We start from the raw sequence: 57671 nt of genomic DNA on the forward strand, positions 1-57671 counted from the left end.
AAAGTTTAACTTCGATGAAGGTTCAACTTCAAGGTCAAATAGTTTTAATTCTGGTGTCAACAATTTAATATATAGATTATTGATAAAATAAGAATGGTTAAATTGGACTTAGAAAATTGAAACTTGGCCGCATAGAACATACGCTGAATTCAATATTCTCAATTCAAATGTTTTTCTGGTTTCAAAGATCTTCGCAGAAATCTTAATTGCAAAAATTGAATTTTATAATTAACCTATACTCCATTTCTAAATATAAAATACCTCAGAGATGAAATATTATGACCGGCGCAAAAGTGCTCCTTATGATGGGATGTCCAGAGATTCCGATTCAAACCAGCATTGCATTATATCTTTCCCATAAGCTGACCAAACTGGGATTTGATGTAACCGTTGCCGGGACAGCTGCCGCAAGCAAGCTCTTGAAAGTCTCCGATTTCGACGGCTATTATGTAAAAAAGCTGGTAGATCTCGACAAAACTATAGTAGATGTCATTGAAAAAAGAACGGATTTCGACATGTGCTTTGCCTTTATGCATAACGATGCCGGAATGACTTATGCAACGACTATGAGCTCCATTTCTCAGGCCAGGATGTATTCCATAGTCTTTGGCAGGAATGCCGAGGCACTGGCCGAATCAATAGAATTCGATTGTGAAAAGATAGTTGCACAGGATGCCCACAATCCCACTCGTCTCAAGAACAAACTGGACAAGGTGATGGAGGAGATCGTCAAATGAGCTGTATTGAGCAAATGAAGTACACAATCCACCTGCAAAGGATAAGCTTCAAAGAAGCCAGAGAATATATTGAGAAAAACTCGGACGAGGTTTACTACGTATCTCCTGGCTACAAAATTTTCAAAGATTATTATATAATAGGAATACCTCCCATTGCAGTTGGCGCAAAGGGAAATGCTCTGGTCTTCCCCTATACAAAGCCCTGCCACGGAAGCTTTGTCCTGAGCATAGACAATGAGGATAGCATAAAAGAGATCAATCGGCTCAGGGAGACAGGAAAAGAAAAGGCAACAACTACAGTGAAGAAAAGTAAATCTACTGAAAGTTCCAGGTCACCTCTGACCAGCTATGGGGATATGTGGAAAAAATAAAATCTAAAAAGCTGGAATGGCAAGATTAAGGAGCAAATCTCAGCACCGAGGAAAAAAGGTCTTAATACTAATAAGAGAATACCTTAAACCTAGGAAAAGTGCCTCAATACTGAGGAAACAGAAGATTTCAACATCGAGGAGTACTGAGGAAACAGAAGATTTCAACATCGAGGAGAATAGATTTCAACATAGAGGAAGAAAAATTTACTCTCCCTCTAAATTGATTTTCAAAATCGATCTTTTACAGAATCCTGTACATTTTCACTCTAATCGATCTTTTACAGAATCCTGTACATTTTCACTCTATTACCAAGTCTTTGATCTTGATCCCGCTCTCTACAATTTTCCCTACGATTTTTCCGCCGGTAATTTCTGCAGCTTTTGCAGCATCTTTTTCCGGCAAGATGATAAGAAAGCCCATGCCCATATTGAAGGTTCTGTACATTTCAAGATCTTCGACTCCCCCTTCTTTCTGGAGGAATTTGAAGATTTCCTGAGGCTCTAGGGGATCGTAGAAATCAAAGCCGAGTTTTGTCACTCTTCTTAGTTTCAAAAGTCCGCTACCTGTTATGTGGGCAAGCCCATGGACTTCACATGCCTTCAGCACATCAAGAATCTCAATATAAATTCTTGTTGGAGTCAGGAGCTCGTCTCCGATTGTTTTTGAACTGTCATAGGGGCAGAGATCATGGTAAGAATATCCTGATTCTTCAATGATTTTCCTTACAAGGGTATAGCCGTTGCTGTGGACGCCTGTGCTCGGGACACCTACAATCACATCGCCTACCTTTACTTTCTCTCCCTCGACAATCTGATCTTTCCTGACGATTCCAAGGCATGTACCTGCAAGGTCAAAACCTTTAATTATTTCAGGTAGGGTTGCGGTTTCTCCACCGACAATTGACATCCTGGAAATTTCCGCACCTTTTACCAGCCCTTCTCCTATCTGAGCAGCAAAACCTTCTTCGTGCTTTTCCAGGGCAAGATAATCTACAAAGGCTACGGGTTCGGCCCCTATGGCCAGAAGGTCATTTACATTCATTGCGATACAGTCTATGCCTACTGTGTTCCACCGCTGCATTTCGTTTGCAATAAGAACTTTTGAACCTACCCCATCCGTTGTCAGGGCAAGGGCATATTCTCCGAAGTCCAGAAGCCCTGCATAATGCCCTATTCCTGTAAGGGGAGCTCCTATACCTTTTCGAACGTAACTGAGTTTTTCAATAAGGGTTTTGACGGTTTTTTCTTCCTTTTTAATATCTACGCCTGAATCTGCATACGTTAAGTGTTTTTCGCTCATTTTTTGCCCCTCCCTGCCTGCATTATAGCGGTTTTTTAATTCCGTTTCCGTTGTATAATTCAAATTCATCATGTAGAGTCTTGACTGCGGCAAATGCATCATCTTCCCGCACTACGAAAGAGATGTTGTACTGAGAAGAGCCCTGGCTGATCATAATAATATTAATCATTGAGTTCCCAAGCGCTCCGAAGACTCTTTTTGCCACGCCTGGAGTCCCTGCCATACCTGCACCCACGACTGCAACTACGCAGACATTTCTGTCTGAAGTGATTTCCCTTACGATTTCCCGATTAAATTCTTCATGGAGAGCTTTTAAAGCGGGCTCGATGTGTGCCTCACTGATTACAAAAGAGATATTGGATTCGGAAGAGCCCTGGCTGATCATAACAACATTAACGCCTGCTTTTGCAAGCGCCGTAAAGAGCCTTGCTACAGTCCCGACTGCTCCCACCATCTCTGCACCTTCAATATTGATAAGAGCCACATTTTTAATCAGACTTACGGCTTTTACAACATGTTTGCACTGGAACTTTTCCGAAACTACAAGTGTGCCAGGAAACTCAGGTTCAAAAGTATTTTTAACACGTACAGGAATGTGTTCACGCATGGCAGGCTCAATCGTCCGTGGATGCAGCACGTTTGCTCCGAAGTAAGAGAGTTCCATGGCTTCGGCATAAGAAATCTGCGGGATAGTCTTTGCCTCTGGCACGATTCTCGGATCAGTAGTCATGATCCCGCTTACTTCTTTCCAGAGCCAGATCTCATCAACTTTCAAAGCTGCACCCAGGATAGAAGCTGAGAAGTCAGACCCGCTCCTTCCAAGAGTGGTAATAATCCCATCCTCATTTTCTCCTATAAATCCAGTGACTACAGCAATCTGTGACTCGAGTCTGCACCCAAGCCTCTTTTTTACAAGTTCGTAAGTTTGTTCTAGAGGCCTAGCATTTCCGTAATCCGATGATGTTATAATCCCTGCTTCTCCACCTGTGAATTCGGTCGATGCTATTCCAAGAGAACGGATAGCTCCTGACACAATCGGAGCAGCCAGGCGTTCTCCGTAAGAACAAATGTAATCAATTGACCTTGGAGTAAGCTCACCAAGATAACAGATTCCAATCAACGCTTTTTCGAGCTCATCAATTCGAAGGTCAAGAGTCTGGATAACTTCTTTTGCTACTGTGGGGTCATCAATGGCATCCTTCACGGCTTCATGGTGTTTGTTTGTTATTTCTGTTTTAAACTCCTTCACAAGGGTGACTTTGCCTTTTGTTGAGGCAAATAGTGCATTTTCCAGAAGCCCATCGGTTACTCCACCGAGTGCCGAGGTTACTACCACGATCTGGTTGCCTTCTTCATGATACCTCTTCAGAAGTTGGGCAACATGACGGATTTTTTTTCCGTCCCCAACGGAAGTTCCTCCAAATTTCATTACAATTTTCATGATCGGATCACGTTTTATCATTAACTGATTATTTTCACACCGTTTACTTAAACTGTTGATTAATTTAGTTACCCTCACTAATTTTTCGGATTGGAATAAATAATTCCGGGATTCCTGCAGGTTTGCAGGTTTCTTCTCAATAAGATGGTTTTTTGTAGAGAAAGCTATATATCGGCTCTTTTGCCACTAATATATTTTATGCTGAGAACCTGTTCTGTATAGGATATGGGTAATATATTATAATGTTTGTGTAAAATGGGTTTAGAAACTAAAATCTCCAGATAGGAAGAAAAAACTGCTGGCAAATTCCCAATAAATCTCAGTAACTGGTAGAAAATAATATATTTAATTCCCGAGATGAAAGACTAAGTTAGTTGAAGACAGGTGAAGCAATGAAATACGCTGTACTTATAGGAGACGGAATGGCTGATTACCCAATAGAAAAGCTGGGTGGAAAAACCATTCTCCAGGCAGCCCAAACCCCTGCTATGGATTATATCGCAGCCCAAGGAAAAATGGGACTTGCAAAAACTATACCTGATGGGCTTCCTGCTGGGAGTGATGTCGCAAATATGTCCATTCTCGGGTACGATCCGTCAGTCTATTACTCTGGTCGGGCTCCTTTGGAGGCTGCCAGTATGGGTGTGGCTCTTGCACCCGATGATGTGGCTTTCAGATGCAGTCTTATAACTATCGAGCACGGAAGAATAAAAGATTATAGCTCAGGGCATATCACCAGTGAAGAAGCTAGGATTCTCATCGAAACCCTTGATACTGAACTCAGTACAGAAGAACTAAGCTTTTATCCAGGTATCAGCTACAGGCACCTCCTGGTTGCCAGAAACAATCTAGGAGCTGAAACGGAATGCACTCCCCCGCATGATATTACCGGGAAAAAATTTGAGGAATATCTGCCCGGAGGAAAAGACGGAGATTTCTTTTCTGACATGATCAAAAAATCTATGATCGTTCTTGAACTGCATCCAGTTAATCTGAAAAGGATTGAGGAAGGTAAGAATCCTGCAAACTCAATTTGGGTCTGGGGCCAGGGACATGCTCCAAAGTTTACGCCTTTTAGGGAATTGTACAACAAAACCGGAGCAGTTATTTCGGCAGTCGACCTTCTGAAAGGCATTGGAGTTTATGCAGGCCTAGACGTAATTGAAGTTCCAGGAGCAACCGGTTATCTGGATACCAATTATGAAGGAAAAGCCAGTGCTGCAATCGAGGTATTGAAAACGAGGGATCTTGTTTTTGTCCATGTGGAAGCCCCGGACGAAGCCGGACATGAGGGGAGTATTGATAAAAAGTTAAAAGCTGTAGAAGATTTCGATAGTCGAATTGTAGCTCCTATTCTTAAACATGCCGAGGCTTCAGATGAGCCCTTTACGATTCTCGTGTTACCTGATCATCCAACTCCAATTTCCTTAAAAACCCACACTCCAGATCCTATTCCCTTCGCAGTCTACAGGACTGACAAAACGGATTCTGACGGAGCAGAGACTTTTGATGAAGAGTCGGCTAAAAAAGGTTCTCTGGGCCTTGTAAAAGCTTCAGATATTATAGGAATACTTTTGAAGGCCAAGTAACTGCCTTCTCTAGTTTTCAATTCGAGGACCTATTTGTTTTTCATCTTTTTAATTTCCACGAAAATCTATTGCTCTGGATTTTCGGAAACTTTTTCTTTTATCGTTCAGGTTCTTTTTGTATTACGTTTTTGTGAAATTGCCCAAGAAAATGTATATATCCTTTCTCAATATATTTAGAATAGCACATAGCTGTGTTATTTTTAATTTAGGGGGTAATTAATATGAGATGGCCTATGAGAAGATCATTTTCAGGCCCTGCACGCTGGGACCCTTTTGAAGAGATCAGAAGGACGCAGGAACGCCTTAACCAGCTGTTTGAAGACTTTATGCCAATGGAAGAATGGGGAGGCGGAAAAGTTTACACTCCTGCCATTGATATTAAGGAAGAGGAAGACAAGCTTGTTGTCACTACCGACTTGCCTGGGATTAATAAAGAGGATGTTCAAATTAACCTTAAAGAAGACATGCTTGAGATCAGTGCAAAGACCGGGAAGGAAAAAGAGACCGAAGAGGAAGGATATCTGCGCCGGGAGAGGGCATATACTCAATTTTACAGGGCAGTTCGCCTGCCTACCAGCGTTAAGGAAGAGGGAAGCACTGCAAAAATGGAGAATGGTGTCCTGACAATTACGCTGCCGAAAATGCAATTGGAAGAGCCGACAAAGAAAATATCTATTGAGTAATCTTTCTGGACCGGAAAGATAACTCTGAAAACATATCAGACTGCGGGAAAAAATCGCAGTCTTTTCTTTTTTCATCTTTTTCTGTTAATTTCTGAGTTTATTCCAATTCAAAACTTCAATTTTTGAGTCTTGTATTTGGAAATCATTTCATTTATGTTACTTACCACGGGAGTTCTTATTATAATACTTGGAATCAGAACACGGCTCCACATGAATAGAAAAATGGCCATTACTGCCGCAAATTTCTTTTAGTCTATTTTCGATCTGCGTTGAGATTTCATGTGCATCCACAATATTCAAGTCCCGATTAACCTCAATATGGACATCTGCAGCCATGGCATTCCCTATTTTTCGGGTTTTTAGCTCATGGAAGCCTAAAACACCTTCAGTAGTAATCAGGACTCGTTCAATATTTCTGTAAGTTTCCGAATCGAGTGAAGCTTCCACCAGTTCATTCAGGTTTTTGTAAGAGATATCGAATGCCACTTTAAAGATAAAGAAACTTAATATTACTGCGGCTATTGGATCGAGCACTACCCACTTGCCTCCAAGAAGTATGGCGCCTCCTATTCCTATCATGGTTCCTATGGAAGAGAAGGCATCCGAACGGTGGTGCCAAGCATTTGCAGTTACCGCATCACTCTTAAGTTTCCCGGCGTATATCATGGTATAACGGTAGAGCCATTCTTTTGACACAATTGACAGAATTGCCGCAATAAGCGCAATCGAACTTGGAGCTGGCAGCGCTTCTCCCCGGGAAAACGCTAAAACCTTCTGAAGTCCACCCCAAAAAATCCCAAACGCCACTGCAGCAAGGACAAGCCCGATAAATGCCGCAGCTAGTGTCTCGATTTTTCCATGTCCGTAGTTGTGAGTTTTGTCCCTGGGTTTCTTGGAAATCCTTAAACCCGCTATTACTGCAATGTCAGTCATGAAGTCAGATAGAGAATGAGCTGCATCAGCAACCATTGCCGAGCTATTTCCTACAATTCCGGCCACAAATTTAAAACTTGTTAGCAAAACGTTGACTACCATCCCAACTTTCGTTACATGAGCTGCCTGGGAATATCTAGTGTTCTCATTCTCCTCGTAATTGAAAAGAGCTTCTCTTTTTGTATCTCCAATACCTTCCATAATTTCTCATATTATCTTGTTATCTGAATATATTTGAGATATCATTTTTCAATATTTATTGCCCTTAAACGGGAATACAAAAATTAGCGGTTACTAGATATAAAATTATCTTCCATTAATTAAATAATTTATACAGCTCTATAGCTCTTTCTGAGGATTAATTTGACTTTAATATTAATATCTATTCGTAAAATAATATTATTTTTTTCATGGAGGGTAATGTCATAAAGATCTCGTCAACTTCACATTTTTCATACAAATAGTATATGAAAATTTCTTCTCTAATTCCTCTATTTATCAACTTGTTGATTGACTATCTACTTTTATATTGCCTTTTTATTCCTTTCATGTTTTGTTGAAAGCATCGCAGAAACTCAGCAGTAACGTGGAAAAATATATTTTATTTCTTTAATTCTCTCTTCTTTTTCTCCTTCTATTTCCTCAGGAAATTCTTTATTTTTCAGGGCTTCAGCCTGTGCAATTTCAGGGTGCTGTTTCAAAAACTCCATTGAATATTCAGTAGTTTCTTTTGCTGACAATTGAAAGATCTCGTCAATTTCTTCTTTGCTAAACTGTCCGTGATAAAGAAGAAGCTGAGTCACTCTTTGCCTGGTGGCTTGAGGTTCGTTCTCATAGTCCAGGGAGTAATATAGCTTGCTTATGATAACCCTTAAACTCCAGATTCTGCTTCGTTCGTTGTCCTTTAACTCAAAAGGGCTTCTATCTTTTATTTTTTCTATAATTCCATTCAGATCATACTGGCTCGTATTTAACACCTCTATTCAATTTCGGTTTGCAAGCAGATAAAAACTCTTTAATCTTCAAGAGAAAACAGGTGTTATCGGTGAATAAAAATACCGAAAATAGAGTTAGTTCGAAAATAAAATCTCTTTAGGAAATAAGTTAATTTAAGGATCTATAGATTGAAAAGATAAATAGATCTAGAAATAGTAAGTTAAGCAACTATAAATTTAAATAAAGTAAATAATGCAAACTAAAAACAAAATAAACTGAAAAATAAGGTATCTTAATAAATAGGTGAAAAGCGCGGCATCAGGAAATTGTTCTCATCATCTTTTGCTCAGTTGGGGTAACTCTCATCATCGCCGCAAGATCCAGTATATCGGTGGTCTTATTTATGGTTACTGCCTTTACTGCTGTAAATTATTTGTTTAATAGATCAGTCCTATTATTTCCTATACCTAACTGAACAAATGCAGTTATTCTTATTTATTAGTTTCAAAGACTTTGAGGAAAATACTTGAAATTTGAAGCCATAGCCGTTGAGAATATTCCCCTTATACATAATGGGGACAATCTGCCCTCGATCATCTATGAGAATATAGAATTTCAGGACAGAGACATTGTTATCGTTGCCTCGACCGTTGTTGCTAAAGCTGAAGGGGAGATCTTCAGGCTAGAGGATATTACTCCAGGAAAAGTAGCACTTGAGATCGCAACTCGGAGCGGAAAAGATGCGAGGTTTATTCAGTCTGTACTTTCCAGGAGCAGGGAGGTCCTTGTTGAAAAGCCATTTATGCTTGTGACAACTCTAGCAGGACATACCTGCGTAAATGCAGGAGTTGATGAGTCAAATATTGAAGACGGATTTCTGCTCTACCCTCCGAAGAATCCAGATGCCAGTGCTGCAAGGCTTGGGGAAGAACTCGAAAAGTTGAGCGGGAAAAAGTTAAGTGTCATTGTCACGGATACAAACGGGAGAGCTTTCAAAATAGGGCAGACCGGTGCTGCTATAGGAATTTACAAGATAAAGCCTGTCAAGCACTGGATTGGAGAAAAAGATCTCTTCGGAAAAGTCCTTGAGATTACAGAGGAAGCAATTGCTGATGAGCTTGCAGGCACTGCAAATCTTCTAATGGGTGAAGGTGCAGGCGGAACTCCTGTAGTCGTAATTCGAGGGCTTGATTATTATTATAATGAAAATACTTCTATAAGGGAAATGTATCGTTCTGAAGAGCTGGATATTATCAAAAAAGGACTCCGCTGCCTTCAAAAAAAGAATTGAATTAAAGAGAGTGCTTGGATGGTTCGGCTTCTAGTTCCAATTTTGCCCGGCTGAAAAACAATTTGCTTCAACTTAATATGAACCCAATAGTGTTAAGAACGGATCATTGTTAGAACCATTTTGAACCTTTCCAGGGCACGGAGTGAGTGGGGTTCGCTGGCAGGCATTATGATCATGTCCCCCTTCTCCAGAATATTTTTATTTCCGGAAATAGTGATTTCTGCCTTTCCGTCTATTACTTGGACCATGGCGTCAAAAGGGGCAGTATGCTCGCTCAGTCCCTCGCCTCTATCGAAGGCAAATATAGTTACGGTCCCTGTATCCTTACGGATAATTTCTCTGCTTACAACGGCTCCTTCCTGGTATTCAATCAAAGAGTCTATTCTTAATGTTCTAGCTTTTAATTCTTCAGACACTATTCCACCTCTATCGCTTTTCCATCAGTTTACGTAACCTATTCAGGTACCTGACAAACTTTTGCGCGGATATAATCCAGTCACGTCAGACTCTGTATTTCTTCAGATTTTTGAATAAAATACCTTCAGAACACGTTTTTATATTTCTTTTATACAAGAAATCTTGGGTAATTAGTTATTTTAATTCTTTTATGAAAATGCTCTTATGCAAGAGTTAGCGGAGGATGATTTTAACTTTTGCAGATTCAGTCCCCGCTTGAAGTCTCACTTTTCAACTCAAAAGGTATATGTTCCACTTCTACACCCGCATCCCTGAAAAACTTAAGTGAATCGTTATCAGGATAGAAAGTTGCATATACTACTCTTTTGATGTTCGAGTTGATAATCATTTTTGTGCAAAGGATGCAGGGCTGATGTGTACAATAAATAGTTGCTCCTGCTATGCTTACCCCATGGATTGCAGCCTGGATAATTGCATTCTGTTCTGCATGTACTGCCCTGCACTTTTCCTGTCTTGTGCCTGAAGGGATTTTTTCCATATCCCTAATACACCCGATTTCAAGGCAGTGATCCATGCCGCTGGGTGCTCCATTATATCCGGTTGCAAGAATGCGTTTGTCCCGGACGATCACAGCCCCCACGTTCTTTCGGAGGCAGGTAGCCCGTTTGCCTACTACAAAGGCGATTTCGAGAAAATATTCGTCAAGGGAAGGTCTTTTTATCATTGTTTTTAATGAACAGTAAGTGGTATATTAGAGTTGTGACATTAAGATTCTACCATTTTTAAGAGTTAATTTTAAGTGGAATGAATTAACGGTGTATAGAAAAAAGTTTTTTCGAGAAAGAATTAATATAATCTGTGAGAATAAATGTAGTCTGTAAAATTACAGAATTAAAACAAATTAACTTATTTATAATATTAACCTATCTATATTATTGAGGCATCCAGAAAGTTATCCCCCTTACCTGAACCCGAGTAGCCAGAATAAGTTCAAGATTCTCAAAGAAATCTGTTTATATATCTGATTATAAATCTCGTGTTCTGGATTTTACATCCGGATTCTATATTTCTGGATGTGAATAGTGTTCGGATAGTTCAATATAATAATAGATGCATACATCCGGAGTATTAATTATGGCAACAAGTTTGGCCGATATTTTAGATAACTTCGTGAAAAATCACGATAATCGCCAGTTGCTGGTGGTACCCCTTGCAATACTCGCAGTTTCTTTATTAATACTGCTAGTTTCCTTTGTAAACAGCGGGTCACCGGTAATCCTGGGAATGGATTTCCAGGGCGGTACTCAGATTTCGATAGAAACAGCTGATTCTCCTGCTGTGCTTGAAAAAATGTATTCTTCCTACCCTCTCACCGATATCCGGCAGGCAGGAAGTAGGGTTATCATGCAATTTGGAGTCATGGACAATGATCAGCAGCAGCAGCTTGAAACAGATGTCACGGGCCACTATTCCAATGTTCAGATTCAGCATATTGGGCCCACTTATGGAAAGAATTTGCAGATACAGGCTATTCAGGCCATTTGTATTTCCTTTATAGGGATGTCCATTGTAGTATTCCTGATCTTTCGGACCCTTATACCTTCCCTTGCAGTGATACTTTCTGCCTTTTCAGACATTGTAATTGCAGTCGCTTTCATGAGAGTTGCAGGGATTGAACTTTCCTTGGGAACACTTGCCGCCCTGCTTATGCTTATCGGTTATTCTGTAGACAGTGACATTCTGCTCACAAATAGGGTAATTAAGCGCCGTGGAACCGTAGATGAGAAAGTTTCCCGGGCTATGCATACAGGTATTACCATGACCACCACTACCCTTGCAGCTCTCGCTGTCATGTACCTAGTTTCGACTTTCTCATATCTGGTCATTCCCTCATTCACACAGATTACTCTGCTTTCGCAGATCTCAATCGTGCTTATTGCGGGACTTTTTGCAGACATGATGAATACCTGGCTCCTGAATACGGGAATTCTACGATGGTATGTAATGAAACCCGAATTCAGAGGGAGGTATAACAGATGAGCTATATAAAAAGCCTGTTTAAGAATCCAAGAGTAATTATCTTCCTTTTACTCCTTCTTGGCTCCATTGTGGCTATTCACCCAAGTTATACACCCGGAGAAGGTGTGACTACTAACCTTAACTTTGGGCTTGACCTGGAAGGCGGGTCCTGGCTCCAGATAAAACTTGAGGGTGCACTTGCCCAGATTGATGCCAATTCAGGAAAGCTAGTCAGCGGAATTGTCGAGCCTATAATTGGGGCCCCTATTGAAATCACAAAAAATAGCCTTGACGTCGGCGGCTCTGCAGAGAAATCTGTCACCTTTACAACATCTGCGGCTGTTAGTGCCTCCCAGCTTGAGTCTCTCGGTACGGTAAGCGTGGACAAGCTAAGTGAAGGCAACACTCAGGTAACTATCTCTGATACCAGTAAAGAGTACCTCATACAGACTTACCTATCAAAAGCTTTTGATGCTGAAGTAGTTTCTATGAGTACTGAGAATGGAATTACCTACGAAATCAGGACTGCAGTTACTGAACAACAGCTTGAGACTTTACTGGAAAAGGTTGGAGCCTCGATTCACAAGAACGAAGATGGGACTTTAGCTTTCAAAGAAGGGGTCAGCACTGAGACTAGGGACCTGACAAAAGAAATCCTCAGCGACAAGCTGAACTCTCTTGGCCTTAAAGATATTCCTGTAAGGACTGTAGGAGAGGATTATATCCTTATTGATTTTGCAGGCATTGATCTGGCAACTGCCAAGGAAATAGCTGAAAAGCCTGGAAAGTTTGAGATCAGAATTCAGACTACCGGAAATGAAACCCAACACGTCCTTTATGGTGATTCAATTCAAAGCGTGGGAATTCCAAGCTTCCATGATGGACAGTGGCATACTTCTTTTACCCTGAATGAGGAGGGAGCCCGACAACTCCAGAAAGTTGCACTCGAAACTGGGGCAATTGACAATCCGGATTCCCATTACCTGATAATGTATCTTGACGAAGTTGAAATATATGGAGCTCCTTTAAGTTACTCTGCAGCTGAAAAACTGAGAGAAGGTCCTATATATTCCTGGGAAGCTTCCACAGGTCCTGATGAAGCTGCTAAAACCGAAGCTACAGCACTTCAGGTTCACCTTCGAGCAGGGGCTCTTCCTGTCAATGTAAAGCTTGTAGGTTCAGGACATGTGGACGCAGGACTCGGGGAGCAGTTCAAAACTGCAGCTCTGATTACAGGTTTGATTTCCCTGGTTGCAGTTGCGGCCGTTGTTTACTTCAAGTACAAGAGGCCTGAAATCCTGATACCCATGGTCGGTACTTCCTTTAGTGAAGTTATAATGATCCTTGGAGTTGCAGCAGTTATAGGCTGGCAACTTGATCTGGCATCAATTGCAGGTATTATCGCATCCATTGGTACTGGAATTGACCACCTTGTAATTATTACGGATGAAGTGCTTTACGAAGGCAAACTACCTCCAACAAGGGTCTTCAAGTCCAGGATAACAAAGGCTTTTGGAATCATTTTAGGGGCAGCTTCCACAAACATAATTGCTTTGTCTCCTCTGGTCGTAATGGGCTTTGGCTCTTTGAAGGGGTTTGCAATTACTACCATTATTGGTGTCTTCATAGGTGTGATTTTTGCAAGGCCGGTTTATGGTGTAGTAATCAAGGAACTCCTTCATGTAGATGAAAATGGAAACGCAAGCATAACCGAGTAAATATTTAAGGAAAGATAACGGCCCAAAATTGATATTTAAAAACTAAAAACAAGGTGAATGTGTGCAGGATCTCTGGACTTTGAAATACAGGGCAGGTACCCTGAAGGAAATACTTGGAAACGAACAGGCAGTAACCACGCTTTCCGAATTGTCGCAGTCAGGGACCCTGCCCCACCTTATTTTATATGGGCCTGAAAATTCCGGAAAAACAACAGCGGCTCTCGCTCTTGCCAGGCAGCTTTATGGAAGTACTTGGAAAAACAATTTTACATATTTCAACGCTTCGGATTTTTTTGACCAGGGGAAGCGTTATCTTGTCCGAGATAAGCGTTTTGTGCGTTTTCTGGGCACAGATGACCCAAAGAAGATCTATAAAAGCGTGATCGATATTTTCAAGGAAATTATCAATGAGTATGCTGGAATGGCTTCGCTTGATGCCGATTACAAGTTAATTTATATCGACAATGCTGAGTCCCTAAATTCGGACGCACAGCACGCTCTCAGGCGAATTATGGAAAAGTACAGTTCAACATGCAGGTTTATTCTTTCCACTACCAAACCTTCTAAACTTATTTCTCCACTTCGCTCAAGGGGCCTTCAAATTTTTTTTGCATATGTTCCGGACGCTGTTCTGAAAACTCATCTTGAGAAAATCGGCTGTGCCGAAAAGTTGCAGTTTTCGGAAGGCGCATTGGATGCGATCCTTTATTCTGCAAGAGGAAACGTTGCAAAGGCGGTACAGACTCTACAGCTTGTTTCTTTGCTTGCACGCGGATCGATCCTTACCGAAGAGATGGTATATGAAGCTACTACTTTGGGCAGGGATGAAAATATTAATAATTTGCTTTCTGCGGCTCTTGAGGGAGATTTTTCCAAAGGGCGGCAGCTTATCGATGAGATGATCATCGAAAAAGGCTTGTCAGGAACTGAAATTCTTGAAAGACTTTCCGAAGCTCTCGTAGATTCAGGAGAATCGGACACAGAAATTGCTCGTCTTGTTGTAAAAATTTCCGAAGCTGATGTATGTCTTAAGGATGCAGCCAATGAAAGAATTCAGCTCGAAAGACTGCTCTCTACCTTCTCTTAATTTTTATCGATCCCTGGTGTCTTTACTTTTTCTTAATTTTCACAGATCTTAAGCATGTCTCTATTTTACTTCTCTTCATCCGTTTTCAAAGCATCTTATATATATACTTCTATCTAGAAAACTATCAAAATACAAAACTATTTATACTAGAGTCCTTTGGCTAAAATTAACGTAGAAAAATATAAATACTATTAGCAATAATCTTTTATTGCAGATGGGCCATAAGCTAAGGCTTCTCAGGAGTTAAGGGGCTCCATTATACTTTTTACGGGAAGTACGGACCTGGATTTCAGGACATCCACAAAGATGTGCTGTACTTCCTGAAGATGGTTCAGAGCCTGGACTTCCTTGAGCAGAAGCCAGATCTGGCCTTCTCAAAAAATCCACAAAAAATCCACAAATAAATCCCTCCATTACTCCCTGAATAACTCCCTCTTTTCAGGGAGATTATGTTCATATGGCAGAATAGAATCCTACACATGCTTGAAGAAGATAATATCCTGCCTGAATTTTAAAAATTGCCTGCCCGAACTTTCCCTTCAGGCAGGCACTACTCGATTAATTACTCTTTCTTTTTTAGTATTTATAGTGCTTTACTGAATGATAGAGAATTACAGCAAAGAAAGCAACTATCACCAGCAAGAGGCTGAAGAAACCAACAGGATCCCAGACAAAACCTATCCCTGATCCTCCTTCTTCCCAGGAGACAAGTACTGCTCCCTGGAGCACTGTAGGAATAACCACACAGGCGAAGGCAAGCACGAAGATAAATACGATGTCAAAAACTTCTGTAATGATATTTTTTTCTGCCATGTCTTTAGTCTCCTTAATCGTAGTACTTGAACTCGAACATGTGGTTTTTAATAGACTCTCTCACCTTCAGGCATCCAATAGTCTCTATAGAAACAATCAGTCCAATAAAGATTATATAGAGGTAGAAGAAACCGGAAGCAATCTCCCACGTCTCTGAGAGAATCCTGTATGCTGTAAATCCTTCCACACATACAAGCAAAGCAAGCATGACTATAACGAGAGCTGTATCTCCGGTAAGCTTGCTGTGATATTTGCTTTCCATTGCCTGGTCATTCATCTCCAATGCCTATCGCCTCCTTTCCTATCTTTCCATTTTCCGAACCCCTGGGTAAGGGCCAGCCCATTTCAGCCCAGTTGTTTTCAATATTTGATTTCTTGTGCTTGTGGCTGAAATAGAAGTACGCAATGCCGTAGAACACAAAAGCGAAGATCAGGTTATACTTGTATCCCCAGAACAGCGTTGAAAGAATTGTAATTGCAATTGCGATTGCAAAATAAGCAATATATGGCTGAAGAGGGCCCACAAAAGGCCTGACTTTGCTTGTGGTCTGCGGGAAGAGGTTCCTGAAGCGGATCAGGGAGAAGGGAATCAGCACGTAGCAGAGCAGCCCCGAAACAATTGAGAAGGTAATTACCTGATCAAGGAAGCCGCTGAACGCAAAACCAATTGCAACAGGCATCGTGAAGATTACTGCTCTGTACGGGGTATTATACCTCGGGTGCACTGCTGAGAACCAGGAAGATACATAGTTGTCTCTGGAAAGAGCAAACCAGGAGCGTGAGGAATCACAGACGCAGCCGTTTGCACTGGCAACACAGGTAAGGAATGTTCCGAGCCCCAAAGCGGCAACAAAGATAAATATGCCACTATTCTGTGCAGCCTCAAAAAGCGGATACACGGAAACTCCGAGCAGGTCTGTAGGAATCAACACTGAACACATATAGAGGGTCATTGCCGCTCCTATAAGCAGGGTAATCATCCCGGCTTGCTGTCCAAGAGGCACTGCCCTTGATGGATGTTTACACTCTTCTGCGCACATTGCTGCTCCTTCTATACCAAGGTAGAACCATGGCCCGAACTGTAAGGCTGCAAAGAGGCCTATCATGCCGTTTGGTAGAGCGCCCTGGAAAAGGTACTCAGGGTGAATATCCACTAATCCAAAGGCAGTTGAGAAGAAGAAGGCCAATATCGCAATGAAAGCTATCATGGTCAGGACAAAGTTCAGAGTTAAAGCCGCAACAACGCCACGGTAGTTTATGAAAGTCAGAAGGGCGATAACAAGCAAAGTCACAGGAAAAACCTGCAGCTTCGGGAAGATACTCTGTGCGATGCACGCGACAACAATAGCATCTGCCGCTTCAAGGGCTATATATTCCATATAAACTGCAAGCCCTACACTGGCAGCCGCTCCGGGCCCGACAAACAATCTTGCCCAGTCATAGGGCCCTCCTGCAAGTTTGGTTGCTGACCCGAGTTCACTGGCACAGAGAGCAATTATGACATACATTGTTCCTGCAACCAGCATTGCAAGCAAAGATCCGAGAATTCCTCCTTTCGCAACGGTGAAGTTCCAGCCCATATATTCTCCTACCAGCACGATGCCGACTCCGAGAGCCCATACATGGAAAGGCCGCAGAGTTTTCACTAAGCTGGCAGACTCATGTTCAGACATGCTATATCAGCCCCTTCTTTTTGAAACCTTACTGGCATCCAGTAAGACCCAGCCCATCAATCCGAAAGCCAGGAGATATATGAGTCCGTTTATTAAGGTCCACATATCCATTTTAATATACCCTCTATTTTTTATACTTAATTATTATATTTTTTTAGTTATATTCTAAAAAAATCCATACGATTTGCAACATATATTTATAATTGTTTCGCCTGAGTGTTTAAAAAAAAATAGCCAGCGAATTTATCGCTGGCTTTCCGATTCCTTCAATATAAACTTCAGGCTCTAAGCTTTCGGATTAGAATACGAGTCCGAGCTCTTCGAGCTTCTTTCTTGCGCCGTCGTAGACCTGAACGTATTCGTCAGTTGGGGTTATGGTCTTTACGTCGTAGCATTCCTGGAAAGTCTTTCCTGCTGGGGCACTTGCGTAATTCTTCTCATAGAGGGCTACAAGCTTGTCCAGAATTGTGTTTACTTCAGAGATTTCCACGCCTGCAGCTGCCCTTGCGACTTCTCCCATCATTCTAGCTTCCATACCGGTAGTCTTGTCGGTCACTACACCCTTTGCGGCTGCGACACCTGAGAGGATTTCTCTGCCTGAGGCTGTGTCGGTAATGGACTGGGCTGATGCCTCAAGGAGACACATCTCAGTGCATGGGCCTGCACATGGGTAGTACTGGTTACCTGACAGTATGTCTGTAAATTCGGAAATTGTTGCACATGCCCATCCTGCAATCGTCAGGGTTTCCCTGGTGTTGGTTGAACCCCAGCGGATGTGCACAGGACCATCAAGGTGCCAGCTTGCACTGCTCATGACAACGGCGTTGATGTGGGTTGCAATGTCGACAATTGTGGTTTCTTCAATGCCACCTGCATATCCGCCGAAGATTGGCATCTGTTCGTCCATGATAATGTCGCTGTTTCCTTTGTAGTGGGCAATAACGGCGATTGCATCAAGGTCGATCTTGAGCTCGTTGAGCTGGGAGACTTCGTGGCTGTCTGAGGAGATCTGGCCGCCATAGCAGTCAGAGGAGATATTTCCTTGAGCGGACAGGGAAGTCTCTGGGCCCTATATGCCCATGCCTGGGCGGCCTGCCATTGCAGCTGCCTGTTTAATCAGACGGGTTTCTGTTTTTGCAGCAAGGACTTCATAAGGGCTGCCGGGGATAGGAGCTTTTCCGCGGACAGAAGTCATGACACCGTCTACTATTGTGTCAACTTCTCTTTCCAGAGCATAACTCATATGAACGGGCATAAACATGTCTTCCGAAATCGGAGAACCTGTAGGGCCACCCTGGACAATGGGCTTTCTCTTGTCAGCGACATTTCTCTTTCTTACGTTTACTGCATCCCTACCAGTACCGAGTACGAATTCCTTCTGCACGTTGTTGAGTGCATCCCAGATTTCGTCTTCAGTGTACTTTACAATCCTGTGAGTGTCGGTACAGTAGATACCGCATTCAAGCAGCATATCAAAGCCTGCGTGGAAGAGCTTCTCCATCATATCCTTGTCTGTCGGGACAAACTCTCCCTTGAAGTCAAGCCCATATTTCTGCTTGAGCTCCATTGCTTTCATTGGGATCCTCATGAGGTCCCAGTCATCCTGGGTGCACTTCTCTCCTACTTTTGCCCTATCATAAAACTCGTAGCAGTCAAATGATTTATTAAATGTCATTATCTTTTTCCTCCCAGGATTATTGCATTACTTCAATTGCGACTTTTGCGGCTTCTGCAGCGTTTTCTGCAGTTGCGTCGGCTCCGATTTCTTCAACCCATTTCTTGGATACAGGGGCTCCTCCAAACATGCACTTTACGCCGTCCCTGAGGTTTTCTTCTCTGAGCCTGTCCATAAGGTCTTTCTGACCGAGCATGGAGGTGGTCATGAGTGCAGAGCCAACAAGAATAATCTTTTCTCCCTTGTGCTTTGCAGCTTCTTCAACGACGGTCTCGTTAAGAACGTCAACTCCAAGGTCGAGGATTTTAAAACCATTTGCTCCGAGCATAGTGCTAACAAGTCTGTGCCCGATGTCGTGGATATCTCCTTCTGCAACGAATGTAATTGCAAGTCCTGCTTCTTCTCCTTCCTTCTTGTTCTTCTCAAGTTCAGGGGTAAGGACTTCCATTGCATTGCTCATTGCTTTTCCAGACATCATAATCTGAGGAAGGAAAATTTCGGCTGCTTCAAACTTGTCACCTACAATCTTCATTCCAACAGAAAGGCCCTTTGTAATAATATCAAGAGGTGGAATTCCTGCAGCTAGTGCTTCCTTACATAATTCTGCAGTGCCTGCAATGTTCTGACTTACGATCGCGTCGCGTAACTTATCAAACATCTCTTGGTTTGCCATTTTTGTAAACCTCCACTGAAATTCGCAGTTCTATACAGTATTGCTGGGCAGTACAATGTTTCCAGACAATTTTTTTCGTAAAATCTTTGTGCTTGAGCAAAGACCCAAGCTCCGCTAGTTAAAAAATAGCATTTGCATGGGGCTCTCATTTATTGTTCAAATCCTGCCGCCTTATATTTCAGCCATTAGGCGTGAGGAAATGTAAATGTCTTTACGAATTTTCGAATTGTTCATAATCGAAGTTATTCATTGCCATTTTATCCGAACAGGTTCGGACTTTTTGTGAATAACTTCTCTCCTTACATTGTTACCGGGGAAGTTTCCTGCTGAAGACTGCAAACTTATTTTCCCAGTCAAATTAGCAATTCATATCCCAAATTTCCCAACAGTGTGCCTGCTGGAACTGCCTGGAATTGTTCTGAACACTGAGACTCAATTCCTAAAATAAAGATTGAAATTATACTATATAAAAGAATACTATATTTGTTTATTATATATAGTTATAGAAAATTTTAAATGAGGGATATTTGAAAATTCTTATCTCAAGGAACGAAACCTTTTAATAGTATATCGGATGCGGGCAGGCAGAATGTATAATTTTTTGTAAAATACAGGATTAGGTGACCAAGACAAACCCTATCGAAGTAACTTAAAAAAAGTTATTGGAAAGTAAGGTCGGCTTTAAGACCGACGACTTACTTTCTTATAATGCTGTGCACTCTCAGTATGGCGCACTCTTAGATCCGATATAATCTCTATATCTGGATATGTTCAATAATTTTTTCAGTACTTGTGGCTTTTTGCGCACTCGATCATTTTCTGGAGGTTGACCGTTGGGGTCATGCTGACAGTCCCGCAACCAACGGTAAGTAACCCTACACCTGCGTCAAGTACCTTCTTTGAGGCATCTGCAATCTCTTCAGGAGTTCCATTCCAGAGTACGGCAACAGGGTCAAGATTTCCGACAATGATGGCATTTTTCACACTGCCGGTTGCGGTCTTGATGTCTACTCTCTGGTCTACACTGATCCCGCTTACGCCGGCTTTGTCCATAATTCCAAGGCCGTTGGTTGTGTTTCCGCAAATGTGAAGAACTGTAGCCACATCGAGTTCCTTCATTGCGTCAGCAATTTTCTTATGGTAAGGAAGGGCGTACTTCTCGTAGAACTCTCCACCAATAAGCTCATAGCTTGCTGTCGGGTCAATGATGGCTATGGTGTCTGCACCATTTTCAACCATTGCTTTTGCATAAGCTATATTGAAATCCGAACAGAAATCCAGAAGTGCGGGGACAACTTCTTCTCCTGTGAAAAGGTTTCCGAACCAGGCATCTCCATTAATATGCTGGGCAAGAGAGAAAGGACCTATCATGGACCCTATAATCGGGAGCTCTTTTCCGTATTTTTCGGAGAGGATCTTGACGGCTTCAAGGACTACTGCAATTCTACCTTCTTTCAGGTTGTAATTCCTTAGTTTATCCAGATCTTCCAGGTTCTTTACACTGGGTTTGATTACTGATGGCTGCTGCTTAAGGTCGCCTGCCTTTATTCCGCAGCCAAAAAATTCGGCTTCAGCTGTGATGTCAAAGGGGACTCTTACAGCTTCAAAACCTACTACGGTGTGTGCTGCTTCGGCAAGAGTTGCCATTTTCTCTGCGTCGGCATGGGCTTCTGGCCAGTAGGCTCCACAAGCTTCCATTTGTTCAACAGTTCCGGTCTGAGTGAAACAGACAGCTGGCATCCTGTCCACCTGCTGTTTCCTTAATGCACGGTATAATCTTTCTTTTGGGGTATATTCTGTCATCTATAATCCCTCTCTAAGTTATATAGACACGGAAATAAGTTCAAAAATCCATTGTATAAATAAATATGTATTTTTATCCTTTAATTATAACCATATTATAAAACAATGTTGATTAAATGGCCGGAATATGCTGAAAATACCCTCAAAATAAGTCAACTTGTTTTACTCATGCTCTATGGATGAAAAGCTTAAAATAGCGGGAGGATTTGCGGCTTTGATCATTGTTTGAAAATTATAAAAGGTTGAAACGGACCGCTTCCATTAATTATAAACTGACAAACTTTCCATGTTCTCAGGAACAAATTTTTCTATTTATACTTAAAAGAACTGAAGTGATTGGTTATATTAAAGAACTGAAATGATTGGTTATATTAAAGGAAGGAACCAATATGAGCCATTATCCGCGATGGTATTATGATGAATTCAAACAAATTGGCGTAGATTATACAGATTTAGAAGAAGTACAGGCTTATGATCTACGTATGCAGAAATTGAGAGATATTGAAAGTGAATTCAACAACACTCAAGAACTTTTAAAAATTAAGAACTCAGATTTAATTCTTGAAATCGGAACGGGAACAGGGGAACTGGCACTCAAGTTTTCAGCGCACTGCAGAAAAGTTGTGGCTATCGATATTTCGAAAAAGATGATAGACTTTGCAAAAATGAAGGCTGAAAGACAGAAAAAAACAAATATAGAATTTTATAACGCCGGGTTTTTAACATATGAGAACTACGATGAGCCTTTTGATGTTATTGTCACTCAACTAGCTTTACACCACCTTCCAGACTATTGGAAAATGATCGCTCTGAGGAGGATCTATGCAATGTTGAAGGAAGGCGGAAAATTCTATCTGCGTGATGTTGTTTTCCCTTCACTGACTTCGGATTATGACAGTTATTTTAATAAAATTATAACTGACCTTAAGAATTCCGCAGGAGACAAACTTGCTGAAGAGACAGAAATCCACATAAGAGAAGAGTTCTCAACGCTGGATTGGATTATGGAAGGCCTTTTAAAAAATACTGGGTTTTGTATTGAGGTTGTTAAATTTGATGGATTTATAGCATGTTATCTTTGTAAAAAATGATATGCTCGAATATATCATATTTGAGGGATAAAAGTAGTTTAATTCTAGGTTATTAATTTTTTTCTATCCAGCTATTAGTAATAGTCTATATAATTCATAAGGTTTAAAATTATTCTTATTATATTCTTTTCCCATTATTGTCAAATTAGGAATATCTAAAATAAAATCATCATATCCCATCTTGTATAGGGCAGTCTACGCTGCCGAACGCCTCAAAACATAATACGCTCCCGGAGGATCTGAAAAAATGTACGGAATAGCACTTGATCTGGGTACAAGCGGTTTTAGAGCCCAGCTTATTGATCTTGAAACGAAGGAAACCTTAAAAACAGTTATAACCATGGGTCATCCCCTTCCTGGGGGAAATGTCATGGATCACCTGGACTTTGCAATCACGACAGGTGAGGATGTGGCTCATGCGGTAATTCTCGAAACCATCAGGAGGATGTTCCTGCTGTTAGATGTTGACCTTTCCATGGTGGAAAGGCTGGCAGTCTGTGGAAACCCTATCCAGCTTTCCCTTTTCCAGAATATCGAAATAAGGGATCTGGCCTATGCAGGAGAAAACAAACAGAAGATGCTTGGAGTCCAGAATATAAAAAGAGACGCTAGGGTGTTTCCTGCGTCGGAGCTTTTTGGGGAAAAAGACCTTCCCAACTGTGAAGTTATCGTGCCCCCTGCAATCAAACACGAAATAGGAGCTGACGCTCTAGCCATGATGCTTGAAACCGATTTCCTGACCCAGCCCGAACCTTCACTTGTCACGGATTACGGAACTAATGCCGAGATGGCTCTTAAAATCGGGGATAAGATTATCACGGCAAGTGCGGCAGCAGGGCCTGCGATTGAAGGGCAGGGAATTAGTTCAGGCATGCTCGCGAGCCCGGGCGCAATCTGTGACGTAAAACCTGAAGGACAGTACTGGAGAATTATGGTTCTTGACAGGGAAATGGAAAAACAGGATGCTTACCTTATTGATCCGGTTACGGGGGAGATAAAGGAGTCTTACGGGTGTGAGGTCGTCGGGATCACAGGAACAGGAGTTATCTCGGCTTTTGCCCTTGCACTGAAAAGCGGGCTGATTGAAAAATCTCCTAAACTTCCTAACGGAAAGCTGATTCTGGGCCCTGGAATTGAGATCACTGAGAAAGATATGGAAGAAGCCGGGAAAGCTATCGGGGCAATCCGGGCTGCCCATATGACCATGATCGTTGAATCCGGAATTAAGTACGAAGACCTGGAATATGCATATATGTCAGGCGCCTCCGGAGCCTATGTGGACGCTGAAGATGCTCGCAGTCTAGGTGTCGCACCGGGTTATGCAAAAAAAATTGTCCAGTTCGGAAATACCTCACTTGCGCTTGCTCGGGAACTCGTGATGGAAAAATCCAGGTTGGATGATGTAATTGAGATTGCAAAGAAAATTACTGCCGACCATCTCATGATGGCAACCAGCGATATTTTCAACAATTTCTACCTCTGTGAACTCTCCTACTGGACCCAGGGAATGCCTCTTGAGATGTACGACCAGATGCTCGAACTCTACGGCCTTCCTTCCTTCCCGAAAACTCTCGAACAAGTAAGCATCGAAAAGCGAGTCCGCAAAGACATAGAAGATATAGGATCAAGTGGGCTTGCCATCCTCAAAGAAATAGGCATAATCCTCGAAGTCCCGGTGGAAAAGTGCGTCTACTGCAAAAAGTGCGTAAAAGAATGCCCCGAATCCGCTCTTGAAATCGTAGAAAGAGATGGCCAGAGAATCGCAAAATACGACAGCCAGAAATGCCTTGGAACAAGCTGTCGCCGCTGTGTCGGCATCTGCCCCGAAAGCGCCATCGATATAACGAAACTGAAAATCACAGAGAAATAACGAAATAATTTATGGTGGGCTAAATTCCCGCCATTTCCTTATTTTTCACATTTTCTTCACTTGGAGCAAGCTTTGACCCGCAACCACTGAGCTGCAACCGTTGCGCCGGTTGATCACGCCAGATATGGTTTGGGGGCAAGATTCTCATCAAACCCTAACGTTGTAAGAGGATTTTTGACAAACTTTTTAAAAAAAAGTTTGCAGGCAAGCAGCTTTCTCAAAGATTCGCAAAATATTTATAAATTATAATCTTTTTTTTGGAATTTAACCAATAAACATATATATTAAACAATAATATTTTATCTTACTAATTAAGATAACCACACAGGATAAGATAACCACACAGGAAGCAAAACGCTTTGTCCAATCTATTTTACCTAGGAGGAAACCTGATCATGTAGATCGAATGGACTCTAAATCCGTTTAGCCGGGTTAGATTCCCGGGGTTTCCGCCATATTTCTGAATCCCGGAATGGCAATACAATAATACTTCAATATCATTCCGCCGAAATCTTTTATAAAAGCTGGAGATTTTTCCAGAATATATAAATTGTTTCTATTGTGTGGATCGCTTTTATTTTCCGGGTAGCTGTCAGCAAATTGCTGACTCCGTGCTTATATTCAGTAAGCTGGGATTTTGAAATACTCTTTCTTGGAAATCATTCGGGCTTTTAATTCACCAGGGGTGACACTATGGATAAAAAACCATTAGATGTTCTAATATCTGCTACCGGGCTCTGGATGTCCAGAACTGGCACGCTCCACAAAATCACGCATCATGAGGTCTCAAGAAGGAAAATCTATATTGAAATGGCGTGCGGAGACCATCTTGTTGTGAATAATTCCAGGAGCTGTAGAACAGCCAGAGCATTCAGGCATCACAAATACAGGAAAACCTGCAAGCGCTGTAAGGTTTCGGACGAGGATATAACGAATTTCCTCACAAGGTCGACTGAGAGCAAAACAAGTGTGAAAGTTAAGGTAGTTTCTGCTCCAAAGGTCAAAAAAGCCATGCCAAAATCAGTCTCAAGGGCTCCAAAGCCTCTGGAAAGTCCTGTATCTGCAAAGGCATCGACGAGTGCATCTGGATCAGTTCCTGCACCGGCAAGTTCAGCTTCACATTCTTCTGTTCCTGCATCAGCATCTGGTCCTGCACTTACGAGGAGCCAGCTTGATAGGGTTGAGGCTCTCTTGAGTCCTGAAGATAAAATTTCCCTGAACATATCAAAGCCTTTCAGGGAACTTGAGTCCGAACTGCTGACAAGGAGAAAAGGCGACTTCCAGCGTATCTATGCCGATGAGCGGGAAAACTATCTCGGAAAACTCGAACGTGATATTACGAAATTTTTTGTAGATCGGGGTTTTCTGGAAATCAAGTCTCCTATCCTTATTCCGGCAGAATATGTGGAGAGAATGGGCATTAACAGCGATACTGAACTTTCTAAACAGGTCTTCAGGATAGATAATAACCTTTGCTTGAGGCCAATGCTTGCCCCAAATCTTTACAACTATCTGCGAAAACTCGATCGGATTTTACCCGACCCAATAAAAATTTTTGAAGTAGGGCCTTGTTACCGGAAAGAGTCTGACGGCAAAGAGCACTTGGAAGAATTTACCATGGTGAATTTCTGCCAGATGGGTTCAGGCTGCACCCGGGAAAATCTTGAAGCCCTCATCAAAGAGTTCCTGGACTATCTGGAAATCGACTTCGAAATCGTAGGAGATTCCTGTATGGTCTATGGGGATACACTTGATGTAATGCACGGAGATCTGGAACTTTCTTCGGCAGTCGTCGGGCCAGTTCCTCTTGACAGGGAATGGGGCATTGACAAACCCTGGATAGGTGCCGGTTTCGGACTTGAGCGCTTGCTCAAGGTTATGCACGACTTTAAAAATATTAAGAGGGCATCAAGGTCCGAATCTTACTATAACGGGATTTCAACCAGTTTATAAACTGGAAAATCCTTTTTAAATATTCTGAAGCAGCTAAAACTAAATTGGAGACATTAGAACGTCAAATTGAATGGAAAAAACAGAATAGCAGTATTGAATGGCAAAAACAGAATAATATTATTGAATGGCAAAAAGTAAAATGGCAATATCGAATGGCAAGAAATAGAATGGCAATATTGAATCAAAAAACAGGATGGCACAAACTCAATATGGCAAAATAGGCTAAGTGACGAGACTAAAATGGCAATTCGACTTTAGTAGGGTCGGAAAATATTTGAAGAATCTATGAGAGGGTGAAATTTTGATCCAAAAAATGGCACTTGATGAATTTGACAGTTTAGGGGAAAAGATCATTGAAGGATACCAATTATCTGACAACGACCTTAGGTTTCTTCTTTCCCTGGAATCTGAAGAAGACCTGGAAAGACTTTACTCTGCAGCGCGAAAAGTAAGAGATCATTATTTTGGCAACAGGGTATTTCTTAATTGTTTCATCTATTTCTCCACTTACTGTAAAAATCGATGCTCCTTTTGCTATTATAACTGTAAAAACGAGATCAATCGCTATCGACTGACCGCGGAAGAGATAAAAGAAACCTGCAAAACCCTGAAAGGAGCAGGTTTTCATATGGTTGACCTGACCATGGGAGAAGACCCCTATTACTATGAAGACCCGGACAGATTCGTTGAGCTTGTCCAGATAGTAAAAGAAGAACTTGGGCTCCCGATAATGATTTCTCCGGGCTTGATGGATAACTCTACCCTTATCAAAGCCAGGGAAAAAGGAGCAAACTTCCTGGCTCTTTACCAAGAAACATATGACACTGAACTCTACCGGAAACTTAGAGTTGGTCAGTCATTCTATGGACGTGTCAATGCACGTCTTTTTGCTAAAAAACAGGGGTATTGTGTAGAAGACGGGATTCTTACAGGTATCGGAAACGATATCGAATCCACTATTCTATCCTTAAGGGGAATGAGCACTAATGATCCTGATATGGTCAGAGTTATGACCTTCTTGCCCCAGGAAGGAACCCCGCTTGAGGATTTCAGAGATAAATCCTGTCTTTCGGAGCTGAAAATCATCTCGGTTCTCAGATTAATGTTTCCTAAACGCCTCATCCCTGCTTCCCTTGATCTGGAAGGCATTGACGGTATGGTTCACCGCTTAAATGCAGGGGCAAACATTGTTACTTCTATCCTACCTCCCGATTCCCAACTTGAAGGCGTTGCAAACTATGACCGCGACCTTACAGAGCGGGACAGGGACATAAAAAGTGTGATTCACAGGCTTGAAACCATGGGTATGGAACCTGCCAGGCAGGCTGACTTTGAAGCAGTCCTGGGGTGCTAGCTTGAAAACGATCTGTCTTGTGGGCGGGAAACTCCAGGGCTTCGAAGCTGCATATCTGTCTAAAAAAGCCGGAATGAAAGTAGTTCTGGTAGATAAAAATCCACAGGCTCTTATCCGAAACTACGCAGATGAATTTCACTGTTTTGACGTAACAAAGGAACCTGAAAAACTTTTCGAACTTTCAAAAAAAGTTGATGCTTTACTTCCTGTAAACGAAAACTTCGCCTGCATCGAATTTCTGGATTCCGTAAAAGAAAAGTTCTCCTGCCCGGTACTTTTCGATTTTGAAGCTTACCAAATAAGCAGGGATAAAAAAAGCTCAAAAGATTATTTTAAATCTATAGGAGTCCCGACTCCGCAAGACAGTCCTTCTGAGCCGCCTTATTTTGTAAAACCTCCCTGTGAAAGCAGTAGTGTTGGAGCCAGGATAATCTATGATAACGAAGAGCTTAAAGCCCTTGAACCTGGCATGCTGGTTGAGGAATATGTGGAAGGCGAAGTCGTTTCTCTTGAAGTTGTAGGGGATGGAAAAAATTTTGCCGTGGTGAAAGAGACCCTGGTCCACATAGACGAAACTTATGACTGCCATATGGTAACCCCACTTCCTCTCGACACTTCCTTCAGGCAGATTTCCCATGCTCTTGCAGCAAGCCTGTCCTTGAAAGGGATTATGGATGTGGAAGCAATCTCCGGTCCCAGAGGGCTCAAGGTAATCGAAATCGATGCTCGTTTCCCAAGCCAGACTCCAACAGCCGTTTACTATTCTTCAGGGATTAACCTGATTGAACTCCTGTTCCATGCCTTTACTGACGGTATTGAGGAAATTGAGGATTTTCCTGAGAACAAATACTGCATTTACGAGCACATAATGCTCGGAGAAAACGGGATTCTTGTTCCCGTGGGAGAACAGGTACTCTCCATGGGCATAGACTACGGAAAATTCTACGAAGAACCCGGAATTGAGATTTTACTTTGCAAGGGAGGGAACCCGGTGTTCACCCTGATTTTCTGGGGCAAGGATAAGGAAGAAGCCGAGGCAAAAAAATGCAAGGGACTTTCGGTTCTGAAGGAGCGTTTTGGAGAGGCTGTCTGAGGAATATTAAATGACTGGAAAGGGAATTAAGAAGGATTAAAGAAACTCAGATTAAAGAAATTCAGATTCTTAAAACCAGAATTTAAAGAATCCAACATTCAAATTCCCCCAATATAGGAAATGGCGATAAAGATGGCACTCTTAACTCCTAGTGATTTGATAAATATTAATAAGCAGCTTCAGGAAGCCGACTCCGCTGTGCGAAAAGTAACAGGGCTTGACATAAAAGACGTCTGCAAAGCTCTCTACGGTACTTCTCCAAGCTCTGAAAAAGTAGGTATCGTGCCTGTAACTTCAGGAAACGGAATAATAGGAAATTTCTCGGCTTCCCTACATGCAATTAGTCAATATTTCGGATTTGACAGTTTTGTTACGGATATGCCGGATGTCAGCGGCTATTACGAAGCTGTGCGAAACGGAGCCGAAGTTGTTCTTATGGCAGACGACCATACCTATCTTGCGCATAACCTCAAAAATGGAAAAATAGCCAACAACCAGCCCTGCACAGGCATTATTTATGCCGAGATCGCTTCCAGATATCTGAAAGTCGACTCAAAGGATGTACTTGTTGTGGGCCTCGGGAAGGTAGGTTTTCCCGGAGCAGCACATTTAGTGCAGAAAGGCTTCAGGGTTTACGGATACGATCCTGACGAAACTCTCCTTCAGAAAACTATTTCAAGCCTCGGGGTTATTCCTTTCGACCTTGAAAATCCAAAAAAATTCTCCATCATCTTCGAGGCGACCCCCTGCGCAAATACAATTCCTGAAGCCGTACTTTCCGAGAATTGCGTACTTTCCACTCCTGGGATTCCCTGCGCAATTTCTGAAGAGCTTCGAAAGAAATACGATGTGCAACTTGTAACTGAGCCCCTGGGAATAGGAACGGCATCAATGCTGTACTCTGTGCTGTAACGCCCGAGTCCCGCCTCGCCCGAGTTCCGTCTCGGGAGGACGGTGCCCTTTTCGCTGCCCGAATTTCGCTTCGTGCTCCCGAAGCCCTTTTCGCTACCCGAGTTCCGTCTCGGGAGGACGGTGCCCTTTTCGCTACGCTCAAGAGGGCTGAATTATAATGAAGAATCTGAGCTGAGTCAAGATGATTGATTATGCTGGCAAGATTATTTATTCAATTTTTTTCGGGTCTGGCAGAGGGCTTGATCACAAGCCTTTTCAAAAAAGGCTTGAGCGAAAACGACTTGACTGCGTGATCTAATGGCTGTGGGTCAATGTTTGAAGGAATTGAGAGCTATATGGCAGATAATTTCTACGGAGATATTTAGATGCCTCTTATGAGTATTATTTCTTGCAAGATAATGCAGGATGAAATAATCTGGATTCTTGAAAATGACTCTTCTATTGATGAGATTATTATAGTTGAAAGCGAAAATGTCCAGGAATTCGTAGAAAAACTGAATAAAGTAAACCTTCAGTATAAAATACTCTCTCTAGAAGACATTTTGTCGCTGCCTGAAATCAAAAGCGATTGTAGGAAATATACGGTTTTGATCCATTTGATGGAACTGGGCCTTCATAGAAGTCCTAAAGAGTTAAAAATTAAGGTATATGAAACCATAAGCACTATCGCTCCCTTTTCTTCCGGGATTTTGCTCTTTTACGGCTTATGCGGAAATGTACTTGGAGACGTTGAAAAAGATTTTGAACAATGTTCTATCTCATGCCCGGTTCGTATTCTTAAAGACAAGGACCATAGAATTGTGGATGACTGTATAGGAGCGACTGTGGGAGGAGTCCAGAATTATCTAAGTAGACTCAAAAGTGTCAGTGATGCTGGAACATATCTCTTTACTCCCATGGGTAGTAAGAGCTGGAGGGAATTAATTCAACTAGATAAACTAAATAGTGATCCCGCAAAAGCATTAAAATTAATGAAAAAGACTCACGAAATGATCGGTTACAAAAGGGTTGCAAAGATTAATACCGGGCTTGAATATACTGAAAATTTCGATGATTCTGTTCGGGAATTTGCAGACCTGTTTGATTTCGAAATCTTGGAATTCGATGACGGTAACCAGGAAATTTTTGAAGATTGTTATTACGAACTCAAAGCGGAAATTGAGGACAAATAAAAAAGTTGAAAGATTTCAAGTCTTTTTATAAAGCCCCAATGTACTCAAAGTCAGAGCAGTAGCATTTATATCATCGTCCTTATTTCCCCAAGCCCCGCTTTCGTGGACATTTTTAAGGAGCCACTTGATAGAATCTTTAACCTCGTCTTTGAAGCCTGCAAGAAGTAGGGCTTGAATTGCCAGGTTGCTTGTGGAGATATGCGTCCATCCGCCGTCTGGTCCTTTTTTTGAAAGAATCCATCTCGCTTTTTCCCGGATGAAAGTTTCAAAGGTTCTGGTTTTTGCCAGCTTATCTTGTTTTTTGAGAGCCATAATGATAAGGGATGTAGTGCCGATCTGTTCCCAGGCAGGGCAATAGTTTTCGAATAACCAGTTGCATCCGTCTTTATCTTGAGTTCCCATATCTGCAAGAGCTGCGAGGACATAGGCTGTATCGTAAACATCCCTGTTCCAGGAATTTTCGCTTTTTCTGGCAAGCAGCCATTTTGCTGAAGCCATGAATACAATCCCTTCTGTTGAGAGGGCTGAGCAGGCCCTTGCGGTGTCCCTGATTGAAGAGTTCCAGGAACCATAGTTATCCTGTTCAAGAATCAGGCGAGTTATATAAGGGTTCGGGAGCGCCCAGAGAGCGTGGGCGGATAAGGTACTTGAAAGTTTTTTTACGGACTTAATTTGCTGGGCAGAGAGCCATTCAAAACTTTTTTTCACAATATCGAGTTCCAGATTGCTTGACATTTCGCTGTGCTTTTCAAATTCCATATATTAAAACCTGACTGAACACCTTACTGAAAGATTTGTCCTCTTCTGTAACGACTTTTGTAAGGGCTTTTCAGAATATTGGGATTTTTTTCTTCAGTTTTCTCGGAAAGGTTATCTGGGAGGAAGTCTTTTTGCCAGCTCTTGATCAACTGAGGGAATTACATATTCATTTTTATCGACACCTCTCAGTTTGGCAATAATCTCTTTGTCATTTTCTTCCTCTTCTACCTGTTCTTCAACGTACCACTGCAGGAAAGAAACTGTATCTTCATCTTTTTCAGCGTTGGCAAGCTCTACCAGTTCATGAATTGAACGAGTAATAAACTGTTCGTGTTTCAAGGTCTGCTGAAACATTTCCATAGCTGTCCCGAATTCCATAGGCGGCTCTTTAATCTCCTTCAGCTTAACCCTCCCATCCTGATTGTTTATGTAATCAAAGAGCTTCATTGCATGAATGTTCTCTTCTTCTACCTGGACTCTGAACCAATGAGCAAATCCTGGAAGCCCCATTGATGAACTGTATGCTGACATAGCAAGGTACAGGTAAGACGAGTACATTTCTTTATTGATCTGCTCGTTCAGTGCTTCTTCCACCTTTTCACTCAGCATTGATTTCCCCTCCAATTCTTGAATTTACATCCTGATAACTCTATTCTGCAATTCTTATTTCCCACTATGGTTTTCCCCACAATCGTATCTTTTTGGTTAAAAATTTTACAAAAAAGTAGACTGATACATTTCTATTTTGAATTCCGGCTTTTTCACTGAGGCTCTCCAGATACGAAATTGGCTGGAATATCTTTATCTTCTTGATCACAACGGACGAAACTTTCAGGTTTAAACCTCTCACGTACAACAAGTACCGGGATTTTTGAGTTCCTGACAACTTTTTCGGACACACCTCCAAGCATAAAACGCTCAACTCTGCTTTTTCCAGTAGAACCTATGACAATCATGTCAACTTTCTGATTATCTGCAAAATCTAGAATTTCTTCAGCCGGATTTCCTTTAAGCAATATGGGTGTAGCTTCTACTCCGGCAGCTTTTGCATTTTCTTCTATGCAGCAGATTGCTTCACGGCCAACTCTCTCAAAATCCTCGTAGGCGTTTTTTACCCACCATTCATCCATCATAACTGTGTCAAAAAAGCTTATATCGATGACATATACGGCATAGATCTTTGCTCCACTGAACCTAGCAATTTCTATCCCGAAATCTACTACGTTTTCAGAGGTTTTTGAGCCGTCAGTAGCGATCAAAATTCGTCTTTGAGGTTTGGATTTAAGTTCACTACTACCCTCCATACTTACCCCCTAATATTCTGGATTTTTTATTAAGTTAATACCATAATCCATCTTACTGTTATACTTTATATCTTTTATAAGTGCTTCCGTGATCGGAAACGTTGGTCAGAAACTTAATTAATTACTCAAAAAACAAGCTCCAAAGAAAAAAATTTTAAATTTTGGAATTGCTCACTACAATTTTCTGAATTTTTATCTTTTTTACGATTCTTTCCGTGAATTACAAGTACTGGAACCTTTGAGTTTCTTACAACCTTTCCGGGTAGCTTCCAAGAAGAAAGTATTCAATATCGTTTTATCCAGATCGAACCCACGAAAAGCATATCAACAGCTTGTTTTTCTGCAAAATCTAGATCTTTTCAGCTGGATACTCTTCTTCCTAACATGTTATGAGCTCATCTAAAAAGCAGCTTGTCTCATTTAGCTACTCAGGGATTATTCTTGTATCAGTTTTTTCTCACTTTTATGTCGTTCTCGAACAACCAGAACCGGAACCTTTGCATGCCTTATAATTTTATCAGATACACTTCCAACTAAAACACGCTCATATCCGCTTTTTCCAAGCGACCCTACTATGATCATATCAATATTATTGTCTTCTGCGAAGCTCAATATCTTTTCAGCCGGATTGCCTTTCAGCACTCTGGATTCAACTTCCGCTCCTACTGATTTTCCAATCTTCTCTATATAAGAGGTTGCTTCATGTCCTACTCTCTCAAATTCGTCAAGAGTTTCTTTTGACCAGATTTGATCCAGAGGAACTGAACGATAAGGAGTTGTTTCAATGACATACACGGCATATACTTTTGCCCCACTACACCCAACCATTTCCATCCCGAAGTCCGCGGCTTCTTTTGCAGTCTCTGAGCCATCGGTAGCGATAAGTATCTGTCTTCGCGGCATAGATTCGATTTCAATGTTTCCCATAATTTCCCCTCAAGTTCTCGATTTGTATTCCTGGTTTTTATTCCGTATTACGGATTTTTCATCCTTTTTACAGATTCGTTTTTTCCAGTAATTTCAGAGCCACAGATCACAATTGGAATTCTTCAGGCTTGCACTCTATGCTCTAACTACTCCATTTTACTCCCTATCTGAATATTGATTTGTTCATATTAATAATTTTCATCCAATTATTTCGCTAAGAAAAGTAAAAGTGTCCACTAAGGGAAAAAGCATATACTTTGAAATATAACTTATTAAAAGGTGACAAATCTTGAGAAAGTTGGGTAGCAAGTCGGCTCAATTATTTTTCTTAAAAAATTTGTTCTTAATACTCTTTATTATTACTTTCACCTTCGGAAGCGGCTGCATTAAGAATTTTGAAGAAGAAAGTTACTACAATGTTAAGGACATGGACATCTCAGCAGAACGTACAGGAACGACTTTCATAGACCTTAATGTCACAACGTATATCGAAAAAATGCAGGGTGACAGTATGAAAAATACTTCACTTCTTCTTAAAGCCTATAGCCGGGAAAGCGGACTGCTTGAAACACAGAAGCAGATCGAACTAGGAGTGCTAAAGAAGGGTGATACAAAATCAGTGAGTCAGGTCCTGACCCTTCCGAAGAACGGAGGATACGATCTCCGTAGTGTCCTTTTTGAAGAAAATGTTCAGAAAGGCAATGGAGAAATCAAAGTTTACAATCTTGATGCTCTGCCTGCTGAGGTGCAGGAGACAGGGCTTGGAATTCCCGAAATGGATTTCAGAGTGAAAAAAGTAGACGGGGGAAAAGTCCTTGTTGAAAATGATATCTATCTGGCAAATGAAGGCAGGGAAACGAGCAAAGATTTCCGTATGCTTGTTAAGGTTCGCGAAATGGATGCTGGACTCCTTGCAGATAAGGTCTGGACGCACACAGGAGAAATCAAACCCGAAGCCACAGTTATCCAGACTGTCAACCTGACAATACCTGACCAGTATAATTACATTGTCGAAGTCCTCGTCTGGAACAACGATACAATAGTCGAGCGCGGAGAAGGCTATATTCAGCTTAGCCCCATAGTTGAGGTCAAAAATAGAAATAATACTCAGGCTCGGAAGATCCAAACAAGCGAATTCGAAAATGTGGTGGAAACTGAGATAATTCCTGAAGAGGAGTATGCCGATAAAAAAGAAGCACCAGGGTTCAGCCTCGCTTTATCTGCAATCCTGTTCTGTTCGGCGGTAATTCTAAGGAGGCGGTTTGTATGAGTGAAACTTTAGATCTGAAACCAGAGCCAAAAGTGGAAAAAGTGTCTGAGATGGGGGAGAATTTCAAAAAAGGAATTTTCCTCATCTCCATGCTGCTTCTACTTGTATCCACTTTCCAGCTCTATTTCTCCATAGAGCGGATAATTGAAATCTGGTTTGAGCATCAATACATCCCAATTTTCAGGGCTGTTTATAACTTCCTTGTCTTAATTGCAAGTCTGTACATTATCAGGCTTTATATTATAAAGCATTGAAAAAAGAAAATGCTGAAAAAAATCTGAAAATTTGAAAATACTAATGGGAGATATCTGAAAAGAGAGGTCTAAAAAAGAAGATATCTGAAAAGGGAGGTTTGAAGTTTCAGGCCTCTTCAATCAGCTTTTTTACAGTTTCAAGCACAAGGACTGCATCTTCCCTTTTTACGTCAACTTCATTGCCTGTGCAAAAATCCAGAATGGATTTTTTCTTTTCTTCCGGGATCAACCCTTTTTTCGCCCCTTCTTTCACAAGCCCGAAATAGCTCCGGTCAGGGTAATAGGTGTCAATTGCAAGCTCCAGGAGGCCATTATGCTCTTTTTCACCCACAAGTCCTGAGGTAAATGCGGCTTTCAGGGTCTCCCTTATATTGACAAGGGGCACGGAGATTGGCTCGAAAGTATCAGGATTGGTGCTTACCGCTACCTCATCATCAGATTCAATTACCCCGTCCCTGTACCACTCGTAAACATTTCCTACGCCTATCATCCCGTGGGTATCCAGTTCCGAAGCTCTGAGAGCTCCCATGCTGGCCCCTCCTACGACCTTTACGCCTGCATCAAGTGCAGACAGAATCTCCCTATGCCCTACTGCAGCCCTGTCAAAAAAGATTCCGTCTATTATCCCTATGACCTTATACCCTTTCTGGACGAATTTATCAAGCTGGAACCTGCGTACAGGTGGCTGGTAATTTGCCCTGAGGATTTCTCTTGAGTCCTCGTGGCTGATGCTGTTGCCTGTAAAGATTACCGCCCTTGCTTTCATCGTCTCTTCCACGGCTTTTCATTTTTGTTTCTGGAAAATTCTCTCTTTCTTTGGGAACCGATTCTTTTTCCTTTCCGATCCCTGTCAATAGTGAAAAGTTCGAATCCAGGGATTATTACTCTGACAACCGGCACTTTAACTTCTTCTCTTGAGAGGTCTACTACTAGCACTCTTTCGGCAAGACCCTGAAGTTTTTCGAGTATTACATCAATATTTTCTGCGGGGCTTCTCCTGGAAAGGTCCTGCACTTCGGAAAGGGATATTTTTTCTCCTTCTTCAAACCAGAACCAGTTCAAACGTTTCATGCGGTCGTATCCCACACTTCGGATAAAACCTTCCCTGTCTGTGTCTTCCCTTGCTCCCTGTATCTGGACTAATCTCGACTGGGCAGCTTCGGTTATGGCCCGTGAAACTGCAATTTCGGGTTTCAGGTGAGAGCCTGCCCCCATGACAAGAAGCGCTGGATCTTTCAACTTTACGTCGTCAGTTGCCGCAATTACTGTCGGAATGCCGGTATCGGTTGGAACCAGCCAGATTTTTAGTTCTATTCCTGCATCCTTAAACTTGCTGGCAAGCTCGTACAGGTATCCGTCTTCCTCAGTCAGTATGATTTCCTTTCCGAGATTGCGGGAAAACTGGGCAATACTGACTGCGTCCCTTTCTATAACCTCGAGAAGCCCGTGGAGAATGGCTTCCTCAATCACGTTTCCTGATGCCAGTCCATTGGTATTGCTCAGGAAGAGTTTCTGGCATTGTCCGGGTGAGTCATATGGGTGGTAAACCGAATTGGAGCTTACGAACACTTCCTCTTTGTTCATAATGTCGTATGCTCCAACCCACTCGCACAGGGATTGGGGAAGATAAGGCTGAGGCAGAAGTAGTGTTGCCGGGTCAAGCACTGTGCAGCTTTCTTCGGCTCTGATATAAGATTCTATAAGAGCCGGAGCGGAAATCTCGCCTTTTACATTTGCGTTCAGGCCAGGTCTTTCTGCCAGGCAGCGCTCAAAACTCTCCATTATTGCTGAAATCCGGGCTCGCTGCTCGGTCGAGCCCTTGCCTGAGTAAATACTGATCGCTCCCTTTGCGGCACTGGGGCGGATTGCCGAGAAAATGGGTATTCCAAGCCTATCCAAATTCGTAATATCTGCAATTCGGGTAACGCCTATTTTTTTTATCTCATCTTTGGTGTTTTCCAGGGTTGTGGCCTCATCAAATACTCGTTGTGTACCTTCGAGATATGAGATCGATCTGTCAAGTTTTATTTCAGGCATAATTAGAAACCTTCCGTCTCTTGTTATATATTTTGTATTTTTTGGATGTCAATCTTTTCGGGGGTTACATAATTTCTCTTCAGACTTTCTGGGAATATAAACATGATACAAATACGGCGAAAACATGCTGCAAATATAACACAAATATACCATCTGCAAGTATAACACAAACATACTATAAATACGGCACAAGCCTGCTGCAATATAATAACATACTGTGAGCAATACAAAAATACTGCGAATAGCTGAGAACGTAATACTAATGAGTACAAATAGAATAATGCTATATATTGAGGGCTCTATAAGTATGTACGAGGGTTTATAAGGGGTTTTTGTCCGATGAATCTCAAAAAATTGTTTCTGGAAGAAAATGTAGGAGGCTTTGATCTCCTTTTCCGAACCATATATGGAGTACTTGCAACTCTCGCACTGTCAACAGGTCTTGTAAAAAGATCTCACTGGAAGTGGATTGTTGCACTAATCGCTTTTATGGGACTCGTTAGCTCGATCCTGAGACACTGCACTCCTTACTCCATTCTTGGGATCAGTACCGCGAAAAAGAAAGCTTCTGTGCAGGAAGTCTATTTCAATAGACAATACTTCAGGAGATATTAATTCTCCAGTTTCTTTTTCAACATATATGCGGTAGTGGGTGTAAAAACCTGTCTAAAATTAAGCTTAAGTCTACAATTGGGAAGTAAATTAGGATAGTACTATTATACACATTTGATTGAAGAAAGAAAGACATTTCTGGGACGTGAAAATGATTCTCAGAGACAGAAGGGAACTTTTGGATCCTTCAAAGAGAGGAAGAGATCCTGTGAGAGTCAAGTTTTGTCATATCTCAAAATATGTGAATGAGAGCTTCATTTTAAACTTTTTAGATAAGAAAGCTGACTTTTTCAATTACAACTAGGTTAACTCTTTTTCTAACTCATTAATTATTTTGCCAGCTTGGCAAGCTGCTCATATTTTTAATGAATTCATCTTTAAGTTTTTTAAAACTTTCTCCCATTTTTGAGCCAGACTTAATCTATCCAGGATCCTGTAAATATAAGATAATTAAAATCAGCTTTTTCACTCACTAATATTTTCTACAGTAAGTGGGTGGTTATACTGTCCAAGTGTTTTATACATGGGCTGTGTGGGAGCCATCCATATCTTTCCAGTGCCTTCATAGGTATGAAGTGCTCCTTCTCCACTGGTTATATTTCCAACCAATTTTTTTGCAGATCTCTCAACCGTAAATTTGATAGAGGATGATCTTAGGAACACAAAGTTTCCATCGACTTGTAGTCTTTCATTATTAAGCTCATATTTCAGAATCTCACTTAGAGGCACTGGGATTGCAAGAACACATAGGCCCTTTCCACTGAGTTTGGTCTGAAACCAACCTTCTCCTCCAAATAGTCCGGCTGATAGGTTTTTCTGGGACGAAACTTCTACATTGACTCCGCTTTCACAGCAATAGAAAATTCCCTTATCTACAATAATCGGATCATTGTCCAGTTCCATCAATATGAAATGGCCGAAACTTGGCTCAAGGAAAATCTCTCCAGTACCTGAATAAGTAGGAGTGAAGGCAGCTTCCTCAGTAAGTGAATTCTTAATCAATTTCTTTGCAAGGCCTCCAACTCCTCCTATCTGGCATTCTGCACAAATATCCCCTTTGTGAAAATAAAGAGCTCCTGGTTCGGTAGTTATCGAGCTGTTTTGAAGGGTGATTTTTACCTGCTTTAGGCTCATTCCTACTCTCTCAAGATTATACAAATTTTCTGCAAGGCGAGCGTCCCTAAGCCCTCGCAGATTTTTATACTGAAAAATCTCAATTTTTATCCCGTCTCTTTCAATGCACTCTAGCACATTGATATTATCATAAAAATTTTGTTCGATCATGGGCTCACTACCTTTCAGTTGATTTGAAAACAATTCTTCTATGCTTAAATCAAAGAAGAGTTACAGAACTAACGCTTCGCTTCCAAAACAGGTTCCCTATTTAGGGAAAAGTCAAGTTTTGTGAACATACTTCGGAAACACAGTACTAGTCAATAATCTTATACGGTTGAGCTTTTAATAACTGGTTTCAGAACTCCAACTATTCATGTTTTGACCATTAGTAGGTCTTTCATTTGGTTCAGATGAATCATATCTGGTTTTTAACTAAGTTCGATAAAAATATCATAAATATTATGTATTTAAAGTAAATCTTTTTTACTGTATTCTAGCCTGTTCTTTATATATAGAATTATCTAAAAAATTGTAATTCGTATAAAAACAGTGTGCGGCTTCATTTTATAGCTACATTTTCATAATACTAATGTCGGCTGAGAGGTATTTTTAACTTACCGCATTGTCCAGCTTATTCTTTTTCTCTATAAATTGCCTATTTTCTGTAGCAGCTATTCAATTTCTATATCTACATAAAAAGCTAAACCAAGCTTAGTTTTTAAATATTCTAGCATATTCTTTTTTAGCTACATTGATTATATATAAGTTGATATTACTTCAGAGGATAGTGAAATAAAACGAAGGTCGACTATTCTCTATATCTCCTTCTCCCCCGAGAAAAGGTCTCCTGCATATGAGGATGAAAATATGAACAATACAAAAAGCTGTGAAGTTAGATGTACAAGGTGTAGAAAATGGTTCAGCTCACAAATTATTCAATTTGAAGACGAAGAATCATTTCTACATTCCGTTATGTACAAAAACACAGAAGAATGCCCCTATTGTAAAACCATGGTTACTCATGACAAAGAGATTATGAGATTCGTAGAAAAAGATAGCAACGATAAAGTCATTAAAGAAACGAGATACATATATGATTTCTAATGGAATCTTTTAAATTAATGAAATCTTTTAAGTTAATGATTTTTTAAGTTCTGTGAATTTTTTTAAATAGAATTCTATTACTCTTTATGTATTTTATATTAATTTGGACTGAATTCAATGATTTTTTTTTTCCTGCAGTTATTTAAATTCTATAATATTGTTATTACACGGCAGAGTGAAGATAAACCTGCAATCATCGGCTTCCCCTTTACTTTCTTATTAATGAAGTATATGTGCTTCCAATATATTTTTGCCTTTAATGCCAGTTTTCTGTAAAGTATTCCTCATTCCTGCACATTATCGAAAAAATTAATTTAAAAAATGGGCACTCTGTTAATTTTTCATATTCTGCTAACATAAAGGAGCTTTATAAAAATCACTAATTTATGTGAGGACTATAATATAAGGATTATAGAAAAAGAAACGGGATTAGAAACATAAAAGGGAATTCCCATATGGGCTTACTTACCCGGTGCAAAATGTTTTCTTTTAGATCTTTGATCCTTTATTTTGGGGAATTTATAAGTTACGCCGTAAATCTGAGCGAAAATAGATCAAACGTGAGTACCATGACAATTCCGCAAGATTCTATTATTCCTTATCGACAGTCGGTTAATGAAGTATTAACCGCGTTTGATACGGATGCACGAAGCGGCTTGGGCGAAGGGGAGGCGAGAGCGCGGCTCGATAGGTACGGCAAGAACGAATTGATGGCAGAAAAACCTGTACCTGCATGGAGAAAATTTCTGGCGCAGTTTCAAGATGTACTCGTTATCCTGCTTCTTATTGCAACACTTATCTCTGCAGGAATGTGGCTGTATGAACGAAATTCGACCCTGCCTTACGAAGCAATTGCTATCTTCGCAGTCGTCCTACTCAATGCGATCATGGGCTATGTTCAGCAGTCCCGAGCTGAGGAAGCTATTGCGGCGTTGCGCCAGATGACAGCGGCACAGGCCAATGTTATTCGGGACGGTACGCGGCAGAGTGTTCCGGCGACTGAGATCGTGCCCGGCGACATTATCATCATCGAAGAAGGCGACACTATCCCGGCGGATGCTCGAGTGATTCAGTCAACTGCACTTCAAACGGCCGAAGCGGCACTGACAGGCGAGAGCCTGCCTGTTTTGAAAGATGATCTCCCTATTGCAGAAGAGGTCGGACTTGGCGACCGCGATAATATGATCTTTAGCGGTACTGTGGCTGTTTACGGTCACGGGCGTGCAGTGGTTACAGCAACCGGAATGCAGACCGAGATGGGACGCATTGCAGGGATGCTCAAAGAAGCGCCTGTAGAAACCACACCACTGCAAAAGGAACTTCACCGCGTTGGCAAACTGCTCGGGATCATCGTTATTGTTATTGCTGTCGTGATAATTGCAACCATTCTCCTGGTTGAAGATGTGAGGGGTTTCTCAGCTCTTTTTGATGTGCTCATTTTAGGTGTGGCGCTCGCAGTCGCGGCTGTGCCTGAAAGCCTGCCTGCGGTGGTGACAGTCGTGCTTTCTCTCGGCGTGCAGCGCATGGCGCGAAAAAATGCTATTGTGCGCCATCTTGCGGCTGTCGAGACTCTTGGTTCGGCTAATGTTATTGCCTCCGATAAAACGGGCACGCTCACGAAGAACGAAATGACTGTACTTACGATAGTCACCGCGAGTGGGCGCGTCAATTTCGAAGGCACGGGTTATGCTCCAGAAGGTGAGGTGCGTAGAGAAGGAGGAGGGAAGCTTGATGGTGCACTCCAATTTGAGTTAGTGCGTGCACTTGCAGCTGCTGACCGCGCTAGTAATGCAGTGTTGCATGAACGCGATGGGCGCTGGGCGGTACATGGCGACCCGACCGAAGGAGCATTGATTGTTGCGGCACGCAAAGCCGGGCTGGAAGCTGAGGCTCTCAATGCACGGCTGGAACGAATTGGGGAAGTGCCTTTTTCTTCAGAGCGCAAACTGATGAGCACGGTTCATAGTGATACCGAGCAGGAGGAACGATTGCTTTCCTTTACTAAAGGCGCACCGGATATATTGCTTGCTCGCTGTACGCAGGAGCTTGTAGGAGATGATATAAAGCCTCTGACTGAGGAACGCCGCGCAGAAATTTTGAAGAGTAATGAAGAACTTGCCGGTAAAGCTTTACGAACACTTGCTGTCGCTTTCCGCACGCTGCCAAAAGATGCGTTTAAGCAGGAAGAGTTTGATGAACACGTCGAGAAAGACCTCATCTTCTTGGGATTGATCGGCATGATTGATCCGCCGCGCAGGGAGGCTAAAGATGCAGTTGCGCGTGCCATGGCTGCGGGTATTCGTCCGATAATGATAACAGGCGATCATCCTAAAACTGCTACAGTTATTGCTGAAGAACTCGGCATTCCCACTCACGGGCAGGCTGTTACGGGTGCTGAGCTTGAGAAGATGCCTGAGGAAAAGCTTGACCAGACGGTTCGGGAAGTCTCGGTCTATGCACGCGTTAACCCAGAACACAAGCTTCGGATCGTGAAAGCTTTACAACGCCAGGGAGCAATCGTGGCAATGACGGGCGATGGGGTTAATGATGCGCCCGCTTTGAAAACGGCCGATATCGGGGTTGCAATGGGCATTACTGGAACGGATGTTTCCAAAGAAGCCTCCGATGTTGTGCTCGCGGACGATAATTTCGCGACCATTGTAGGGGCTGTAGAAGAGGGGCGTGCTATCTTCTCTAATATCCGTAAGTTCCTGCGCTACCTGCTTTCCTCAAACCTCGGGGAAGTGATGATAATGTTTTTCGGCTTACTGCTGGCAGATGTTATAGGGCTGACCGCCAACGGTGGGGCCGGGATAGTACTGCCGCTGCTCGCAACTCAAATCCTGTGGATCAACCTTATTTCAGACGGCCCACCTGCACTTGCTCTCGGAGTAGACCCGGCTGAGCCGGGATTGATGAAAGAACCGCCGCGCCCGCGAGAAGAAGGAGTGATAACCCGTAGCATGTGGGCCGGCAACCTCTTTACCGGTGTAATCATGGCAGCTGGGGCGCTGTTCGTACTGGATGCCAGTTTACCTGGAGGTCTGGTTGAAGGCTCAGGCAGCCTGCAATATGCACAGACTATGGTTTTTAACACAGTGGTTTTCTTCTCGCTTTTCATCGTTTTCAATGCGCGTTCGGATAAGCAAAGCGCATTCGTCGGCTTGTTCTCTAACAAATGGCTTTGGGGCGCAGTTATCTTGTCGCTTCTGTTGCAGATAGCGGTCATTTACGTCCCGTTTTTGCAGCAGGCTTTCTCGACCGTGAGCTTGAGTCCTGGAGATTGGCTACTCTGCGCGGCGGTAGCGAGTTCGGCGTTGTGGTTGCGAGAATTAAGCAAAATTGTCATACGCGCGAGGGAGAACCGAATAAAATGAGATATCACGTCAGATGATTTCGGATCTGTTTTCTAGCTTCGATCCACGGATTAAATCAACATATAAGCCCCAACCACACAAAGGAGAACAGCCACGTATTTTTGAAAAACTTCTTTTTTCATGTTTTTAATGAGGCGGTTTGCTGCATAAGTTCCAAATATCATGGCAAGCCCCATGATAAGTCCAAGATTAATAGTATTTGGAGGGAGATTCACAAGTTTGCCATACACGATGATTTTAGTTATGTGCATTGCAGTTGCGGTCGCAGCTTCACTTGCTATATAAGCTACCGGGGGCAAGCCAAAGGAAAGAAATACTGCAGCCCCAATCGGCCCGGCACTTCCTGCAAGTCCGGATAGCAAGCCGGTCACTGCCCCGCCGAGAACAAGCGTTTTATCATTCGGTTTGAATTTTAATATCCTAAAATACCTTAAAAATACAAACAAAATTAAAACAGCACCTATTATCCTTGTTACGGTGCTTTTTGAGCTAATTGAAAACCCAAAAGCTCCAAGTGCGGATAATGGAACTGCCGTCATAGAAAATAAGAAAACCTTTTTCCATTCAATCTGGTTTAGTCCGAACGCCATTCTTGACAGGTTGCCAATCAATTGCGCAATTGTAAGTACCGGAATCGCAAGTTCTGCACCTGCGTACAGGGTTAACACAGGCAAAAGCAAAAGCGCACCTCCAAAGCCGGCAGCTCCAGAAATTAATGCGGCAATAAAGCTTGATAATATTAAAACTGTATACATTTCCATTAATAATGTTCCTTTCTCAAATTCGCACTATTTCTTTTGTTCCTTTTATAAACCCGTAAACTATAACCCTCGATTTTATATATGTCTTTAATCTGGAAAGCTGGCAGGTTACAAAAATAAGCAAAGTGATGTAAACGGAAATATCGTGCATAGATTTTGGTTTCTTAATCATTATATTGTGTTTTTAAATTTCAAAACATTTTAATTTATTTTCCTCCATATATAAGACAATTCGATAAGTTTATTATATTTGGGCACGTAGATTAAATTATGACTTTCTTGCCTCCAGATTATGGGTCTATTAGTTATATTCCTCTGGACATAGCCTTTAGGGATACTATCTTTATTGGGGTCTTTAGCGTCATTATGTTCTTTATTTTGGTCCTCTCTGTGCGTAATAATATTCGAAGAGCACAGAGCAGTTAAATATCTTCTCACGAGTGTGTTTTGGTTTATTTCCCTTTTAGAATGGCTTGAAGTAGCTTAGTTTTGGCTTTTTCCCTGCACTTGTTTATAACTTTCTTAAATATTCTTCTAATGTTTTTTTCAGGTTTTTCAGATTCTTCTATGGTTTTTCTATAATTTTCTAATTTTATCCTCTAATATCGATATTTTTGATAAAATATCAATAAAATACATGACTTGAGTTTTTTTCACAATATATGACTCAATATACCTAATAACGATAGTAAAAAACCTACTTTTATTACACTTTTCTTATATATTTCTCAAAATTAACCTCGGTATACTCTAATATTCACTTTTCACATTACCGCACTAAAAGATTCATTATTTTTCTCCACTCAGGGTATTTGGATCTTTTAATCTCTAATATATCAGAAGCTTTAATATATTTAAAAACAAAATTAAAATCAGGGGAATTGGGAAGATATGAAGGCTGAAGAAAAGGGAGTGAACACCGGTTTTTCTAAAACTCAAGAAAATAAACCCTCTTATCGCGATAAAGAGAAAAACTTTGTAAGGGATACGTCAGGAAATTCCCATAGATCTCACGAAGGAAGCGGGAATAAATCTGCTGGAAATATAGTGCATCAGGGTCTTCCAGAAGCTCGAACGATGCGTACCGAAGAAAAATCTCCGGCGTATGGACAACATGAGGAAATAAGGCATGGGGGCCCTGAGCGGCATGAAGAAATGAAACCCAAACAGCACAGCGAAATTAAACATGATGACCATGAACCACAAGAAAAACTGATACATGAGGAACGTGGCGGAACGGAACATAAACAGCATGAGGAGATAAATCATGAGCATCGTGGTCTGAAACATGAAGAAACGAAGCACGAAGAGAAGCATGAAGGAATGGAACACAAAGGCCATGAGGCGGCCGGTGGGAAAGATCACGCCAACCATCATACCCAAATGCTTGAAGATTTCAGAAGAAGATTTATTGTTTCTTTTGTGTTAACTTTTCCAGTTTTGGTACTTTCGCCTACAATTCAGGACTTTTTCAACTTTGAGCTTCACGTTCCGGGTGCGGACTACCTTACTTTTTTCCTTTCCTCTATTGTGTATTTCTATGGTGGGTATCCGTTTCTCAGGGGGATTAAAGAGGAGCTTTCCGAAAAATCTCCTGGAATGATGACCCTTATAGCCATTGCAATCAGCGTGGCTTATTTTTACAGCTCGGCTGTAGTTTTCGGGCTTCATGGAGAGGTGTTTTTCTGGGAGCTTGTAACCCTTATCGATGTAATGCTACTCGGGCACTGGCTGGAAATGCGTTCGGTTATGGGAGCTTCAAGAGCCCTTGAGGAGCTTGTAAAAATTATGCCTTCGGTTGCCCACTTGAAGAAAGATGGAGATGTGATTGATGTCGCGGTTGAGCAGCTAGAAGTCGGGGATAAGGTTTTGATAAAACCCGGGGAAAAAGTGCCTGTGGACGGGACTGTTGTCGAGGGGACGAGCAGCGTCAACGAATCCATGCTTACCGGGGAATCGAAGCCTGTTTCGAAAAAGCCGGGAAATGACGTTATCGGCGGCTCAATTAACGGAGAGGCGGCTTTTGTCGTCAGGGTAGAAAAGACCGGAAAAGATACCTATCTTAGCCAGGTTGTCGAACTTGTCAGGGCTGCCCAGGAAAGCAAATCAAAAACCCAGGATCTGGCAAACCAGGCTGCTATGTATCTCACAATTATAGCTCTTACTGTGGGTACTCTCACTTTTATTCTCTGGATCCTTTTCGGCCAGCAACTTGTCTTTGCTCTGGAAAGGGCAGTGACTGTAATGGTTATTACCTGTCCGCACGCCCTTGGGCTTGCAATTCCTCTGGTAGTTGCAGTTTCAACATCCATTGCCGCAAAATCTGGGCTTCTTATCCGGGACAGGCAGGCATTTGAAAGAGCACGTAATCTTCAGGCTATTATTTTTGACAAAACCGGTACACTTACCGAAGGTCGATTTGGGGTTACGGATGTAGTTTCTCTTGTAGTTTCTGTTTCAGGCGAGGAAAATCGATTCGGAGAGTACGAAAAGGATGATAAAAGAATCTTAAGCCTTGCAGCCTCTCTGGAAGCCAGTTCGGAACATCCTATTGCAACAGGCATTCTGGAAAGTGCCCAGGAAAAAGGGATGCAAATTCAACCCGTGGAGGAATTCAGTTCTATTCCGGGAAAAGGTGTACAGGGGCTCATTGAAGGAAAAAAATTCCTTGTTGTGAGCCCTGGTTATCTTGAAGAAAATGGAATTGCTCTCAAAAATGAGAAAATTGAAGAAATCAAAGCACAGGGAAAGACTGTTGTGTTCCTGCTTGAGGGCGACAGGGTACTTGGAGCCGTTGCACTTGCCGACATTGTCAGGAAAGAATCCAAGGAAGCTATCTCAAAACTTAAAAGCATGGGAATAAAGTGCCTCATGCTTACAGGCGATAATCGCTATGTTGCAGCCTGGGTATCCCAGGAACTGGAGCTTGATGATTATTTCGCAGAAGTCCTTCCTCATGAGAAAGCCGCGAAGGTCAAGGAAGTCCAGGCGCAGTACATTACTGGCATGGTTGGGGATGGAGTTAATGATGCTCCTGCCCTGGCTCAGGCTGATATCGGGATAGCCATAGGAGCAGGTACGGACGTTGCAATTGAAACCGCTGACATAGTCCTGGTAAAAAACGATCCGAGAGATGTGGTTAATATTATCGGGCTTTCTAGGAAAACTTACTCCAAGATGTATCAGAATCTTCTCTGGGCAACAGGATACAACGTTTTTGCCATTCCACTTGCAGCCGGAGTACTCTATGGATACGGAATCTTATTGAGTCCTGCTATGGGTGCCGTTTTAATGAGCTTGAGTACCGTGATTGTAGCAATAAATGCTAAAACTTTAAAGATGGGGTGATTAATGCGGGTAAAATTTACAGTTTAAACAGTTACCAATTTTAATTTCTGTCTGCTTCATTTCCCTAGCTCTAGATGCCTCTTAGGACGTCGGATAAGATAGTATAGAAAAGCTCCTATGATATAGGTTAAAACAATAATTATGACCCAGATCAGGCGTGTATTTCCTATATCTGTCTCCTTTTTCACACAGTCAATAAGAGTCCATACCCAGAAAACAAAGGAAAGCAAACCAATAAATGCGGAAAGAATAAAAACATAAGAAAAGCCGATCATTTTACTCGTCTCGAATTTTTATCTTTCATTTATGTAAATATATTAATAACTCACAAAAATTATTGACTATAATGAGATTTTAACACTTAAATATTTGTTTATTGTAGATTGTTTGATTTTATTCAATTAATTTGTTAACTAAAATCATATTGGAATTTTAAACGACTATTTATGTTCAAATTTTATAGCAACTTCCAAATCTTCAAACTCAGTCCATTCTTCCAGTATTTTGATATTTAACTGATCCTGAGATCTGGTTTTTATCTGTCTCAAAATTGGATCTATTTGTTATCTATTCTTCAAAATCCTCTGTTCTTCAAAACGCCTAAGCCTGAAATTGAGTAAAAAAACAGTGTAGATTACCAGACCTGCAATTAAAAAAGAGGTTCCTGAAAGTGTTTCATATAAAAGGCCGCCAAGGATAAGTCCGGTAATGCTTGCAAGGCCTCCGAAACTGCTGGCAACACCCTGTATCGTTCCCTGGTACTTTCTTCCTGCAACTTTTGATAAAAGAGAGAGAAATGAAGGCCACATAAGCCCATCTCCAAGCGCGAAAAACCCTGCTGCAAGGTAGGTAAGGGAAAGATTCCCAGGAATGAGAAGCAAAAAATTCGTACCGAGAATCAGGCTTCCGAAGATTATGAGGGTTGCATCCGAATGTTTTCTTGAAACCCTGGGAAGTACAGTACTCTGTACAATTATCAGAAGCCCGCTCAGCACCGTGAAGTAAACGCCCATTTTTGCAATGCTCCAGTTGAGCGCTGAAATCGCGTGCAGGGGAAAAGCCGTGTAGAACACATTGTATCCAAGGTCGATTAGAAAGTACAGGCAAAGCATATAAGGGATATATGGAAGTCTCAGGATCTCTATGAATTCAGGTTTTTTTATTTCCGTTGTGGTTCTGCATTCCCTTATCTCATAACCGAAGATTTTCCTTACATTCTCGGCTTCTTCAGGCCCCTCAAGAGCGCACTCTTTACTTTCGGGAACATAAAACATAATCAGCAGTGTTCCGATAAGTGAGATTACTATTGCTCCAAGTACAGGAGCTACATCCCCATACGCGGTTACGCTCAATATTCCAGCAAGGGCAGGCCCAACTATAAATCCCAGGTTCTCGGAAATCGACATCTTCCCGAAATTCCGGCTCCTATCTCTTTCTGCAGTAATATCGGCTAGATAAGCATTGGCTACCGATACATTTCCTCCGGTCAGCCCGTCAAGAGCTCTGGCAAAAAAGAGCACTGCAAGGGGCAGGGTAACGGTAAAAGTTCCCAGGATTCCGGAATCTATTTTAAATAAGCTTACTACTGGAAGAAAAAGGGCCCCAAGGAAAATGATCCATGAAAGCAAAGTCCCTAACTGGCTTAAAAACAGGATCTTTTTACGGCCGTAGGTGTCAGACCACCTGCCCAGAATAGGGGCCCCAATTAGCTGAAAAGCCGGATACATCGAACTTGCAAGTCCGTAAATGAAAGCGTTCCCTCCCAGCCGGCTAACCAAAAACACCAGAAACGGGAGTACAATGCTGAATCCGAGCGTGCTTATGAAATTGACAGCAAGAATTGGAAGAAGAGAAATTTTTTCTCCGGTAAGAGAGTCTGGAGTATTTTCCTGGTTTTCGCTTTCTTTTTTCATGGCTCCTCAGGGTTCGTTTTCGGAAACCTTTTCCCAGGGCTTCAGGTTCCCTTCTTCTTTTCATATGACCGGTATTTAGTTTTCAGATAACAGCTACTTCTTTAGGATAGTTGCCTCTTTAATTCCCAGAATATCAGCCCAGGCCCGTTTCCCACACCTCGGGCACCTGAGGTATTTTTTATTTACACCATTGGGGCTGATGAAATCTTCAAGCGTTGAAATCTCGAACACCTCACCGCATCCGGGACAGAGATAGGCAAAGTTTTTTGCATGCCATGCCACAAGCAGGGCAAGTCCTCCGGCTACTATTATAAGCCAGAGATACCAGTAACCCGGAAGCAGGAAAAACGACAATATCATAATTACTGCTATGAACGCAAAAATTACCTGAGCTATTCCGTACCAATCGCTCCGCGTGATTTTCCAATACTTGTTTCTGTTCATAGCTCACCCCCGCTTCTACTCCCTTTTCTACTCCCTTTTTCTTTATTATCGAATAATTTATACTGGAAAATAGGATTTGCAGTTATTTAATGCAAATCTTTTCAAAAAAGGCTTGAGCGAAAACGACTCAATGGTGTAATTAGCAGAAAAACGGTTTAAAGCAAATCTTTTCAAAAAAGGCTTGAGCGAAAATGACTCGATGGTGTAATTAGCAGAAAAACGGTTTAAAGCAAATCTTTTCAAAAAAGTTTGATCAAAATCGAAGAATGCCTTATTAAATTTGTCATAAATAGGTAAAAGTTAGAAAAGAAATCTTTCTTTTCAGTTATTTTGTCTTTACTACAAGTCCTTCGATCATATCTTCGGAGTACCAGACCAGAACCTCCAGACGTTCCGAACATCTGCAGAAGGCATCCTGCACAGAGACCTGAGTTCCAAGGTCTGGGTTGTCTAGGTGTCTCCAATCATCGCTAACAAAGAGCCATAAACTTCTTACGCTGCCTGGGGGGTAAGGCATCAGTTCAAGCCAGTACCGGGTGGCTATACCAGTTTTCGCAGTTGCTCTAGGTCGTGATTCGACTGCATTCTGACCTTCCGGGGCACTTGGTAATTCTCTAGGGGCAGTCACAGATTCTGATTGAGATTCTGATGGGTACCCTGATGGACTATTTGTTTCTGATGGGATATCTGTCATTATTTACCCCTTTTAGTTTAATTGCTAACGCAATATGTTCGTTCCTGATTTCACCAATTAGTATACTATATACTTATATATTTACTAAAGAAAATATGTTTAGAAACTAAAATCCCGTAAGGTATATACCTCCTCGATTCTCGTTACCTTGGCTGGCCGCAGCTTTTTACTCCTGTTGAATTAAAAAGAATTCATACTACTCAGGTTCTTCAAAAAGCTCCGGACAATTTTCTTTTAGTGATATGAGGAACTCGTCGTCTAATTCTGTAATGTACAATTAATAGGCTTTGAACTAAAATAACCATACTATATGAGCCTATCCGAAAAGTGGTTACCTACTATAACTTTCCATTAACAAAATGCAAAACCGGAACGGATGCCCGAATATTATAGACATATTGTGACTTTTCAACATGCATTACTGACTTTTCGGATAGGCTCTAAACCGAAGATCAGAACTATAGAACTTCCATATACGTGCTGTATGGAATCCACAGTAATTTTAGAGAACGTGGTGGCATCTACAGCGTTGGCAGAAGATTTCAACCTGGAAAAAATGATGGAGTCTGGGCTGGAAGGCGCAGAATATAACAAAAAGAAGTTCCCCGGTCTCGTCTACAGAATAGAGAATCCCAAGGCTGCCTTTCTAATTTTCACTTCCGGAAAAGTGGTATGCACTGGAGCTAAGAGCATCGAGAACGCTCATGCGGCCATAATCACTCTGGCTAACACACTAAAGGATATCGGCTTCGATAAAATATATCCAGAACCTGAAGTTCATGTTCAGAACATTGTAGCTAGTGCTGATTTGAAAACAACCCTTAACCTGAACACCATTGCTATAGCTTTTGGTCTGGAGAATGTCGAATACGAGCCAGAAGTATTTCCTGGGCTTATTTATAGGGTCGAGGCTCCCAAGGTCGTAGTGCTTGTGTTCAGCTCTGGCAAACTGGTAATCACAGGTGGCAAAACTCCGGAGGATTGCGATGAGGGTCTGCGGATCGTCAGGGCAGAGTTCGACAACTTAGGACTTCTTTATTAAATATATCCTTAAAGTCTCGTAAACTCGTAACGAATACCACATACAAAAATGGGAAGTAAATACGAGAATAAGAGGGAAAAATATGCATATAACCAACAAGACAGAAACAGAAGACATGTTATTTGAATTTACATTTTCTCACTCCGGTTCACCTGAAAACTTATTTAATCAGACCCTAGTATACATTTTAAGAGGAAAAGATGGCTTAGATTTTGCAGAAATAAATATATCCCATATAATTACAAGAACAGGCAACTTTGAAGAAAGAAAAATATCACAACGGTACATTGAATAGCTAGGGAATTAAAAACAGGCTCTAAAATTCCAGACTCTACTTAAACTGTATTTATAATTTTACTATAAAATTTACATTTTTACATTTTACAGTAAATATATACACATTTTACTTTTGAGTTGAAACCAATGCCTTCCACCTATTCACCCTTTCCAGAACATGGCTGTTAAGAGTAAACGGTTTATCACTTTTAGCATTTTGTTTCATGTAATGTAAAGTTCCCTTAGAGGCTGTCTTAAAATTAAATAATCCTTTTTTCCTGCTTAGAGCCTATCTAAAAAGTGTTGTTACCTACTGTAACTTTCCATTAACAAAATGCAAAACCGGAACGGATGCCCGGATATTTAGACTTATTATAACTTTTCAGCATGCATTACTGACTTTTCGGATAGGCTCTATTAGAAAATACCCTACTTAAAAATTGGATTACAGATCTTGTGTCGTGTTGTTGGTCACGGGGGCCAATAGATAATAAAATAAGATGGCTAATTTAAATGAATTTTTATAATTCTATTTTAGCATGCTCTTATAGTGAGTATAACGATACCATAAAGTATAATTAAAAATGTCTATGCATTTCTTATTGCGTTTTTCCATATCAAAGATAGGATTATTCTCTGGATTTCTGTTGAATGTTTAGGAGATAACTAGATGAAGAACTGTGGTGAAAAAAATAATATTTCCGCAGTTTGATACTATAATTTTTACCTTTGCGTACCAGTTTCCCGGGAATTTCTCAGAAAAAAGGAAAATAAAGTCAAAAATTCTTACTATGGAAGAGATTCACTGGAATATATTGAGTCTCACGTAAGGGAAATATAAAAATATCTACTTATAAATATGTTAACCTGTCGAATCTAGGATAATAATATATATTAACACAAATTTATACTGATAAATGAAAAATTACTAATATTTATATTTTCATTCAATATAAGAAGTTACTTCCAAAAAATACTGAATATAAAATGTCTTGGAATTCTGACAGTGTACCGATTTTTCTGTAGAATCATAATCTTAAGAAAGTATTGGGTCAAAAATCCGATATCGCAAGATCAATTTCATCGACAGTGTACGAAAACTTGATTCGGAATTTACAGTAAATTCGCAATACTGCCAAAGTTATAAAACTGAACCAAAATTTGGGGAATACATAGAATGAAAGGGCAAATAAAAAACACATTGGCTATTTTGTTTGCAATCTTATTTGCATTGACGTTATCAGGTGCAATAGCAGGTGCCGAACCCATTTCAACCAACGACGACAACGTTGTGCCACCAGAATATAATCCAGTTTGGAGCAAGTGGGAAAGTCTCGGTGGAGAACTTACTGAAGGTGTAGCTGTTTCCTCCTGGGCACCCAATCGGTTGGATTGCTTCGCAGTTGGAGCTAATAGAACACTGCAGCACAAGTGGTTTGATGGCTCCTGGCACGACTGGGAAGATCTAGGCGGTGAACTGTATTCTGCACCCGCAGCTGTTTCATGGGATTCAAATCGTATAGATATTTTCGCTATAGGCAAAGATAAATCACTGCAGCATAAGTGGTATGATGGCTCCTGGCATGACTGGGAAAGTCTTGGCGGAGAACTTACTGAAGGTGTAGCTGTTTCCTCCTGGGCACCCAATCGATTGGATTGTTTCGCAGTTGGAGCTAATAGAACACTGCAGCATAAGTGGTTTGATGGCTCCTGGCACGACTGGGAAGATCTAGGCGGTGAACTGTATTCTGCACCTGCAGCTGTTTCGTGGGATTCAAATCGTATCGATATTGTCGCTATAGGCAAAGATAAATCTATGCAGCACAAGTGGTTTGATGGCTCCTGGCATGGCTGGGAAAATCTCGGTGGAGAACTCACTGAAGGTGTAGCTATCTCTTCTTGGGAACCCCATCGATTGGATTGTTTTGCCGTTGGAAATGATTATCAGACACTGCATCATAAGTGGTATGATGGCTCCTCCTGGCATGATTGGATCTGTAGAGGTGGGAAACTATATTCTGCTCCTACAGCCGTCTCGTGGGAGTCACATCGTATCGATATTTTCGCTATAGGTAATAATACATCTATGGATCATAAGTGGTATGGTCAGTAACTCAATAATAATATATTAATTATGTATTAATTATATTTCATTACTGGTACCAACAAGGTGAATAGTTCCTCCTTTTTGGCGGATAAAATTCTCCAATTCTCGTTCCCTAAGAAAAGTTTGAGAATTGTGAATCATGCTGAAAAAGGAGGAATTATTTTGGGTGTGGTGCAAAAAATCTGGTCATCTTTTTTATCCAGCTGATGTTTTAACATTTTTAAATGTCAGTAAATCTCTCAAAATCCATTTAAATCTAGTAATTTTTGCTTCTCTTGCCGATGTTCTCTATTTAATACCTCTTCATTGGTCATCGGTTAAAGAGTTTTATGCACAACTTCGAATACCACGTATAGCGATTTTTCTAACATAATTTATAGATTACATAAAAATAGCAATTTTGGGGATTCTGCACCTTAATCAAATCCGCATGAAATAGAATATAAAACTTTAAATTTTATGTAGAAAACCGGATCATAAAGCCAATTTATATATTACAAAATGTATGTTTCTGTCAAATTCCGAGAATTACAGATTTTTCCTTCATAAGATATAACATGCTTCCAGGCTTTATGATAACTGGCAAAAAGACCTTAAAAGGTCCTTACTTAAAAAGATCCTTATCTAGATATATCGAATCATCATATCCTTTTATATAGCCCTCTATTATTTCCTATTGGTCAGACCTTGATGCATATACCACACGGTGAGAAATGTGGCGCTTGTTTAATTCAGCACCATAAGAGGAACAGGCTTTCTTATCTGTTAGTCGCTGGGTAATCTTCCTTATTAAGAGTATTCAATGAGCACATTTTTACACAACGCATACAGCGGGGTTTACCAGTGCAGCTTTTTATTTAAAACTAAAAATAAAAATTTTGACCTGAGAGTTTCAGGTTACAACCCTCAGTTAAGATCTCAGGTCCTACAAACTTCACTTTTTCTGAGCCAGTCAATATCGGACTGGTACAGGAGCCTGAGGTCTTTAAGTCCCAGTTTCAGCATGGCAAGCCGGCTGACCCCTAGTCCCCAGGCAAGGACAGGGTCTTTAATCCCTAAAGGCTCGGCAACTTCTTTTCTGAAAACGCCTGCCCCTCCAAGTTCAACCCAACCCAGGCCGTCAACATAAACCTCGGGTTCCACGCTCGGTTCGGTGTATGGGAAATAGCCGGGGCGGAAGCGGACTTCTTCGAATCCCATCCTGTGGTAAAATTCTGCCAGTAAGCCGAGCAGGTCTGCAAAAGACATATCCTTGTCCATTACAACCCCTTCAAGTTGCTCGAACTCTGGAGTATGCGTAGGGTCAATTGTTTCCCTGCGGTAAGCTCTGTCAATGCAGAAAGCTTTTACAGGTGATTTGGGGTGGTCAGCCAGATACTTGACAGTAACGGATGTTGTGTGGGTTCTCAGAACATTGCGTTTTGCAAGTTCCCTGTCCCATGTTCCGCCCCAGCCACAGGAATCAATTTCTCCTCCGTGCTCGTGCATTGCAGCAACATTTTCGAAGTATTCACCCGGAAGCTGGCAGGCGCTGCCCAGGTGAAAAGTATCCTGCATATCCCTTGCAGGATGGTCTTGGGGCTGGAAAAGGGCATCGAAATTCCAGAAGGAACTTTGGATTATACCACCTTTGATCTCGGTAAAGCCCATTTCCAGGAATATCTGGCGCATCTGCTCTATAAGGCGCCTGTAAGGATGGATTTTGGCCCCGTAAAGGGATTTAGGAGTAATATCGAGACGGTAAGGCCTGAACTTTTTCTCCTTCCAGGCACCGCTCTTCAGTAAATCGGGTGTGATCTGAGCAATTTCTTCTTCAAGGACAAGCCCCTGGGAGGCAAGCGCATTTCCTGCACCAGTTATGGAAACCGTCCTGAACTTTTCTTCGTGTTTTATGATAAGTTTGCGCTTGAGCAGATCCTTTATTGTTCCTTCGTCGGATCCGAGCTCTTCAAGGGTCTTTGCTTTTCCTGTGAAAACTGCAAGGGCTTCTTCGTCCTTTCCTGCATTCACTTTTCCCGACGGTACCATTACCCCATTTTCAACTTTCGCCCATCCTTTTTTTACGAGCCAGCCGGTTGCAATCCCTACCATTTGCGGAGAGAAATGGCTTCTCAATTCTTCAAGTGAGGTAGGATTTTTCAGGATATCAATAATCTGGCGCTCTGGAAGCCCATTTTTTTTGTACTCTTCCCCTTCTTTAGTAAGGGAATAGCGTTCGAGTACTTTTTCGGAGACTGAAACCAGCCCTTTTTCCTCAAGCATGAAGGCTGCCTGCATTGCTGCATCTACCTGCAGCCCTGATTTCTCCTCCAGCCCTTCGGGAGCCGCGGACCCTATATCCTCAAGGGCAAGCAAGACCTTTTTCTCGTTGATTGTGAGATTATCCTGAATACTCATACATGATCACTTCCTGACATTCCTGATAATATTAAGAGCTTGATAAACTTATAAATGACCGATTTTATAACCTTTAATTTGTAGCCTTATAAACTAAATTTATTTTATAAAGTTACTTTTTGTAAATTATTTTATATTCATTGAGTTTTTCCCTTGCAAGTTCCCGCTTCTCTTGATGGTCTTTGAGGAATTCGTACATCTTTTCGGCTGCAAGCTGTTTGCATGACCCACACATCCTAGTTCCACAGACACATTCCTCTCTTATTTCCATAAGTTCATCATCATCTTCTACTAAGTGGAAAAGCATGAGTTCGAAAACAGAGCATTCCTCGGGTTTTCCACCAAGTTTTTTCTGCTCCTCAAGAGTCATACATCCCCCAGTCTTTGCCCTCTTCACTTTTTTTGCGCCTTCTTTTGGGTCGTCAGTAAGAGCGATATGACTGTCAGGGATGCTGCTTGACATCTTTCCTCCCTGCAACCCGCTCATAAAGCGGTGATAAGTAGATGCAGGAGGAATGAAAGCATAGCCTTCGAATTCAGCGGCAACTTCTGCTACGATCTCGTCCAGCATCTTTCGGGTGAGTTTCCATACTTTTCTGAAAACAAAGTATTCTTCGTACCCTGAGAATTCATAAGGTTTAATTTCACTGGCGAATTTCGAGATCTCTTTAAGCTCAGCAGTAAAGTATCTCTTTTTCTCAGGCTGGTTTATTTGCAAAACAAATCTTTCCAGGAATGGATAGTCAGGAGTTTGAAGTATATCCAGGTGCTCTTCATAGAGTTTCACCTTCCCAGGAATGCGTTTTTTAAGCTCCTGTAACGCTTCCTTCGGGGCTCCCTTTCCGCGCACGCTCAGGTATTTCCCGCCATTTGCGTTTTCTCTCTCCTCTACCCTGAACATGCTCATCTTGCCTGCAAGTCCTCGCGTCAGCCGAAGGTGAGGGTCCTGGTCTGGCCCAACAGGCACCACAACCGGTTTTGGGCCTCCAAACTCTTCGAGTTGAGGCTGGAGAATATCGGCAGCCTGGGTTGCCACACTGATCATATGAGAGAGGTTTGTCTCTCCTGAAAAACCGTAAATTGCACTCAGTTCCGAGAAGTTGACCTTGACCCCTAGTTCAAATGCCAGATCCTTGACGCTTTCACAGCCTGACTGGAAGTAAATAAGGCCATCGGGCTTAAACCCGAGAGCGATAAGGCTTAATATATATTCTTCTACCCCTATTTGCCTGCATTTCTGCCAGGAAAAGCCGCGTACCGAGAAAGCCTCCCTATCCGCAATCCCGACAAAAGCCGATGCTCCCATTTGCTGGTGCCAGATTATC

General features: G+C 41.7%; 51 protein-coding genes and 1 pseudogene (1 of these 52 only partly in view). 25 read left to right on the top strand and 27 right to left on the bottom strand.

What is annotated here, in order from left to right:
* Window positions 1–278 precede the first annotated feature (278 nt).
* Both BP549_RS01715 and BP549_RS01720 read left to right on the top strand, forming a co-directional pair.
* Window positions 279–737, top strand: coding sequence for a DUF1890 domain-containing protein (locus BP549_RS01715; protein ID WP_292377607.1), 459 nt, complete (start codon window positions 279–281; stop codon window positions 735–737).
* Window positions 734–1108 carry a DUF1894 domain-containing protein gene (locus BP549_RS01720; RefSeq protein WP_292377608.1) on the top strand — a complete coding sequence of 125 codons (375 nt, stop codon included), beginning with the start codon at window positions 734–736 and terminating at the stop codon, window positions 1106–1108. The genes BP549_RS01715 and BP549_RS01720 overlap by 4 nt, the downstream gene beginning before the upstream one ends.
* Window positions 1109–1406: 298 nt before the next feature.
* Here BP549_RS01720 and purM read toward each other — a convergent pair whose 3' ends face one another.
* The gene (gene purM / locus BP549_RS01725) at window positions 1407–2408 is read right to left on the bottom strand and encodes a phosphoribosylformylglycinamidine cyclo-ligase (protein WP_292376920.1); all 1002 of its coding nucleotides are present in this window, start codon (window positions 2406–2408) and stop codon (window positions 1407–1409) included.
* A 22-nt stretch (window positions 2409–2430) separates the two neighbouring features.
* Window positions 2431–3849, bottom strand: coding sequence for an aspartate kinase (locus tag BP549_RS01730; protein WP_292376919.1), 1419 nt, complete (start codon window positions 3847–3849; stop codon window positions 2431–2433).
* 392 nt (window positions 3850–4241) lie between these two features.
* Here BP549_RS01730 and BP549_RS01735 point away from each other — a divergent pair, with 392 nt between their 5' ends.
* Both BP549_RS01735 and BP549_RS01740 read left to right on the top strand, forming a co-directional pair.
* Window positions 4242–5438: a cofactor-independent phosphoglycerate mutase gene (locus BP549_RS01735; RefSeq protein WP_292376918.1), complete on the top strand. Its 1197-nt coding sequence runs from the start codon at window positions 4242–4244 to the stop codon at window positions 5436–5438.
* 221 nt (window positions 5439–5659) lie between these two features.
* Window positions 5660–6121 carry an Hsp20/alpha crystallin family protein gene (locus tag BP549_RS01740; RefSeq protein ID WP_292376917.1) on the top strand — a complete coding sequence of 154 codons (462 nt, stop codon included), beginning with the start codon at window positions 5660–5662 and terminating at the stop codon, window positions 6119–6121.
* 156 nt (window positions 6122–6277) lie between these two features.
* Here the strand turns inward: BP549_RS01740 and BP549_RS01745 are convergent, their stop codons facing one another.
* Together BP549_RS01745 and BP549_RS01750 are read right to left on the bottom strand one after the other, a co-directional pair.
* Window positions 6278–7255, bottom strand: a complete 978-nt coding sequence (locus BP549_RS01745) for a cation diffusion facilitator family transporter (protein WP_292376916.1) — start codon at window positions 7253–7255, stop codon at window positions 6278–6280.
* 374 nt (window positions 7256–7629) lie between these two features.
* Window positions 7630–8031 (bottom strand): hypothetical protein, encoded by a 402-nt coding sequence (locus tag BP549_RS01750; protein WP_292377610.1) that lies wholly within the window; start codon window positions 8029–8031, stop codon window positions 7630–7632.
* Between the two features lie 485 nt (window positions 8032–8516).
* Here BP549_RS01750 and BP549_RS01755 point away from each other — a divergent pair, with 485 nt between their 5' ends.
* Window positions 8517–9281, top strand: coding sequence for a coenzyme F420-0:L-glutamate ligase (locus BP549_RS01755; RefSeq protein WP_292377611.1), 765 nt, complete (start codon window positions 8517–8519; stop codon window positions 9279–9281).
* A 92-nt stretch (window positions 9282–9373) separates the two neighbouring features.
* On the opposite strand, the gene BP549_RS01760 is transcribed toward BP549_RS01755, so the two are convergent.
* Both BP549_RS01760 and BP549_RS01765 read right to left on the bottom strand, forming a co-directional pair.
* A complete protein-coding gene (locus BP549_RS01760; RefSeq protein WP_292377613.1) occupies window positions 9374–9697 on the bottom strand; it encodes a cupin domain-containing protein in 324 nt (107 codons plus the stop codon).
* 245 nt (window positions 9698–9942) lie between these two features.
* Complete coding sequence (locus BP549_RS01765) at window positions 9943–10422, bottom strand: deoxycytidylate deaminase (protein ID WP_292377615.1); 480 nt, start codon at window positions 10420–10422, stop codon at window positions 9943–9945.
* 410 nt (window positions 10423–10832) lie between these two features.
* On the opposite strand from BP549_RS01765, the gene BP549_RS01770 reads away from it, so the two are divergent.
* The 3 genes from BP549_RS01770 to BP549_RS01780 all read left to right on the top strand — a co-directional run bounded on the left by BP549_RS01770 (window position 10833) and on the right by BP549_RS01780 (window position 14522).
* The gene (locus BP549_RS01770) at window positions 10833–11738 is read left to right on the top strand and encodes a protein translocase subunit SecF (protein WP_292377617.1); all 906 of its coding nucleotides are present in this window, start codon (window positions 10833–10835) and stop codon (window positions 11736–11738) included.
* Window positions 11735–13435: a preprotein translocase subunit SecD gene (locus BP549_RS01775; protein ID WP_292377618.1), complete on the top strand. Its 1701-nt coding sequence runs from the start codon at window positions 11735–11737 to the stop codon at window positions 13433–13435. The genes BP549_RS01770 and BP549_RS01775 overlap by 4 nt, the downstream gene beginning before the upstream one ends.
* A 61-nt stretch (window positions 13436–13496) precedes the next feature.
* Window positions 13497–14522: an AAA family ATPase gene (locus BP549_RS01780; RefSeq protein WP_292377619.1), complete on the top strand. Its 1026-nt coding sequence runs from the start codon at window positions 13497–13499 to the stop codon at window positions 14520–14522.
* 243 nt (window positions 14523–14765) lie between these two features.
* Here BP549_RS01780 and BP549_RS01785 read toward each other — a convergent pair whose 3' ends face one another.
* From BP549_RS01785 to mtbA, 7 genes and pseudogenes are all read right to left on the bottom strand, one after another.
* Complete coding sequence (locus BP549_RS01785; protein ID WP_292376908.1) at window positions 14766–14936, bottom strand: hypothetical protein; 171 nt, start codon at window positions 14934–14936, stop codon at window positions 14766–14768.
* Between the two features lie 162 nt (window positions 14937–15098).
* Window positions 15099–15335 carry an AcrB/AcrD/AcrF family protein gene (locus BP549_RS01790; RefSeq protein WP_292377621.1) on the bottom strand — a complete coding sequence of 79 codons (237 nt, stop codon included), beginning with the start codon at window positions 15333–15335 and terminating at the stop codon, window positions 15099–15101.
* A 13-nt stretch (window positions 15336–15348) separates the two neighbouring features.
* Window positions 15349–15612, bottom strand: coding sequence for a monomethylamine permease (locus BP549_RS01795; RefSeq protein WP_292377784.1), 264 nt, complete (start codon window positions 15610–15612; stop codon window positions 15349–15351).
* Window positions 15605–17008: an APC family permease gene (locus BP549_RS01800; RefSeq protein WP_292377623.1), complete on the bottom strand. Its 1404-nt coding sequence runs from the start codon at window positions 17006–17008 to the stop codon at window positions 15605–15607. Before BP549_RS01800 ends, BP549_RS01795 begins: the two co-directional genes overlap by 8 nt.
* Before the next feature lie 298 nt (window positions 17009–17306).
* Window positions 17307–18683 (bottom strand): annotated as a pseudogene (locus BP549_RS01805) (monomethylamine:corrinoid methyltransferase).
* 19 nt (window positions 18684–18702) lie between these two features.
* On the bottom strand, window positions 18703–19356 hold the full coding sequence (locus BP549_RS01810; RefSeq protein WP_292377624.1) for a methyltransferase cognate corrinoid protein: 654 nt from the start codon (window positions 19354–19356) through the stop codon (window positions 18703–18705).
* Between the two features lie 783 nt (window positions 19357–20139).
* On the bottom strand, window positions 20140–21159 hold the full coding sequence (gene mtbA / locus BP549_RS01815; protein WP_292377626.1) for a methylcobamide:CoM methyltransferase MtbA: 1020 nt from the start codon (window positions 21157–21159) through the stop codon (window positions 20140–20142).
* Window positions 21160–21521: 362 nt separating this feature from the next.
* Here mtbA and BP549_RS01820 point away from each other — a divergent pair, with 362 nt between their 5' ends.
* From BP549_RS01820 to BP549_RS01855, 8 genes are all read left to right on the top strand, one after another.
* The gene (locus BP549_RS01820) at window positions 21522–22250 is read left to right on the top strand and encodes a methyltransferase domain-containing protein (RefSeq protein WP_292377628.1); all 729 of its coding nucleotides are present in this window, start codon (window positions 21522–21524) and stop codon (window positions 22248–22250) included.
* A 247-nt stretch (window positions 22251–22497) separates the two neighbouring features.
* Complete coding sequence (locus BP549_RS01825) at window positions 22498–24120, top strand: methylamine methyltransferase corrinoid protein reductive activase (RefSeq protein ID WP_292377629.1); 1623 nt, start codon at window positions 22498–22500, stop codon at window positions 24118–24120.
* A 693-nt stretch (window positions 24121–24813) separates the two neighbouring features.
* Window positions 24814–26073, top strand: a complete 1260-nt coding sequence (pylS, locus tag BP549_RS01830) for a pyrrolysine--tRNA(Pyl) ligase (protein WP_292377631.1) — start codon at window positions 24814–24816, stop codon at window positions 26071–26073.
* Window positions 26074–26117: 44 nt separating this feature from the next.
* Window positions 26118–26294, top strand: coding sequence for a hypothetical protein (locus BP549_RS01835; protein WP_292377632.1), 177 nt, complete (start codon window positions 26118–26120; stop codon window positions 26292–26294).
* An 80-nt stretch (window positions 26295–26374) separates the two neighbouring features.
* A complete protein-coding gene (gene pylB / locus BP549_RS01840) occupies window positions 26375–27427 on the top strand; it encodes a methylornithine synthase PylB (RefSeq protein WP_292377634.1) in 1053 nt (350 codons plus the stop codon).
* Window position 27428: 1 nt separating this feature from the next.
* Window positions 27429–28520 (top strand): 3-methylornithine--L-lysine ligase PylC, encoded by a 1092-nt coding sequence (gene pylC, locus BP549_RS01845; protein ID WP_292377786.1) that lies wholly within the window; start codon window positions 27429–27431, stop codon window positions 28518–28520.
* Window positions 28521–28640: 120 nt separating this feature from the next.
* The gene (gene pylD / locus BP549_RS01850) at window positions 28641–29432 is read left to right on the top strand and encodes a 3-methylornithyl-N6-L-lysine dehydrogenase PylD (RefSeq protein ID WP_292377636.1); all 792 of its coding nucleotides are present in this window, start codon (window positions 28641–28643) and stop codon (window positions 29430–29432) included.
* Between the two features lie 365 nt (window positions 29433–29797).
* Window positions 29798–30604 (top strand): DUF1638 domain-containing protein, encoded by an 807-nt coding sequence (locus tag BP549_RS01855; protein WP_292376896.1) that lies wholly within the window; start codon window positions 29798–29800, stop codon window positions 30602–30604.
* Between the two features lie 15 nt (window positions 30605–30619).
* On the opposite strand, the gene BP549_RS01860 is transcribed toward BP549_RS01855, so the two are convergent.
* The 4 genes from BP549_RS01860 to BP549_RS01875 form a co-directional block, all read right to left on the bottom strand.
* Window positions 30620–31363, bottom strand: coding sequence for a prenyltransferase/squalene oxidase repeat-containing protein (locus BP549_RS01860; protein WP_292377637.1), 744 nt, complete (start codon window positions 31361–31363; stop codon window positions 30620–30622).
* Window positions 31364–31474: 111 nt separating this feature from the next.
* On the bottom strand, window positions 31475–31972 hold the full coding sequence (locus BP549_RS01865; RefSeq protein WP_292376894.1) for a ferritin: 498 nt from the start codon (window positions 31970–31972) through the stop codon (window positions 31475–31477).
* Between the two features lie 152 nt (window positions 31973–32124).
* Window positions 32125–32667: a universal stress protein gene (locus tag BP549_RS01870; RefSeq protein WP_292377638.1), complete on the bottom strand. Its 543-nt coding sequence runs from the start codon at window positions 32665–32667 to the stop codon at window positions 32125–32127.
* 435 nt (window positions 32668–33102) lie between these two features.
* Window positions 33103–33594: a universal stress protein gene (locus BP549_RS01875; RefSeq protein WP_292377640.1), complete on the bottom strand. Its 492-nt coding sequence runs from the start codon at window positions 33592–33594 to the stop codon at window positions 33103–33105.
* Between the two features lie 337 nt (window positions 33595–33931).
* On the opposite strand from BP549_RS01875, the gene BP549_RS01880 reads away from it, so the two are divergent.
* Entirely contained in the window at window positions 33932–34864 is a 933-nt protein-coding gene (locus BP549_RS01880; RefSeq protein ID WP_422655872.1) for a DUF7490 domain-containing protein, read from the top strand.
* On the top strand, window positions 34861–35118 hold the full coding sequence (locus BP549_RS01885) for a hypothetical protein (protein WP_292377643.1): 258 nt from the start codon (window positions 34861–34863) through the stop codon (window positions 35116–35118). The genes BP549_RS01880 and BP549_RS01885 overlap by 4 nt, the downstream gene beginning before the upstream one ends.
* 106 nt (window positions 35119–35224) lie before the next feature.
* Here the strand turns inward: BP549_RS01885 and BP549_RS01890 are convergent, their stop codons facing one another.
* Window positions 35225–35884, bottom strand: a complete 660-nt coding sequence (locus BP549_RS01890) for a TfuA-related McrA-glycine thioamidation protein (RefSeq protein ID WP_394339056.1) — start codon at window positions 35882–35884, stop codon at window positions 35225–35227.
* Window positions 35881–37155: a YcaO-related McrA-glycine thioamidation protein gene (locus BP549_RS01895; RefSeq protein ID WP_292377646.1), complete on the bottom strand. Its 1275-nt coding sequence runs from the start codon at window positions 37153–37155 to the stop codon at window positions 35881–35883. The genes BP549_RS01890 and BP549_RS01895 overlap by 4 nt, the downstream gene beginning before the upstream one ends.
* A gap of 339 nt (window positions 37156–37494) precedes the next feature.
* On the opposite strand from BP549_RS01895, the gene BP549_RS01900 reads away from it, so the two are divergent.
* Window positions 37495–37770 carry a YgaP family membrane protein gene (locus tag BP549_RS01900; protein WP_292376889.1) on the top strand — a complete coding sequence of 92 codons (276 nt, stop codon included), beginning with the start codon at window positions 37495–37497 and terminating at the stop codon, window positions 37768–37770.
* A 462-nt stretch (window positions 37771–38232) separates the two neighbouring features.
* On the opposite strand, the gene BP549_RS01905 is transcribed toward BP549_RS01900, so the two are convergent.
* On the bottom strand, window positions 38233–39051 hold the full coding sequence (locus tag BP549_RS01905; protein ID WP_292377647.1) for an AIM24 family protein: 819 nt from the start codon (window positions 39049–39051) through the stop codon (window positions 38233–38235).
* Between the two features lie 699 nt (window positions 39052–39750).
* Here BP549_RS01905 and BP549_RS01910 point away from each other — a divergent pair.
* Entirely contained in the window at window positions 39751–39987 is a 237-nt protein-coding gene (locus BP549_RS01910; protein WP_292377648.1) for a hypothetical protein, read from the top strand.
* A 569-nt stretch (window positions 39988–40556) separates the two neighbouring features.
* Window positions 40557–43364, top strand: a complete 2808-nt coding sequence (locus BP549_RS01915) for a cation-translocating P-type ATPase (protein ID WP_292377650.1) — start codon at window positions 40557–40559, stop codon at window positions 43362–43364.
* 50 nt (window positions 43365–43414) lie between these two features.
* Here BP549_RS01915 and BP549_RS01920 read toward each other — a convergent pair whose 3' ends face one another.
* Window positions 43415–44125 (bottom strand): sulfite exporter TauE/SafE family protein, encoded by a 711-nt coding sequence (locus BP549_RS01920; RefSeq protein WP_292377651.1) that lies wholly within the window; start codon window positions 44123–44125, stop codon window positions 43415–43417.
* An 891-nt stretch (window positions 44126–45016) separates the two neighbouring features.
* Between BP549_RS01920 and BP549_RS01925 the strand changes: the two genes are divergently transcribed.
* Window positions 45017–47473, top strand: coding sequence for a heavy metal translocating P-type ATPase (locus BP549_RS01925; RefSeq protein ID WP_292377652.1), 2457 nt, complete (start codon window positions 45017–45019; stop codon window positions 47471–47473).
* 56 nt (window positions 47474–47529) lie between these two features.
* Here BP549_RS01925 and BP549_RS01930 read toward each other — a convergent pair whose 3' ends face one another.
* The 4 genes from BP549_RS01930 to BP549_RS01945 form a co-directional block, all read right to left on the bottom strand.
* Complete coding sequence (locus BP549_RS01930) at window positions 47530–47748, bottom strand: PLDc N-terminal domain-containing protein (protein WP_292377653.1); 219 nt, start codon at window positions 47746–47748, stop codon at window positions 47530–47532.
* 288 nt (window positions 47749–48036) lie between these two features.
* Complete coding sequence (locus BP549_RS01935; RefSeq protein ID WP_292377655.1) at window positions 48037–49386, bottom strand: MFS transporter; 1350 nt, start codon at window positions 49384–49386, stop codon at window positions 48037–48039.
* A 93-nt stretch (window positions 49387–49479) separates the two neighbouring features.
* The gene (locus tag BP549_RS01940) at window positions 49480–49830 is read right to left on the bottom strand and encodes a hypothetical protein (protein ID WP_292377657.1); all 351 of its coding nucleotides are present in this window, start codon (window positions 49828–49830) and stop codon (window positions 49480–49482) included.
* A gap of 325 nt (window positions 49831–50155) precedes the next feature.
* On the bottom strand, window positions 50156–50524 hold the full coding sequence (locus tag BP549_RS01945; RefSeq protein ID WP_292377658.1) for a hypothetical protein: 369 nt from the start codon (window positions 50522–50524) through the stop codon (window positions 50156–50158).
* Window positions 50525–51008: 484 nt separating this feature from the next.
* On the opposite strand from BP549_RS01945, the gene BP549_RS01950 reads away from it, so the two are divergent.
* From BP549_RS01950 to BP549_RS01960, 3 genes are all read left to right on the top strand, one after another.
* Complete coding sequence (locus tag BP549_RS01950; RefSeq protein WP_292377660.1) at window positions 51009–51566, top strand: TATA-box-binding protein; 558 nt, start codon at window positions 51009–51011, stop codon at window positions 51564–51566.
* An 82-nt stretch (window positions 51567–51648) separates the two neighbouring features.
* The gene (locus BP549_RS01955) at window positions 51649–51861 is read left to right on the top strand and encodes a hypothetical protein (RefSeq protein ID WP_292376876.1); all 213 of its coding nucleotides are present in this window, start codon (window positions 51649–51651) and stop codon (window positions 51859–51861) included.
* A 1212-nt stretch (window positions 51862–53073) separates the two neighbouring features.
* Window positions 53074–53955 carry a hypothetical protein gene (locus BP549_RS01960; RefSeq protein ID WP_292377662.1) on the top strand — a complete coding sequence of 294 codons (882 nt, stop codon included), beginning with the start codon at window positions 53074–53076 and terminating at the stop codon, window positions 53953–53955.
* Window positions 53956–54867: 912 nt separating this feature from the next.
* Here the strand turns inward: BP549_RS01960 and BP549_RS01965 are convergent.
* Both BP549_RS01965 and BP549_RS01970 read right to left on the bottom strand, forming a co-directional pair.
* A complete protein-coding gene (locus tag BP549_RS01965; RefSeq protein WP_292377664.1) occupies window positions 54868–56346 on the bottom strand; it encodes a phenylalanine--tRNA ligase subunit alpha in 1479 nt (492 codons plus the stop codon).
* A gap of 112 nt (window positions 56347–56458) precedes the next feature.
* Window positions 56459–57671, bottom strand: partial view of a tryptophan--tRNA ligase gene (locus BP549_RS01970; RefSeq protein ID WP_292377666.1) — the 3' portion only. The gene runs 263 nt beyond the window's last position; 1213 of the gene's 1476 nt are visible here — the last part of the coding sequence; its start codon lies beyond the right edge, outside the window; it ends in the stop codon at window positions 56459–56461.

The sequence above is a fragment of the Methanosarcina sp. UBA289 genome, from assembly GCA_002496565.1.
Classification (GTDB): Archaea; Halobacteriota; Methanosarcinia; order Methanosarcinales; family Methanosarcinaceae; genus Methanosarcina.

Coding starts and splice junctions, on each gene's coding strand:
- BP549_RS01715 (WP_292377607.1), top strand. CDS start 279: ATGACCGGCGCAAAAGTGCTCCTTATGATGGGATGTCCAGAGATTCCG.
- BP549_RS01720 (WP_292377608.1), top strand. CDS start 734: ATGAGCTGTATTGAGCAAATGAAGTACACAATCCACCTGCAAAGGATA.
- purM (WP_292376920.1), bottom strand. CDS start 2,408: ATGAGCGAAAAACACTTAACGTATGCAGATTCAGGCGTAGATATTAAA.
- BP549_RS01730 (WP_292376919.1), bottom strand. CDS start 3,849: ATGAAAATTGTAATGAAATTTGGAGGAACTTCCGTTGGGGACGGAAAA.
- BP549_RS01735 (WP_292376918.1), top strand. CDS start 4,242: ATGAAATACGCTGTACTTATAGGAGACGGAATGGCTGATTACCCAATA.
- BP549_RS01740 (WP_292376917.1), top strand. CDS start 5,660: ATGAGATGGCCTATGAGAAGATCATTTTCAGGCCCTGCACGCTGGGAC.
- BP549_RS01745 (WP_292376916.1), bottom strand. CDS start 7,255: ATGGAAGGTATTGGAGATACAAAAAGAGAAGCTCTTTTCAATTACGAG.
- BP549_RS01765 (WP_292377615.1), bottom strand. CDS start 10,422: ATGATAAAAAGACCTTCCCTTGACGAATATTTTCTCGAAATCGCCTTT.
- BP549_RS01770 (WP_292377617.1), top strand. CDS start 10,833: ATGGCAACAAGTTTGGCCGATATTTTAGATAACTTCGTGAAAAATCAC.
- BP549_RS01775 (WP_292377618.1), top strand. CDS start 11,735: ATGAGCTATATAAAAAGCCTGTTTAAGAATCCAAGAGTAATTATCTTC.
- BP549_RS01785 (WP_292376908.1), bottom strand. CDS start 14,936: ATGGAGGGATTTATTTGTGGATTTTTTGTGGATTTTTTGAGAAGGCCA.
- BP549_RS01790 (WP_292377621.1), bottom strand. CDS start 15,335: ATGGCAGAAAAAAATATCATTACAGAAGTTTTTGACATCGTATTTATC.
- BP549_RS01795 (WP_292377784.1), bottom strand. CDS start 15,612: ATGAATGACCAGGCAATGGAAAGCAAATATCACAGCAAGCTTACCGGA.
- BP549_RS01800 (WP_292377623.1), bottom strand. CDS start 17,008: ATGTCTGAACATGAGTCTGCCAGCTTAGTGAAAACTCTGCGGCCTTTC.
- BP549_RS01810 (WP_292377624.1), bottom strand. CDS start 19,356: ATGGCAAACCAAGAGATGTTTGATAAGTTACGCGACGCGATCGTAAGT.
- mtbA (WP_292377626.1), bottom strand. CDS start 21,159: ATGACAGAATATACCCCAAAAGAAAGATTATACCGTGCATTAAGGAAA.
- BP549_RS01825 (WP_292377629.1), top strand. CDS start 22,498: ATGTACGGAATAGCACTTGATCTGGGTACAAGCGGTTTTAGAGCCCAG.
- pylS (WP_292377631.1), top strand. CDS start 24,814: ATGGATAAAAAACCATTAGATGTTCTAATATCTGCTACCGGGCTCTGG.
- pylD (WP_292377636.1), top strand. CDS start 28,641: ATGGCGATAAAGATGGCACTCTTAACTCCTAGTGATTTGATAAATATT.
- BP549_RS01855 (WP_292376896.1), top strand. CDS start 29,798: ATGCCTCTTATGAGTATTATTTCTTGCAAGATAATGCAGGATGAAATA.
- BP549_RS01860 (WP_292377637.1), bottom strand. CDS start 31,363: ATGGAATTTGAAAAGCACAGCGAAATGTCAAGCAATCTGGAACTCGAT.
- BP549_RS01865 (WP_292376894.1), bottom strand. CDS start 31,972: ATGCTGAGTGAAAAGGTGGAAGAAGCACTGAACGAGCAGATCAATAAA.
- BP549_RS01870 (WP_292377638.1), bottom strand. CDS start 32,667: ATGGAGGGTAGTAGTGAACTTAAATCCAAACCTCAAAGACGAATTTTG.
- BP549_RS01875 (WP_292377640.1), bottom strand. CDS start 33,594: ATGGGAAACATTGAAATCGAATCTATGCCGCGAAGACAGATACTTATC.
- BP549_RS01885 (WP_292377643.1), top strand. CDS start 34,861: ATGAGTGAAACTTTAGATCTGAAACCAGAGCCAAAAGTGGAAAAAGTG.
- BP549_RS01890 (WP_394339056.1), bottom strand. CDS start 35,884: ATGAAAGCAAGGGCGGTAATCTTTACAGGCAACAGCATCAGCCACGAG.
- BP549_RS01895 (WP_292377646.1), bottom strand. CDS start 37,155: ATGCCTGAAATAAAACTTGACAGATCGATCTCATATCTCGAAGGTACA.
- BP549_RS01900 (WP_292376889.1), top strand. CDS start 37,495: ATGAATCTCAAAAAATTGTTTCTGGAAGAAAATGTAGGAGGCTTTGAT.
- BP549_RS01905 (WP_292377647.1), bottom strand. CDS start 39,051: ATGATCGAACAAAATTTTTATGATAATATCAATGTGCTAGAGTGCATT.
- BP549_RS01910 (WP_292377648.1), top strand. CDS start 39,751: ATGAACAATACAAAAAGCTGTGAAGTTAGATGTACAAGGTGTAGAAAA.
- BP549_RS01915 (WP_292377650.1), top strand. CDS start 40,557: ATGACAATTCCGCAAGATTCTATTATTCCTTATCGACAGTCGGTTAAT.
- BP549_RS01920 (WP_292377651.1), bottom strand. CDS start 44,125: ATGGAAATGTATACAGTTTTAATATTATCAAGCTTTATTGCCGCATTA.
- BP549_RS01925 (WP_292377652.1), top strand. CDS start 45,017: ATGAAGGCTGAAGAAAAGGGAGTGAACACCGGTTTTTCTAAAACTCAA.
- BP549_RS01930 (WP_292377653.1), bottom strand. CDS start 47,748: ATGATCGGCTTTTCTTATGTTTTTATTCTTTCCGCATTTATTGGTTTG.
- BP549_RS01935 (WP_292377655.1), bottom strand. CDS start 49,386: ATGAAAAAAGAAAGCGAAAACCAGGAAAATACTCCAGACTCTCTTACC.
- BP549_RS01940 (WP_292377657.1), bottom strand. CDS start 49,830: ATGAACAGAAACAAGTATTGGAAAATCACGCGGAGCGATTGGTACGGA.
- BP549_RS01945 (WP_292377658.1), bottom strand. CDS start 50,524: ATGACAGATATCCCATCAGAAACAAATAGTCCATCAGGGTACCCATCA.
- BP549_RS01950 (WP_292377660.1), top strand. CDS start 51,009: ATGGAATCCACAGTAATTTTAGAGAACGTGGTGGCATCTACAGCGTTG.
- BP549_RS01955 (WP_292376876.1), top strand. CDS start 51,649: ATGCATATAACCAACAAGACAGAAACAGAAGACATGTTATTTGAATTT.
- BP549_RS01965 (WP_292377664.1), bottom strand. CDS start 56,346: ATGAGTATTCAGGATAATCTCACAATCAACGAGAAAAAGGTCTTGCTT.